Origin of the sequence: Enterococcus phoeniculicola ATCC BAA-412, from assembly GCF_000407505.1 — a bacterium.
In the GTDB taxonomy this organism is placed as follows: domain Bacteria; phylum Bacillota; class Bacilli; order Lactobacillales; family Enterococcaceae; genus Enterococcus_K; species Enterococcus_K phoeniculicola.
Window position 1 is genome coordinate 115,343 of record NZ_ASWE01000003.1, and the last position, 57,671, is coordinate 173,013.

Genomic DNA, 57,671 nt, shown 5'->3' on the forward strand with positions numbered 1-57,671 from the left:
TGGATTATTCAAGTGAATAAGATTATCAGCTGTATCTTTGAGAAAACTTTCCAATCTATCCGTAATCATATGAAACGGTTCAACCATACCTGTTATGTCGGATTTATAAATGACCTCATGAACTTCCTGCAGACGAAAATTAAGTTCTGAAAAATCATTTTGTATCTGTAATTCATTCATCATACTGGAAATAAACGTAGTATTATTTTCTGCTTCCCAGCAGCCCAAACACCACTCACGGAGTCTTTTATCAGTAATAACTTGTAGTTCATTTTGTCCCTGTGCAGTTAATATGGTTTTTCCAGTCTGTAACGCTCTGGATGTATCACTGGAAAATGCAGATGAAAATTGGACATTTTTTAGTTGCTGTCCTAATTGTGAAGCTGCTTGTATTCCTCTTTCAGTTAATGGGGAATCTGCCCACCCCTGTGCTTTATGTAAATAGTTAAGTAATGTTTCCCCATGTCGAGTAATATAGAAAGTAACTGTTGAATTCATGTTTTATCCTCCGAAATAATCCTACGTAATTGCTTCACCTTATCGGCAATAGTCGAACCAAGAAATTACTAACATTGTACCAGAACTACCTGCTCCCAACAACGCTAAAGTAAAAGCGTAACGGCGGAATGTAGATATTAGAAGGAGAATACCCACCTTTTGTTCTTCGACTTGGAGGTGTTGAAATAAAGCTATCTTCAAGTTCAACATAGAAAGAAATAGTTTGATGGTTAAAGAAGTCTTAGATAAATAGAAAAGTGAACAATTCTATTAATAAATTGAAAATATGTGTTTGTGAGGTTATCTATCTTTTTAAAAGCAGAATCACAAAAAAATTCCCTGCCAAGAAACATCTTAGCAGGGTTTTATTTTGGTAGGGAAAATGGTAGGGAACCATATCATTTTTAATGAAAATCAAGCATTTCATAAGTTGAAAAACGTTGATTTATCGGCATTCCCCATTCATATTATGTTGACTCTTTATTCCCACTCCACCGTTGCTGGTGGTTTACTCGTAATGTCGTACACGATTCTATTTACGTGTGCGACTTCGTTTACGATTCGTACGGAAATTTTTTGCAGTACATCCCATGGGATTCTTGCGAAGTCTGCGGTCATTCCATCGATGGAAGTGACTGCACGGATTCCTACAGTGTAATCATACGTACGGCCATCGCCCATTACACCAACGGAACGGATACCTGGTAAAACAGTGAAGTATTGCCAAATGTCACGGTCAAGGCCAGCAGCAGCGATTTCTTCACGTAGAATGAAATCAGAATCGCGAACGATTTCTAGCTTTTCTTCCGTAATTTCACCGAGTACGCGGATACCTAGTCCTGGTCCAGGGAATGGTTGGCGCCAAACAATTGAATCTGGCATGCCTAATTGTGTTCCTAACTCACGAACTTCATCTTTGAATAAGGTATTTAAAGGTTCAATTAATTGGAATTGCATATCTTCAGGAAGACCACCTACATTATGGTGAGACTTGATTGTTTGTGCAGTTTCTGTTCCACTTTCAATCACGTCAGTATACAACGTTCCTTGGGCAAGAAAATCGATTCCGTCTAATTTTGTTGCTTCGTCATCAAAAACATAGACAAATTCATTTCCAATAATTTTTCGTTTTTGTTCTGGATCAGAAATACCTTTAAGTTTATCTAAGAAGCGATCTTTTGCATCAACTTTAATAATATTTAGTCCAAATTTTCCACCTAGACTTTCCATTACTTGGTCAGCTTCCCCTTTACGCAATAGCCCATGATCAACAAAAATACACGTTAATTGGTCACCAATTGCTTTTTGTAGAAGGACACCAACGACACTTGAATCTACTCCACCTGAAAGACCCAGAAGGACTTTTTTGTCTCCGACTTTTTTACGAACTTTTTCAATTTCCATGTCGATGAAATTATCCATTGTCCAGTTGCCAGTACAGCCACAAACATCCATTGCAAAATGACGCAGTAAATCATTTCCATATTCAGAATGACGAACTTCCGGATGGAATTGTACGCCGTAGAATTTGCGCTCACTGTCTTGGATAGATGCAATAGGGCAATCTTTACTTGTCGCTACAACTTCAAATCCAGCAGGTGCTTCAGTGACTAAGTCTCCGTGACTCATCCAAACAGTTTGCTTGTTAGGTGTGTCTTGGAATAAAGCAGCCTGTGCGCTCAATACTTCTAATTCTGCTTTTCCATATTCACGGTTTTTTGCAGGCTCAACTTTTCCGTCTAAGCAGTAGGTAATTAGCTGCATACCATAACAGATTCCTAAAATTGGAATACCTAGTTCTAAAATCTCAGGGTCAATACGAAAAGCTTTCTCATCGTAAACGCTGTTTGGGCCACCAGATAAAATGATTCCTTTTGGCGCCATTTCTTTGACTTCAGCAGCAGTAATTCGGTGGCTTAATAATTCTGAAAAGACTCCAAATTCACGGATACGGCGTGTAATTAATTGATTGTACTGACTACCGTAATCTAAAACGATAATCTTTTCAACATTTGTCATGTCGGAAGTGTTCGTCACATTTATTACCCCTATTCATTTAAATTTATCTCAAAGCAAGGAGGTTGTCCTTGTCTCTAAAATGCAAAATTAATACTTACGTAAAAAAATCTCATCAATGATATGATGTTCAGTTTTATGAAGAATTATATCTGCTCTGCCTCGAGTCGGCAAGATATATTCTTCTAAATTCTTCAAATTCACAGAATTCCAGACATCTTTTGCCATAGCAAAAGCATCTTTACGATCGCCAATCGCATATTTATAGTAATAGTTTTCCGGATCACGAAAGGCGGTATCCAATAGTGCCCCAAATCGATCTAGATACCATTTTTCTATCAATGATGAATCGGCATCCACATAGACTGAAAAATCAAAGAAGTCACTGACATAAATTTGTTGATTTGCCGGCAGTTGTAAAGTATTTATCCCTTCAACAATCAATATATCAGGTTGTTGTATGGTTTCAAATTCTCCCTCAATAATATCATACACATTGTGTGAATAAAGAGGCGCTTTGATTTCTTCTTGGCCAGACTTGACCTGATTCAAAAATTCAATCAGCTTTTCCATGTCATAGCTCTCAGGAAATCCTTTACGGTCCATAATACCGCGTTCTTCCAATACTTTATTAGGATAAAGAAATCCATCCGTTGTAATCAGCTGAACGTTGCGGCGTTTGAAAGTTCGGGAAAGAATCATCTGCAATAAGCGGGCTGTTGTGCTTTTTCCGACAGCAACACTTCCTGCAATACCAATAATAAATGGCGGGACAGGAACATACTCATGGAGAAATAGTCCTTTACTCACAGTTAAAGATTCAAATTCTTTCATATATAGATGAATTAAATGCGTTAATGGCACATAAATATCCTGCACATCCTGCATTGAAATTTGATCGTTAAAGCTTTTTATACTATCTAATTCTTCTTGTGTCAAAGGAGCGGCACCATTTCGGTAAAATTCCTGCCATTCCTTTCGAGCAATTTGATAGTAATTCATTTTGTCGTCCATGTTATCCTCCCTTACCATCACTCTGATTATTTTACCATAAAATAAAACGATTCACCTAACTTTCCTACTGGTTTTCAATGAGAAAAAAGAGAATTTTTGAAAAGAGTCGTATGAACAATTTATTTCTGTTATAAATGTTCTTTAATCTTGAAAAATAAAGAAGAAAAGTTGCCTGTCAAACAAAATAAAGGTAGACTAGGCAAGAGAAGAAATGTGGGAGTGAAGACGATGTCAAATCATTATTATACAGAGCAGCCCGATGTGGCACACGATTTAGAAAAATGGTCATTTGAATTGAAAGGAAAAAGCTTTCAGTTTGTAACAGATAGTGGTGTGTTTTCAAGAGATACAGTAGATTACGGCTCCAGAGTATTAATTGATGCCTTCACATGGGAAGAATTACCAGAAGGCACAATCTTGGATGTCGGCTGTGGGTATGGTCCAATCGGCTTGTCCTTAGGCTATGCAAGTAAGTTTCCAATTGAAATGATTGATGTCAATCAACGGGCAGTGGGACTGGCTGAAGGGAATGCGAAGCGAAACAGAATCGAGCATGCAGACATTCACCAATCAAACATTTACGAAACGTTGAATCAAAAAGAGTATGCGGCAGTAGTTAGCAATCCACCTATTCGTGCAGGGAAGAAAGTTGTTCACGAAATTTTAACGGGTGCGTATCCACTGTTGAAAGTTGGCGGAACGCTGACTATTGTTATTCAAAAGAAACAAGGCGCACCTAGTGCAGAGAAAAAAATGCTTGAAACCTTTGGCAATGTTGAAATTGTTACAAAAGACAAAGGATACTATATTTTGAAAAGCACGAAAGAAGCATAGTTTGTTCTTTTCGCTAGGTAAATCAAGTAGATTTGTCAGGTAAAGTAACTGAGGTCGTGATAGAAGTGTTCAACTCCGAGAAATAAGAAGGAATTCGCGAAGATTGCTCCTCAAATCTTTGGAAATTTCAGCTTATTTTCGAAGAGCTACTTCTGTTCTCGCCGTTTATCAAGATTTTACAAAGGTGGGGGGTAACTTAATTAGTTATTTCCCACCTTTTTTGTATTAAAGGATATAAGGAAGTACTTAGGCAATCCAATAGGGGATTTTTACCTAGGTAATTGATGGGGAATGCTCTTTTTTTGTTGAATCAATTTCTGAGCGTTCTGAATTAGTGCGCTTTCCCTTTTCTTGCGACTCGTTGATAGATGAATGATGGAAAACTATTTGCGGTCAAGTGATGAGTGAATAGCTGTGAGTTAATAGAATAGGATGGATGTCTTTAGGAATGGAATCTAAAAAGTGAACAGGAATGGAAACTGTATAGTTTTTCTTTGAAAAATCATCAAAAAAAGAAAAAGGGGCTTCTTTTTATAACAAAGAAGTACACGTATAGCCATCCTCATTCTTTATACGAGAGTTAATATTTCGGATAGCTATTTTTTTCATACGAAATTTGGTACACTGAATGCGAGTTTGAAAAAGGGGTGGAAACGATGAAGTTGACAATCAAGGAGATTGCTGAATTAGCTGGGGTATCAGTAACGACTGTGTCACAGATTTTAAATAACAAAGGGAGTCGCTTTAGTGAAAGTACACGTGCACGTGTGTTGCAAGTAGTGGAAGAGTATCAGTACAAGCCAGATTATTTTGCTTCAAATTTAATTAATCGTCACTCAAAAACAATTGGAATGATTGTCCCTGATGTGACAGATTTCTTCTTTTCAAAAATTATCGAAGGAGTGGAAAATTACATAAACTCCTTAGGCTATGTCATCATTTTGTGCAATTCTCGTCATAGCCAAGAGAAGGAGAATCAATATCTAGAAGAGCTGGCACATCGTTCGGTGGATGGCATTTTACTCGCGACACCGAATATTCTATCTGAGGAGCATGCCCTAAATAGTGGGTTTTATAAACATATGCCAATCATGTTAATTGATAGGGGATTAAATCAACGTGATAATGGTCGTTTACTTGTAAAAGAATATGAAGGCGCTTATCAGGCAGTAGACATGATGATTAAAGACGGACATAAGTACATTGGTATGTTAAAAGAGACAACGGGCTATTATCAGCTGGAGGAACGTTTCAATGGTTACCGACAAGCATTAAAGGACAATCGTCTGCCATTTACCGGAAGATTTGTGTCTTCAGGAGAGCTAACCGTTTCAGGAGGCTATGAGGCAGCAAAAGAACTACTACAAAAAAATAAAGAGATTACCGCAATCTTTTGCGGGAATGACGCAATGGCTATCGGGTGTTATCAGGCGATTTATGAAACAGGCAGGAAGATTCCAGACGATATTTCAGTCATTGGGTTTGATGGCTTGAAATTATCCGAGTATATTTTCCCGCCACTGACCACTATTCGCCAGCCAAGTTTTGAGATTGGGTACTATGCCGCACAGTTTTTAATTAATGCCATTGAATATCCAAATCGAAAAATGCCGAATAAAACTTTCGAAACAAAATTAATTATTCGTGAGAGTGTGAAGGTGTTGACAAGTGAAACTGAATAAGATATAGTGCGTGTGTAAACGTTTTCTGTAACGTTTGCTATAAAAGGTAAACTGTTTTACTAAAGTGTTTTACCTAATGGTTGATTCATGTATAATGTGAAAGAAGATTTGGAGGAATTTCAAAATGAGAATGGTTGATTTGATAGAGAAAAAGCGAAATGGCCTAGCATTAACGAAAGAAGAAATTCAGTTCATCATTGAGGAATACACGAACGATGTGATTCCTGATTATCAGATGAGTGCGTTATTAATGGCTATTTTTTATGAAGATATGACCGATGAAGAAATTACCAATCTTACCTTAGCAATGGCTAATTCGGGTGAAATCATCGATTTGCGCTCGATTGAAGGGGTTAAAGTAGATAAACACTCTACTGGAGGAGTGGGAGATACCACTACCTTAATTTTAGCGCCTCTTGTAGCAAGTGTTGGTGCACCTGTTGCGAAAATGTCTGGACGTGGTCTGGGTTATACAGGTGGTACGCTGGATAAGCTTGAATCAATTCCTGGATTTAAAGTTGAAATTTCTGATGAAGAATTTATTGAAACAGTGAATAAAAGTAATGTAGCGGTAATTGGGCAATCAGGGGATTTAGCGCCTGCTGATAAAAAGCTTTATGCTTTAAGAGATGTGACTGCAACAGTTGATTCTATCCCGTTGATTGCAAGCTCAATTATGAGTAAAAAAATTGCTGCTGGCGCAAATGCAATCGTTTTGGATGTAACGACTGGAGACGGAGCATTTATGAAGAGTCTAGAGGATGCAAAACGCCTTGCCCATACGATGGTCCGAATTGGCGCACTTGCCGATCGTCAAACCATGGCAGTTATTTCAGACATGTCTCAGCCTTTGGGGGAAGCCATTGGAAACAGCTTAGAGGTTGTGGAAGCTATTGAGACACTAAAAGGAAATGGCCCAGAGGATTTAGTTGAAATGTGTTACGTTTTAGGAAGTCAAATGGTAGTCTTAGCGAAAAAAGCAAAAACGTTAGATGAAGCACGGGCTATGCTAAAAGAAGCATTGACTTCTGGGAAAGCATTGGATAAATTCCGTGAAATGATACAGAATCAAGGTGGAGACACACGGGTGATTGATCAGCCAGAGATGATTTTAACTGCACAATATTCATATGAATTGCCTGCAAAATCAGCAGGAGTTGTCACGAAGTTAGTTGCAAATGAAATTGGGATTGCTGCAATGATGTTAGGCGCTGGACGTAAGACAAAAGAAGATGCCATTGACCATGCAGTAGGGTTAAAGCTTCATAAAAAGATTGGTGAGACTATTTCTGAAGGAGAGTCTTTGTTGACAATTTATAGTAATACAAAAGAAATTGAAGCAGTGAAAGAGTTATTGTATGAAAATATTGAAATCGGTGTGTCAGCGCAAGAACCAAAGCTGATCCATGATATAATTACAGAATAAGGAGTTGGTAAAAATTGGAATTAAATCAAATGATTGACCACACAATTTTAAAAGCAGATGCAAAAGAAGCAGACGTGCTGCGTATTATCGAAGAGGCAAAGCAACATCATTTTTATTCTGTTTGTATTAACCCAACATGGGTGTCTTTAGCTAGTAAAGAACTAAAGGATGAATCTGTTGCGGTTTGTACAGTGATTGGTTTTCCATTAGGAGCAAATACATCTGCGACAAAAGCTTTTGAAACAAAAAATGCCATTGAAAACGGAGCAAATGAAGTGGATATGGTCATTAACATAGGCGCATTAAAATCAAAACAGTATGATGCTGTCCAAGCAGATATTCAAGCAGTTGTTGATGCAGCAAAAGATAAAGCGTTAGTAAAGGTAATTATCGAAATTTCTTTATTATCTGATGAAGAAATCATTAAAGCTTGTGAATTAGCGAAAGCAGCAGGCGCTGATTTTGTCAAAACTTCTACCGGATTTTCTACAGGTGGTGCGACAGTGGAAGCCGTGAAAATCATGCGTGCAACAGTGGGACCAGATATGGGCGTAAAGGCTTCTGGCGGTATTCATAATGCAGAAGAAGCATTGGCAATGGTAGAAGCAGGTGCAAGTCGTATTGGAACAAGTGCAGGCGTTTCGATTGTTTCTGGAACAACTGGAGAAGGCTACTAAATGGAGGAAAAGCGGATGGAGCAAGAATGGAAGGATATCGCAATTGCTGCCTTAGATAAAGCGTATGTTCCGTATTCTCATTTTCCAGTTGGTGCGTGCTTAGTGACCAAGGATGGAAAAACGTATCAAGGAATCAACATTGAGAATGCCTCTTTTGGTCTGTCCAATTGTGCAGAAAGAACGGCATTTTTTAAAGCGGTCTCTGAAGGAGAAAAAGAATTTATTCATTTAGTAGTAGCAGGACATACCCCAGAACCAATTTCACCATGTGGCGCCTGTCGACAAGTGATGGCAGAATTTTGTGATCCAGATATGCCAGTGACCTTGTTAGGTGATAATCAGGTTGAAACGCAGATGACGGTTCGGGAATTACTACCGTATGCATTTACGGAAAAAGATTTATAAACCTTGTTCAATTCAGTCATAGACTGTTGAAAAAAACTCATAATATAGGGGGCTTTACAGAAATGAAAAAAGCAAAATTATTTGGTCTTGGTGCGGTGGCATTAACAGCGGCACTTGTGTTAGGCGCGTGTGGAAAAGGCGGAACAGATTCTACAGATTCAACTGGTGGAAGTGCATCAGGAAAGACAGATGCCGAACATAGTGTTGTTATCGTAACAGATGTTGGCGGAGTAGACGACCGTTCATTTAACCAATCTGCTTGGGAAGGTCTTCAAGCTTGGGGAAAAGAGCACGATATTTCTAGAGGCGCAAACGGCTATGACTTTATTCAGTCAGATGATGCATCTCAGTACACAACAAATGTGGATTCAGCAGTCTCTCAAGGGTTTAAAACAGTCTTTGGTATTGGATACTTACTAAAAGATTCAATTGCAGCTGGAGCAACAGCCAATCCAGATGTAAACTTTGCTTTAATTGATGATGTCATTGAAAATCAAGACAATGTTGTTTCTGCAACATTTAAAGATAATGAAGCAGCTTACCTAGCAGGATATGCAGCAGCCTACACAACAAAAACAGATAAACTAGGCTTTATCGGCGGGGAAGAAGGCGTAGTAATCGATCGCTTCCAAGCTGGATTTGAAAAAGGCGTAGCAGATGCTGCGAAAGAATTGAAAAAAGATATTAAAGTTGATGTGAAATATGCAGCTTCATTTGGTGATTCAGCAAAAGGAAAAGCATTAGCAGCGGCAATGTATCAAGGTGGAGTAGATATTATTTATCATGCTTCAGGCGGTACAGGAGCGGGTGTCTTCCAAGAAGCGAAAGCATTGAACGAAGCAGGCGACAAAGATAAAGTTTGGGTTATCGGCGTAGATAGCGACCAACAAGATGAAGGAAAATACAAAAATAAAAAAGAAGGAAAAGATGATAATTTTACTTTGACTTCTACACTTAAAGGCGTGGGTGCTGCAGTAGAAGATATTTCTACTCGTGCACTAGAAGGAAAATTCCCTGGTGGAGAACATTTAGTTTATGGCTTGAAAGATGGCGGAGTAGATTTAACTGATGGATTCCTTTCAGATGAAGCAAAAACTGCCGTAGCCTCTGCAAAAGAAAAAGTAATTGCGGGCGACGTTGAAGTACCAGAAGCACCAGCTAAGTAATAGAAGCAATTTCATAGCCTTGTTGAACGATTTGTTTAGCAGGGCTATGCTTCAATCAAAAATGATAGTCTTTTAGGAAAGCTGCGCTTTTAAGCATTGTTTTCCTAAGAGTCTAATCACTCTCAAAAGTATTAAATATTATAGAAATAGCACTTATTTGTAGACTGTTGCAAGGGATTAAAAATCGTTAGGATGTGGAAAAACGTGGTTCAAGAAAACTTTGTCATTGAGATGCGTGACATTACAAAGCAATTTGGCACTTTTAAAGCAAATGACCAAATTAATTTGCAAGTGAAGCGTGGAGAAATTCATGCATTGTTGGGAGAAAATGGCGCTGGAAAGTCAACGTTAATGAATGTTTTGTCAGGCTTACTGCAACCAACCTCTGGAGATATCTATATGGATGGAAAAAAAGTTGCTATTTCGAGTCCGACTGTTGCCAATCGTTTAGGAATCGGAATGGTTCATCAGCATTTTATGCTAGTGGATGCCTTTACAGTAACAGAGAACATTATCTTAGGAAATGAACCGAACCGGTTGGGGATTTTAGATCGTAGAAAAGCAGTAAAAGAGATTGAAAAGCTTTCTGAGCAATATGGGCTTTCTGTAAAGTCAAATGCTTATATTCGTGATATTTCTGTAGGGATGCAACAGAGGGTGGAGATTTTAAAAACGTTGTATCGTGGAGCGGATGTTCTGATTTTTGACGAGCCGACTGCAGTGTTAACCCCTCAGGAAATTGAGGAGTTAATGGACATTATGCATGGGTTGGTAAAAGAAGGAAAGTCAATTATCTTAATTACTCATAAGCTGGATGAAATTAAAAAAGTTGCTGATCGATGTACAGTGATTCGCCGAGGAAAAAGTATTGGGACAGTTGATGTGAAAAATGTTTCTTCTCAACAATTAGCAGATATGATGGTAGGGCGTTCAGTTTCCTTTAAAACAGAGAAGAAACCAGCTGAACCTAAAGAAGTTGTTTTATCTGTTGAAAATATTGAGGTAAAAGAAAATCGTGGATTAACAGCAGTGAAAAATTTAAGTTTAGAGGTTCGTGCTGGAGAGGTGTTAGGGATTGCCGGAATTGATGGAAATGGACAAACTGAGTTGATACAGGCACTTACAGGGCTTAAAAAAGTGGAGTCTGGGAAAGTTCTGTTAAACGGTGATGACATTACGAACAAATCACCACGTAAAATTACAGAAGCAGGTGTGGGGCATGTTCCAGAAGATAGGCACAAATATGGACTTGTTTTAGATATGACACTTGCAGAAAATATCGCCTTACAAACTTATTATCAAGAGCCTATTAGTGAGCACGGCATCTTGAACTATAATGAAATGAATCAACTTGCTCGTGAACTGATTGAAGAATTTGATGTTCGAACTACCAATGAATTAGTTCCTGCGCGAGCTCTTTCTGGAGGGAATCAGCAAAAAGCAATTATCGCACGTGAAATCCATCGAGATCCTGATTTATTAATCGTTTCTCAACCGACTCGAGGTCTAGATGTAGGAGCGATTGAATATATCCATAAACGACTAATTGAACAGCGGAATAAAAATAAAGCCGTACTAGTGGTCAGCTTTGAGCTAGATGAAATTCTGAACGTCTCTGATCGCATTGCTGTTTTACATGGAGGACAAATTGTAGGGATTGTAAATCCTGCAGAAACGTCTGAAAATGAATTGGGTCTAATGATGGCAGGCTATTCATTAGAGGACGCACGTAAAGAGCTAAATAAGGTAGAGGTAGGTGGTTCCGATGAGTAGTCAATCAGAAAAACTTCGGAATATTTTAGTACCGGTTCTGTCTGTTGTGATGGGATTTGCATTAGGCGCAGTGATTATGCTGATTTTTGGCTATGAGCCGATTACGGGTTATCAAGCTATGTTTCAAACAGCATTTAGAGATCAAAAAAGTATTGGGGAAATTTTTGTTATGACTGCCCCGCTAATATTCACTGCATTAGGCTTTTCTGTTGCCAATTCAGCCGGATTCTTTAACATTGGGCTATCTGGACAAGCACTATGCGGCTGGGTAGCAAGTATTTGGGTCGCTCTTTCAATGCCAGATACATCTAAATGGATTGTTTTACCAGTTTCGGTCATCACTGGTACATTAGCAGGTGCCGTTGCCGCAGCGATTCCAGGGATTTTACGTGCATACTTTGGAACGAGTGAAGTAATTGTAACAATTATGCTAAACTATGTGTTTCTTTATGCAAGTACACATATTGCCAATAATGTTATGGATTCTGATATTATGAACAATAAAGGAGTAACCAAGATGATTGGCGCAAACGGCTCTCTTCGAGTGGATTGGCTGACACAAATGACTGGTGGCTCCCGGTTAAGTACAGGTATTTTCTTAGCACTCCTTTTCTTAGTGCTTGTCTGGGTATTAATGAAGAAAACGACTTTAGGTTATGAAATTCGTTCGGTGGGATTGAATCCTTTTGCTTCGGAGTATGCGGGAATGAGTAGTAAACGAACAATCATCACTTCCATGATTATTTCAGGTGGTTTAGCTGGAATGGGTGGGGTTGTTCAAGGATTAGGAACCTTCCAATATTTCTTTGTTCAAGGCTCTTCGTTGAGTATTGGCTTTGACGGAATGGCAGTTTCTTTACTAGGTGCTGGAAGTTCTGTGGGTATTTTCTTAGCAGCTATTCTATTCAGTATTTTAAAACTTGGTGGACAAGGAATGCAGTTTGTGGGTATTCCGCCAGAATTAGTAGATGTTGTGATTGCCTCAATTATCTTCTTTGTTGGTATCAGTTATTTAATTCGATTTATCTTAGCAAAAACTTCTGGAAGCAAAAAAGAAGTGGCAGTGGTTGAAACGATTGAAAGTAAACCAAGCGACGAAGATCAAGAAGGAGGGGTCCTCTAATGAACATTTCATTAATTGCATCAATTGTGACGCAAACATTAGTGTATGCCACACCCTTGATATTGACTGCATTGGGTGGTGTATTTTCAGAACGTAGCGGGATTGTGAACGTAGGACTTGAAGGAATCATGGTTATGGGGGCATTTAGTGCAATTACCTTTAACTTAACTTTTGCAGAAAGCTTGGGACCTTGGGCGCCATGGGTAGCAGTTATTGTCGGAGGATTAGTCGGAATGTTGTTTTCTACACTGCACGCAGTAGCTACGGTCAATCTTCGGGCAGACCATATTATCAGTGGAACAGTGATTAACTTAATGGCTCCCGCATTAGCTGTCTTTTTGGTAAAGGTGATTTATCAAAAAGGGCAAACAGATAATATTGATCAAATCTTTGGTTATTTTAGTTTCCCTGTATTGCAGGACATTCCAGTTCTTGGTCCAATTTTCTTCAAAAACACGACTTTACCAGGTTACTTTGCAATCCTCATTGCCATTTTAGCATGGTTTATTGTGTACAAAACAAGATTTGGTTTGCGGTTACGCGCAGTTGGAGAAAATCCTCAGGCAGCAGATACCTTAGGAATTAATGTCTATCTTATGCGTTATTCAGGCGTATTGTTGTCAGGTTTCTTTGGTGGAATGGGTGGTGCGATTTTTGCCCAGTCTATCTCAGGTCGTTTCTCAGTTACTACAATCGCCGGACAAGGATTTATTGCGATGGCGGCAATGATTTTTGGAAAATGGAATCCGCTTGGTGCAATGGGAGCGGCAATTTTCTTTGGATTTGCTCAAAACATCAGTATCGTAGGCGCCAATCTTCCTGTAATCTCTTCTATTCCAGAGGTGTATTTACAAGCAGCACCATATGTGTTGACTATCTTGGTTCTTGTTATTTTTTTAGGAAAAGCGTCTGGACCAAAAGCCAATGGAAAGAATTATATTAAATCTAAATAATGTTATTTTGAAAAAGGGTGGGACTAAGGGACAGCGTGTCTTTGTCGCCCCTTTTTTTAATAAAATAAGGTATGATGGAGAAAGAAACTAAATAGAAAGAAGGAATTGACATGTTTAAACGTGTACATTTGATAGTAATGGATTCAGTAGGGATTGGGGAAGCACCTGATGCAGAGAAGTTTGGTGATGTAGGCTCTGATACCCTCGGACATATTGCTGATAAAGCTGGATTGAAAATTCCTCATTTAGAAAATTTAGGTCTAGGAACTATTCGCCCGTTAAAAGGGGTAAAATCAGTCGCAGATCATAAAGGATATGCAACAAAGCTGGAAGAAGTTTCAGTAGGAAAAGATACGATGACGGGGCATTGGGAAATTATGGGCTTAAATATTAAAAAACCATTCCGCGTATTTCCTGACGGCTTCCCAGAAGAATTATTAAAACAAATTTCTGATTTTTCAGGACGTGGAATTGTCTGCAACAAGCCTTATAGTGGAACCGCTGTGATTGATGATTACGGCGAACATCAGATGAAAACAGGGGATTTAATTGTCTACACCTCTGCAGACCCTGTGCTGCAGATTGCGGCACATGAGGACATTATTCCTTTAGATGAGCTCTATCGTATTTGCCAATACGTTCGCGATATCACAAAAGATGAGCCGTATATGATTGGACGCATTATTGCCAGACCGTATGTAGGAGAGCCAGGAAACTTCACTCGTACAAGCAACCGTCATGACTATGCACTTGATCCCTTCGGGCATACCGTTTTAGATTCTTTGAAAGAAGCAGACAAAGACGTAATTGCTGTTGGGAAAATTAATGACATTTTTAATGGTCAAGGGATCACAGAATTTGTCCGCACAAAGAGTAACATGGATGGAGTGGACCAACTATTAGACGTGATGAAAAAAGAGTTTACAGGACTAAGTTTTACCAATTTAGTGGATTTTGATGCTCTCTTTGGTCACCGACGAGATGTTGTGGGCTATGGCAAAGCAATTGAAGAATTTGATGCCCGCATCCCAGAGATAATAGAAGCCATGGGTGAAGAGGATTTATTGATGATTACCGCAGATCATGGAAATGATCCGACGTTCCCGGGAACCGACCATACACGTGAATATGTGCCATTACTTGTTTATAGCAAGAAGATGAAAGGGCAAGGGGCATTAAGCCAAGGATACTATGCAGATATTTCTGCAACAATTGCTGAAAACTTTGAAGTAGCTGCCACTGAAAATGGTACAAGCTTCTTAAAATTATTAAAATAGGAGTGTGCAGATGAAAACGTTAAGTGAAAAATTACAAGAGACGACCGATTTTCTAGCTGAAAAAGGAATTAAAGAGGTATCATTTGGTTTAATTCTAGGTTCAGGCTTGGGCGAATTGGCGGAAGAAATTGAAGAAGCAATTGCGATTAGCTATGAAGAAATTCCCAATTTTCCAGTCTCAACTGTAGCAGGACATGCAGGGCAGCTTGTTTATGGTACATTGTCAGGGAAAAAGGTCTTAGCTTTACAGGGAAGATTTCATTATTATGAAGGCTATTCAATGGAAACCGTTACTTATCCGGTTCGTGTTATGGCGGCACTGAATGCACACTCTGTTGTGGTGACAAATGCAAGCGGTGGTGTAAATGAATCCTTTGAACCAGGCGATTTGATGTTGATTACAGATCATTTAAACTTTACCGGTACAAATCCATTGATTGGTGCAAATGAGGAGAATTTAGGTCCGCGTTTCCCGGATATGAGTCAAGCGTACACCATGGACTATCGTGAAAAAGCAAAAGAAGTGGCAAATGAAAAAGGCATTCATATGAAAGAAGGCGTGTATATGGGATTTTCAGGTCCAACGTATGAAACGCCCGCAGAAATTCGTATGGCTCGTACACTTGGTGCGGATGCGGTAGGTATGTCTACGGTTCCAGAAGTGATTGTCGCAGTTCATAACGGACTAAAGGTTTTAGGAATTTCTTGTATTACAAACTTAGCTGCTGGAATGCAAGCTAATCTGAATCACGAAGAAGTTGTAGAAACTACGCAGCGTGTAAAAGCAGAATTTAAATCATTAATTAAAGAGACACTAGCAGTCTTATAAGTATAATAGAAGGGAGATTTTTATGAGCGTTCATATTGAAGCCAAGCAAGGAGAAATTGCTGACAAAATTTTATTACCTGGAGACCCATTACGTGCGAAATATATTGCAGAAACATTTTTAGAAGATGCGGTCTGCTACAACAATGTTAGAGGCATGTTGGGCTATACAGGAACTTATAAAGGAGAACGTATTTCTGTTCAAGGAACGGGTATGGGGATGCCTTCTGCTACTATTTATGCCCATGAATTAATCAATGAATATGGTGTGAAAAAACTGATTCGTGTGGGCACGTGTGGTGCGCTAGCAAAAGAAATTCATGTTCGCGATTTGATTATCGCTCAAGGAGCAGCAACAAGCTCTTCGATGATTGAAAAGAATTTCCAAGCATTTCATTTTCCTCCAATCGGAGACTTTGATTTGTTATTAAAAGCGTATGAAGTAGCCAAAGAAAAAGGCTTTACGACACATGTTGGAAATGTCTTGTCGGAAGATTCTTTTTACAAAGATGATTTGACAGAAACGATGAAGCTTGCCGATTTGGGTGTTATGGGTGTCGAAATGGAAGCTGCTGCCTTGTATTATCTAGGAGCAAAATTCAACGTTCAAACGTTAGCAATCATGACAGTGAGTGATCATTTAATCACAGGGGAAGAAACAACGGCTGAAGAAAGACAGACAACGTTTGCTGATATGATTCATGTAGGCTTAGAGGCAGCGATTCGTTAGTTTTTTAGACTATAAGTTCAATGATGTGGATGAGGTTTTTAGAAAACTAAAGAGTGAGTAGAAGCTGGAGAAGAGAATTCTTTTTCCAGCTTTTTTCTTTTCCCGTGTGCTAAAATAAAAGAAAAAAGAATTTGAGAGGAGAAAGAGTATGGAAAATTTTCGATTTCACGTAACAACAGATATTCGTTTTGGGAAAAATCGTTTGGATGAACTGCCAGAAGCGCTAGGTGCTTTTGGTAAGCGAGTATTACTTGTTTATGGTGGTGGAAGTATAAAGAAAAATGGTTTATACGATGAAGTGACTTCTCGATTAAAAGAGGCATCTTTTGAGGTGTTCGACTTGTCAGGTGTGGAACCGAATCCACGAGTGGAAACCGTTCAACGAGGAATTGACAGTTGTCGAGAAAATAAAGTTGAAGTTATTTTGGCTGTTGGTGGTGGTTCAACGATTGATTGTTCAAAAGCTATCGCTGCGGGATTCTATTCAGAAAAAACACCATGGGATTTAGTGCTGGAGAGAAAAGGTTATAAGGGACCTGCTCTACCAATTATCACTATTTTAACGCTAGCGGCTACAGGAAGTGAAATGAATGCAGGTGCGGTTATTTCAAATATGCATACGAATCAAAAATTAGGAATGGGTGGTCCTTCAATGCTGCCTAAAGTCTCATTTTTAGATCCGGAAAATACATTTACGGTACCTAAGATTCAAACTGCAGCAGGTTCTGCCGATATTCTAAGTCATTTATTTGAAAATTATTTTGACTTAACTCCCGGAACAGATGTACAGGATGGTATTGCCGAGGGACTTATGAAATCAGTTATCAAAAACTGCCCAATTGCGTTACAGACACCTGATGACTATGATGCTCGTGCAAATCTTATGTGGGCGAGCAGCCTTGCGTTGAACGGCTTAACAGGCAGCGGGAAAAATGGAGCATGGTCATGCCATGCAATGGAGCATGAGTTAAGTGCATTTTATGATATTACCCATGGAATTGGCTTAGCAATCTTGACGCCACGCTGGATGCTTCATGTATTAAATGAAGAAACCGCACCGAAATTTGCACGTTTTGCGAATGAAGTTTGGGGAATTACTGAAACGGTTCCTGAGTTAGCCGCACGTATGGCTATTCAAAAAACATACGACTTTTTCCAATCCTGTGGTATTCCAATGACCTTACCGGAAGTTGGGATTACAGATGACTCAAAATTTGAAGAGATGGCAAAGCAAGCAGTTGCTCATAGTGTAATCAGCACAAAAGCATTTGTTCCGCTTCATGAAGAAGATGTGGTAGCCATTTATCAGGCAAGCATGAAGAAATCTAATTTTTTGTAAGAGGCTTACTTATTAGAGAGACAAAACTTTCTAGGTAAATAGTCTGAAATTGAGTGTGCTAAATTCGATTTTATTGTAATGGAAAGAAAAATCTGGTTTTTAAAAATAATTTAGAGTGAGTTCTGACGGATGAATCGTCAAATTCACTCTTTTTTAGTAGTGCTTTTTCAGATAGTATCGAAAATCTAAGTGTTTTCTTACATAGGTGACTGAAAAATCAAAGTGCGTAAGAACCGCGAATATACAGTATAAAATGAAAAGTATAAGGAAAGAAGGTAGGATTTGTTTCCTAAAAAGTATGCAGGAAGCAAATAAGAGGAAAAAGTGGGACAAACACCATGAGGGCTATTGCTCTCATGAGGTTTGTCCCACTCTTTTATGAGTATTTATCTTATAGATAATATTTTTTCGCAACAGTTAAATCATCGTTTAATTCATAAACAAGAGGTTGTCCTGTTGGAATTTCAAGATCCATGATGTCTTCATCAGAGATTCCTTCAATGTGTTTAGCTAGTGCACGTAATGAGTTTCCGTGAGCAGCAACTAAAACAGTTTTATTATCTAATAATGCAGGGGCAATTTCATCTTGCCAGAAAGGTAGTGCACGTTCTAGAGTAACTTTTAAATTTTCTCCTCCAGGAACGTCACGTTTGTCTAACATTGCATAACGACGGTCGCCTGCAGCAGACCCTTCATCTGTTGGATCCATTAATGGAGGAAGAGTATCATAAGAACGACGCCAGATGTGAACTTGTTCATCTCCGTATTTTTCAGCTGTTTCTTTTTTGTTTAGTCCTTGTAATTTTCCATAATGACGTTCATTTAGACGCCAAGATTTTACTTGAGGTACCCATAATTGATCAGAATATTCTAAGATGAAGTTACAAGTTTTAATTGCGCGAGTTAATACAGAAGTGTAGGCAATATCAAATTCAATTCCTGCTTCTTTAATTTTACGTCCGCCTTCTTTTGCTTCTTCAATTCCTTCTGGTGCTAAATCAACATCAGCCCAACCAGTGAATTGGTTTAATGCATTCCATTCACTAAGACCGTGACGAGAGAAAACTAATTTTGGCATGTATAGCGCTCCTTTTACAATATAGTTTCTGAAATTTTCAATTCCTTTCTTATTGTACAATGTTTTCATCAAGATTTCCATTGAAAAACTGAGAAAAGTTTCACAAGCTGATAAAAGAAGAAAAAAAGGAACAAAAATTGACGAAAAGTCAGTTTTTTGTTCCTTCTAAAAGAAAACATAGCAGCTAATACTCATTTACTTTTCCAAAAATTTCTGAACATCTGATTCAGAAAGATTAATATATTTATAGCAAGTTCCGATAGACACGCCACATTTGTTGGAGATTTGTTGGATTTTTTCTTTTTGATCGAAATACATCCGGCGAATTCTTTTTACTGTACGACCATCAATTTTTGGACGACCACCAATATTTCCTCTTTTTCGAGCCTCATTTAATCCGACGAGGGTACGTTCTTTGATGAGCGAGCACTCCATCATTGCCAGTCCATCCATTAATTGGAAATAGGCTTTTCCAGAAGCGGTTCGTGTATCAATCTCTTCTTGTAGACTGACTAAGTGAATTCCTAACTGTTTGAACTGCTGCATCAGCTCAGTCAATTGACGAGTTGATTTACCTAAACGATGAAGTTGACAAATAACCAATGTGTCCCCTTTTTCCAGCGTGCTTAAAACAGTTGGTAAGTCAGCAAGGCTTGTTTGACTAGGAGTCTCTGTGCATGATTCATGGAAAATTTCATCGCAGCGAAAATCTGTCAAACGCGCAATTTGAATGTCTAAATCATCATTGATGATCGTTGTTCGTGCATAACCAATAATTTTCATCTTTTAACCTCTCTGCGTTCATTACTACTTTATATTATAAAAAATGTAGCATAAAGCGTTTTGAAATGGTAGCTTTTTGATGAAAAAATGGTAAAAATTATCTATATATTGAATATTTTTAATGAGGTAAGCTTGGATTATGAGGAGAGTTTAGTGTTTCTGGTCCTTCTTCATGACCAACAATTACTTTATTTACCATATCTAAAAACAAGCCATGTTCCACCACACCTACCAACTGATCCAGATAAGTACCCAGTGCACGCGGGTCTTCAATAACCTCTAAATGCAAGTCGATAATGTAATGTCCACCATCGGTTGTGAGTGTATCGCCGTTTTCATTTTTTCTAAAGCTAGGTGCAAACCCTTTTTTCTCAAATAACCGATAAAGTTGTTGGCTACCATAAGGCATGACTTCGACTGGCAAAGCAAAAGCACCAAGCTTCTCCACCATTTTTGATTCATCAACAATCCAAATACATTCTTTTGAATACGTAGCTACAATTTTTTCGAATAATAGGGCAGCACCGCCACCTTTAATCCCTTGGAAATCACGACTGATTTCATCAGCCCCATCAATTGTAAGATCAACTACTTCAACTTCATCAATACTTTTTAGAGGAATTCCTAAAGCCAAGGCCTGTTTTTCTGTATTTTTTGAAGTGGTTACCCCAACGATTGATAAACCCTCTTCTTTTATACGACGACCAATCTCATCCACCATAAACTTTGCTGTGGAGCCAGTACCAAGCCCAACAACCATTCCATCCTTCACATATTTTGCTGCTTCAATACCTACCATTTGCTTTAATTCCATAATCACCCATCCTTTGCAGAATCTTCTTCTTTAATAGTTTAACTTTTCTTCTATTAAAAAGATAGAGCGAGGCAATTTTTCCAATCTATTTTTTATTTTTTGAAAATAGATGAAAAACCTCTAGAAGTCAGTTGACACGTAGGCTGAATCATGCTATTCTAACAAAGGTGCTTTATCTACAGGTCTCTGTTTAGAGACGTGCTGACTGTTTATCAAAGCATATTTGATAAAGGATGCAGAGATTGCATTATTTTTTATCGCCTAAAAAGAACCACCTGGATGTGTGGAACTAACAAAGCGAATTAAGGAAGGAGGAAAACAAGGAATGCCTACAATTAACCAATTAGTACGTAAACCTCGTAAATCTAAGGTGGATAAATCAAATTCACCAGCATTGAACAAAGGATATAACAGCTTCAAAAAATCTCAAACGAATGTGAACTCTCCACAAAAACGTGGTGTGTGTACTCGTGTGGGAACTATGACACCTAAAAAACCGAACTCAGCTTTACGTAAATATGCCCGTGTTCGTTTGTCTAACTTAATCGAAGTTACAGCTTATATTCCAGGTATTGGACATAACTTACAAGAACATAGCGTGGTACTATTACGCGGTGGACGTGTAAAAGATTTACCAGGGGTACGTTACCATATCGTACGTGGCGCGCTTGATACTGCGGGAGTTAACGACCGTAAACAAAGCCGTTCTAAATATGGAACTAAAAGACCTAAAGCTTAATTTTGAACTGAAACTACAAATGAAACTATATAATAGAAATATTTCGGAAGGAGGAGTTACGGATGCCACGTAAAGGTCCAGTTGCAAAACGTGATGTTTTACCAGATCCTATTTATAACTCAAAATTAGTAACTCGCTTAATCAACCGTGTAATGGTTGATGGAAAACGCGGGATTGCTGCTAACATTATCTATAATGCATTTGGCATTATTAAAGAATCTACAGGGAACGATCCATTGGAAGTTTTTGAACAAGCAATGAAGAACGTTATGCCTGTTCTTGAAGTTAAAGCTCGCCGTGTCGGTGGTTCTAACTATCAAGTACCCGTTGAAGTTCGTCCAGAACGTCGTACAACATTAGGTCTTCGTTGGGTGGTTAACTACGCTCGCTTGCGCGGTGAACACACAATGGAAGAACGCTTAGCTAAAGAAATTATGGATGCCGCTAACAACACTGGCGCGTCTGTTAAAAAACGCGAAGACACACACAAAATGGCAGATGCAAACCGTGCATTTGCACATTATCGTTGGTAAGATCCTCTCTGTCTGCAGCCTAAAGCTGCAGCAGACAGTTTTGCAATCGATTTGAATAAAGAGAGGAGAACAAACTGAGATGGCTAGAGAATTTTCATTAGAAAAAACTCGTAATATTGGTATCATGGCCCACGTTGATGCTGGTAAAACAACAACAACTGAGCGTATCTTATACTATACTGGTAAAATCCATAAAATTGGTGAAACGCACGAAGGTGCTTCACAAATGGACTGGATGGAACAAGAACAAGAACGTGGTATTACAATTACATCTGCAGCAACAACTGCACAATGGAAGGGTTATCGAGTAAACATCATTGACACTCCTGGACACGTGGATTTCACTATTGAAGTTCAACGTTCACTACGTGTACTTGATGGAGCTGTAACCGTTCTTGACTCACAATCAGGTGTTGAACCACAAACTGAAACAGTTTGGCGTCAAGCAACTGAATATAAAGTTCCACGTATTGTTTTCTGTAATAAAATGGATAAACTTGGTGCGGACTTCTTCTATTCAGTGAATTCATTGCATGACCGTTTACAAGCAAATGCTCATCCGATTCAAATTCCAATTGGATCAGAAGAAACGTTTACTGGAATCATTGACTTGATTAAAATGAAAGCCGAAATCTATACTAACGATTTAGGTACTGACATTCAAGAAACTGATATTCCTGAAGACTATCAAGAGCTTGCTGAAGAATGGCGTGAAAAATTAGTAGAAGCTGTAGCTGAAACTGATGAAGAATTGATGATGAAATATCTTGATGGTGAAGAAATTACTGAAGAAGAATTAGTAGCTGGAATTCGTAAAGCAACAATTGACGTTGAATTTTTCCCAGTTTTAGCTGGTTCTGCCTTCAAAAACAAAGGTGTTCAATTAATGTTAGATGCGGTATTAGCTTACCTACCATCTCCATTAGACATTGATGCGATTAAAGGGATTGACACTAAGACTGACGAAGAAACAACTCGTCCTGCTGATGATTCTGCACCATTTGCTTCATTAGCATTTAAAGTTATGACTGACCCATTCGTAGGTCGTTTAACTTTCTTCCGTGTATACTCTGGTATCCTTGAAAGTGGATCATACGTATTGAATGCTTCTAAAGGTAAAAAAGAACGTATTGGACGTATTCTTCAAATGCACGCGAATACACGTAAAGAAATTGATACAGTGTACTCAGGTGATATCGCAGCTGCGGTTGGTTTGAAAGATACAACAACAGGGGACACTCTATGTGCCTTGGATGCACCAGTTATCCTTGAGTCAATTGAATTCCCTGAACCAGTTATCCAAGTCGCTGTTGAACCTAAATCAAAAGCTGACCAAGATAAAATGGGTGTTGCTCTACAAAAACTTGCTGAAGAAGATCCATCATTCCGTGTTGAAACAAACGTTGAAACAGGCGAAACAGTTATCTCAGGTATGGGAGAACTTCACTTGGACGTTTTAGTAGACCGTATGAGACGTGAATTTAACGTTGATGCTAACGTTGGTGCACCTCAAGTATCTTATCGTGAAACATTCCGCGCGCCTGTTACCCAAGCTGAAGGTAAATTTGTACGTCAGTCTGGTGGTAAAGGACAATACGGACACGTTTGGGTTGAATTTACACCTAACGAAGAAGGTAAAGGATTCGAATTTGAAAATGCAATCGTCGGTGGTGTGGTTCCTCGTGAATACATTCCTGCTGTTGAAAAAGGATTAGCAGATTCAATGAATAATGGGGTTCTTGCTGGTTATCCATTAGTGGATATTAAAGCGAAACTTTATGATGGTTCATACCATGATGTCGATTCGAATGAAACAGCCTTCCGTGTTGCTGCGTCTATGGCTTTACGTGCCGCTGCTAAGAAAGCTAATCCAGTTATCTTAGAACCAATGATGAAAGTAACAATCACTGTACCAGAAGATTACCTAGGTGATATTATGGGACATGTTACAAGTCGTCGTGGCCGTGTTGAAGGTATGGAAGCACACGGAAATTCACAAATCGTTAATGCGGTTGTCCCACTAGCTGAAATGTTCGGTTATGCAACAACATTACGTTCTGCAACACAAGGTCGCGGTACATTTATGATGGTATTTGACCACTATGAAGACGTACCAAAATCTATCCAAGAAGAAATTATTAAGAAAAATGGTGGAGAAAGTAAATAATAAGTATTAAAAAACTTGTTTACTATTTTTAGACTATGCTTTTTTAAGGATTTCGGGTAAAATGATAAAAGATGATAATGCGATTGATTAATCGCCTATCAAATAATAAAAAATAATCTTACGATTTTTAGGAGGAACATTTAAAATGGCTAAAGAAAAATTTGACCGTTCTAAACCCCATGTTAACATTGGTACTATCGGACACGTTGACCATGGTAAAACTACATTAACTGCTGCTATCGCTACTGTATTAGCGAAACATGGTGGCGGTGAAGCACAAAACTATGCTGATATCGATAACGCACCTGAAGAAAAAGAACGCGGAATCACTATCAACACTTCTCACATTGAGTATGAAACTGACACTCGTCACTATGCTCACGTGGATTGCCCAGGACACGCGGATTACGTTAAAAACATGATCACTGGTGCTGCACAAATGGATGGAGCTATCTTAGTAGTATCTGCTGCTGATGGTCCTATGCCTCAAACTCGTGAACACATTCTATTATCTCGCCAAGTTGGTGTTCCATACATCGTTGTTTTCTTAAACAAAGTTGATATGGTTGATGATGAAGAATTATTAGAATTAGTAGAAATGGAAGTTCGTGACCTATTAAGCGAATACGATTTCCCAGGTGATGACACTCCAGTTATCGCTGGTTCTGCTCTAAAAGCATTAGAAGGCGAAGCTTCTTATGAAGAAAAAATCTTAGAATTAATGGCTTCAGTTGACGAATATATCCCAACTCCAGCTCGTGATACAGAAAAACCATTCATGATGCCAGTCGAAGACGTATTCTCAATCACTGGACGTGGTACTGTTGCTACAGGCCGTGTTGAACGTGGTGAAGTACGTGTTGGTGATGAAATTGAAATCGTTGGTATCAGCGAAGAAACTTCAAAAACAACTGTAACTGGTGTTGAAATGTTCCGTAAATTGTTAGACTACGCGCAAGCTGGGGATAACATCGGTGCATTACTACGTGGGGTTGCTCGTGAAGACATCCAACGTGGACAAGTTTTATCTAAACCAGGAACTATCACTCCACATACAAAATTCATGGCTGAAGTTTATGTTTTATCAAAAGAAGAAGGTGGACGTCATACTCCATTCTTCACTAACTACCGCCCACAATTCTACTTCCGTACAACTGACGTAACTGGTGTTGTTGAGTTACCAGAAGGTACTGAAATGGTTATGCCTGGCGATAACGTAACAATTGACGTGGAATTAATCCACCCAATCGCTATCGAAAATGGTACTAAATTCTCAATCCGTGAAGGCGGACGTACAGTTGGTGCCGGCGTTGTTTCTGAAATCAAAGCTTAATTTGATTTTCTAACAACTACTTGCAACATTATATTCGGACTTACACTAGCTCTATCACTTCGGTGGTAGAGCTAGTTTTTTTGTTTCAATTGAAAAATAACGGTTCTTTGTTAAATGGTGTTGTTTTAAAAATAAGTCGCAGAATTGAGAACATTTCGATGTTCTTTTTTTAATGAATTCGCGGAGATCATGTTAGACAAGAAGCAACAGATAGAGGTGGCAAAAGGTTCGAAACCTAACAGCAATCCGTTTGATTTAATTAGGTTATTTTCTCTTCTAGTTTCCTATTAGAATAGCTTTACATCAAAGTATTACAAATAGCTTGATATACTTTTGCAGGTAGAGAACTGCTTTCTTGAATCCCTTCTATTTTTGTGAGTTAAAACCGATAATGATTTCTAAATTCTTTCGGTGACAATCCCATATGTTTTGTAAAGCTTTTTGAAAAAAATGATAAACTGCTGAAGCCACTCATTAATGAGACAGCCTCTATAGAGTGATTTGATGACTTTAATAAAGATTGCGCATGATTCATACGTAACTCTTGGATATATTGTTTCGTTGAAATCCCATATATTTTTTTCATACAGCGAGAAATATAAGTGGGATGAAAATTAAGTTCATTAGCGATAGACTGCACGGATATAGAACTAGCAAATTTTGAATTAATCAATGCTGCTGCGTCATGTGCAATATCTGAAATACGAGAAGAAGAATCTTCAGCGACGTTTGTAACTAAAATTTTTAATAGTTGTAATAAAATAATTTCTCGTTCAATAATCTGATTATCAGTAATGATAGGCGAAAGGGAACAAAGTCGTTCAAAAAGCTGGAGAAGCATCTCTGGATGAGGAAGCTCAAAAAAATTTGGGATTATCAGTTGATTTTGTAAAGTTCTATTAGGCTGTTGATGAATAGACCAAGTACCTGTTGTTTGAAAATGAATCCAATAAAAATGGGTTTCTTCTGAAACTGGAAGATGGCTAAAATGATGTAGAAGAGGAGCTAAAATTAGCCCTTGATTAGCTGAAACAGTATAGGACTGATTTTCTTCTGTTAAAAATAAGGCACCTTTAGTGACAAAAATAAAATCAAAAAATTCAAAATTTTTTCGATCAATATGCCTCTCGCCTTTGAAAAATACATCTTGATTCGCTTCAACATAATAAGGAAACGATGGCGTAGATAAATCAAAATAATGCATAAAATAATCTCCTTGTCTTAAAAAGTACAAATCCAAGTTGTTTTCTATTATTGATATTACTATAGAACAATATAAAATAAAAGTAGAAAAGAAAGCGCATTCTTTTGTTAGGAGGATAATTTGTGAAAGAAAAAGATTTTTTTAATAAATTTGAACAATTACCGTTGGGGAGAATAAGGCCTTCTGGTTGGCTAAAAAATCAATTAATTATTCAAGCGAATGGCATGACAGGCCAACTTGAGGAACATTGGCCAGATCTTGGTCCGGATAGTGCTTGGTTAGGAGGCGAGGGTGAAGGATGGGAACGTGGGCCTTATTATTTAGATGGTTTGGTTCCGTTGGCCTATCTTTTGGAAGATGAAAAATTGGTCAGAAAATCACAAAAATGGATTGAATGGATTCTTGACAGCCAAAAAGAAGATGGCTGGTTTGGACCAGAGAACAATGATGATTGGTGGAGTCGAATGATTGTTTTTAAAGTTTTAATACAATATTTTGAAACGACTCAAGATGAAAGAGTCATTCCTTTCATGCTTCGTTATGCCAATTACCAATTAAGGCATTTAAAAAAACGACCATTGAGCGAGTGGGGAAAAGCAAGAGGTGGAGAAGAAATTTTTTCACTTATATGGCTATTTAAGAAAACTAAGAAAAAGTTTCTATTTGAATTAATAGAACTGATTAAAGAGCAATCTACAGATTGGGTGAATCTGTATGAAAATTATCCGTTTACTCGTTATGTTACTGAGTTTAATCATGAAAGTCATGTGGTCAATGTCGCTATGGCTTTAAAATATTTTGGGTTAGAGTTCCAAATGACAGGTGATGATTATCAAAGAGAAATATTGGAAAAAACGCTTTATCAATTAACTGTTTATCATGGACAAATGCATGGAATGGTCTCAGGAGATGAATGGTTAGCCGGTACTCATCCTAGTCAAGGAACCGAATTGTGTTCAATTGTTGAATATATGTTTTCGATGGAGATACTTTTAAAGATTTTTGGAGAAACCGAGTTTGGAGATCGATGGGAACGAGCAGCATTTAATGCTTTACCAGCAGCTATCAGTAGAGATTGGTTAGCGCATCAATATGATCAGCAGGTAAATCAGATTTCTTGTAATCACGCAAAAAGAAACTGGACTGAAAATAATGAAGACGCCAATATATTTGGATTAGAGCCTCATTTTGGATGTTGTACTGCTAATATGCATCAAGGGTGGCCAAAATTTGTAAGCAATCTATGGATGAGAGATGAGGTGGGACTTGTTTGTCAAAGTATTAGTCCTTGTATTGTAAACGATGGAGATGTAGAAATTAAAGTTGAGGGAAATTACCCCTTTGAACTAAGTGCTAAACTCACAGTTTCTAGTACAATCAATCAGGTACTTAAAATAAGAATACCTATATGGGTAAAAAAAATAGTTATACAAAAAAATGGAAAAGAATATCCACAGGAAATATCCGGCAGCTATCTAGTTATTAGTCATGAAAATGGAATTTGTACTTATGAAATTAGTTATGCAGCAGAAATTATAAAAGAATGGCGTGGTCAACGAGCAGTAGGAATAACTTACGGACCATTAATTTTTGCTCTACCAATTCAAGAAAACTGGCAAATTACAGCTGGCGAAGATCCTTTCTACGACTGGGAAGTATTACCAGAATCTGACTGGTGTTATGCCTTGGCAACAGATGAGGACTACAAAATAGAGAATAATCTATCATTAAAAAAGCAAGTTTTTGATAGTTTGAATTCACCAATATGGATAAAAACAATTGGTTGGAAGGTCACCAACTGGTCAATCAAAGATCATTCGGCAGATACACCACCTTACACAGTAAAAACAGACAGTCAAAAAGAACTTACTTTAGTACCGTATGGAGGTGCTAAATTAAGAATAGCTGAATTTCCCACAGTTGATCGCCGCCCTTAAATATACAGAGGAGGAGAAAAATGGAAACAATAGTAAAAAATGAAAATTATCGAATCGTGTTAAAAAGAAAGAAGAATTTTAAAGACAAGTTTGGATCATTATTGTTTGTATTACCTTTTTTAGTCGCATTCACCTTATTCTTACTTGTTCCAATTGTCTATGGAATAATCATTAGTTTTTTTCAATGGAATATTTTAGATAATTCTCCAGTATTTATTGGATTAAAAAATTACATGCAGTTATTCACAGCAGGAAGTTATGTAAATGAAGTTTTTTTTAGCACGCTTGGGAACACTTTATTTTATGCGATGATTGCTGTACCGCTATTTACGATTACTTCTTTAGGATTAGCAATACTTGTTAATTCGGTTATATCAACATTAACGGGTTTTTTTCGAACAGTGTTCTTTTTCCCATATATCCTTTCTTTATCTGTTATCGGGGCTGCGTGGGCTTTGATTTTTAATCCAGGTGCAGGTTTACTTAATGCACTTCTATCAGTAATTGGTATAAACCCAATTGCATGGAATGCGACTCCACAAGGAGCTTGGACAATGATTATCGTCACTTCCTTATGGTGGGGAATTGGCTTTAATATGCTCTTATTTATCAATGCACTAAACAATATTTCCAGTGAATTATATGAAGCAGCCGAAATTGATGGAGCAACTACAGGAAATAAATTTTTACACATCACACTCCCTGCTATTCAGCCGATTATGTTATATGTCATTCTCACATCAACGATTGCTGCATTTAACTTATATGGACAACCCGTATTACTAACAAAAGGTGGACCGGGAACTTCGACGAAAGTTACGATGATGTCTATATTAGATGAAGCATTTGTTCGTCATCAATTAGGTTCTGCTTCTGCAATGGCGGTAGTCTTAGCGATAATCATTGGAATATTTCTTTTAATTCAGTATTTTTTTACGAAAAGAAAGGGCGGATAAACAGATGACTTATTCAAAAAGAAAAGCAATTTCAGCAACAATAGTAGCTGTATTAATTTCTTTATTGTTTTTAATCCCCACAGTTTGGATTCTTTTAACAGCATTCAAAACGGATGCAGAAGCCTTAAAGGGCGGTGTGAATTTTTGGCCAGATAAATTTACACTTGAAAATTTTCGCTACCTATTTGCAGCTGAAAATTATGAAGTAGACGTAGTAGGTTGGTTAAAAAACACGTTAGTTGTTTCTATAGTTGGGACAGTATTGGTAGTCATTATTGATTCTATGGCCGCCTATGCTCTTGCACGTTTAAACGTTCCTCTCAAAAAAACTATTTTATCATTGATTGTAGCAAGTATGTTAGTACCAGGGGTGATCACGTTATTACCACAGTTTTTAAATTTTGCGAATGCTGGTTTACTTAATACATATGCAGTTATGATTCTTCCTGTAACGGCGAGTACTACGGGCGTGTTCCTGCTGTATCAATTTTTATTGAGCTTTCCACAGGCTATTGAAGAATCCGCTTATTTAGACGGTGCAACAAAATGGCAGATATTTTGGTATGTTGTTTTGCCAAATGTGAAACCAATGGTTGTTACGTTAGCAGTTACTACATTTATTGGCTTATATAACGATTTTTTATGGCCGTTAGTAACAATCAATCGGAATCAATTAAAAACTGTGACAGTCGGAGTTGCCAACATGATGTCTGGTTCTTTACAAGTTAGCTATGGTCGCTTGATGGCTCTTTCATTACTATCATCGATACCCATGGTTATAGTCTTCATTGTTGCTCAGAAACAACTGGTTAAGGCAATCACCCATACCGGGATTAAGTAGGGGAGTGAGAATAAAATGAAAAAAATAATAATAGTTCTAGTTACAACATGTCTATTATTAGGAATGAGTGCCTGTGGAAAGAAAGATGAAACGAAAAACAATGGAAAAATAAAAATTACTTATTGGGCTTCTATGGGGGGCGCAGATTCTGAGGCTATGCAAAAAATGGTATACGGATTTAATACGAGTCAAGATAAATATGTTTTAGATGCTCAGTTTATTACGAGTGATTATTATAAAAAAGTTGACTTAACTGTAGCAAATAATATGAAAGGGATGCCTGATGTTATGATTATGCATTCAGACAAACTCCCCACTTATGCAAAACGAGGTATTTTAGCTCCGCTATCAACAATTGGCAACTCTAGTTTACTTGTTGAGGATTCCTATAGCAGTACGGCTTGGGGTGCTGGTGAATTTGAGGGGGTACATTACTCGGTTCCTTTAGATATCCATGGTCCAGTCATGTATTACAATAAAACGCTTTTTAAAAAAGCAGGGCTAGATCCTAATAAACCTCCGACCAATAAAGAAGAGTTTATAGATATAGCAAAAAAAATCTCTGACGGAGAATCACATGGTTTTGTCATGTCGATAGATTTTATTAACGAGTTTCTTGTTGAAACGATGGTTGAACAAAATGGTTCTAGTTTTTTTGACAAAAAAAACTATCCTAATTTTGATACCCCAGTGATGAAGGATATTTTACAATTTGAACATGATCTGATCTATAAGGAAAATGTAACACCTAAAGATGATTTCGATACAGTAGGAAATTTTTTAAGAGGGAATGTAGGTATGATTTTTGACGGACCTTGGACAGCACCGACATTTAAAGATGTTGAATTTGAATGGGGAATGGCAGAGGTTCCTCAATTTTATAATAAGAAGGAAGCTGTTACCTGCAAGTCGCATCAATTTGCTATTCCATCTACTTTGAAAGATAACGATAAAAAAGAAGGAGTAAAGAAATTTTTAGAGTATATGAATCAAAATTCTATGGATTGGTCCAATTCAGGACAAGCTCCGGCTTCAAAAACGGTCTACCAAAGTCTAGAATTTCAAAAGAAACCACAAGTTGCGATGGCCAACGAATTTAAACGGGCAGTCTTTACACCACAAGTTGATAGTATAGGATTGTATAGTCAGATGCTGTATAGTCAGATTTCAGATATTTTATATGACCGGCAATCAATTGAAGAGGGGTTAAAGCAAGCACAAAAAGATGCTGTTGGAATGTATGAGGCAGAGCATATAACCGAATAAAGTTTTCTGCTCCAAGAAAATTCGATGAATTTAAGAAATAATGTAGTCAAAAATAGCTTCATTCCTTATTTAAAGGAGTGGGCTATTTTTTTGTAAAGCTGACGATTAAAGAGCTTCTGGAAGAGCAAGAGTTTAGATGTTCCTAGGTAGTTAGTTCACGGGGAGAATTTTTTGACTAGATGATTCAGTTAAAATAGATGATGTTGCCCCTACTTTTTTATTTATGTGTATAATAATTTTTTTCTAAAGTTGGTGGACGAATTCTATCTATCATCGTATGATAAGATTAGAAATGAGACAATCATTTTTGAAAAATGAAATTGCAATTTTGGACTTTATTAATCGCAAGTGTAATGTCAACTAGAATTAAAGACTGATAGTTTAGTAAATGACGTTATGAAAAGTGTTTATTTTTATTTAAGGAAAAGCATAGTTCTTTCATTCTATTCCTAAGTTCGCTATAATTAAGGTCAATATTAGTCAAGGGAATGAGGAAAATGAGTAATCATAATACGTCAGATTTGATTGAAGCATATATAAAGAATATTCTTGAAAATAGTGAAATGATTGAGATTCGACGTGCTGAAATGGCAGATTTATTCAACTGCGTTCCTTCACAAATTAATTATGTGATTAATACCCGTTTTACGATTCAACGTGGGTATACCGTTGAAAGTAAACGTGGCGGTGGAGGATATATCCGAATTGTTAAAGTTCAATTGTCCGACAAACGTCATTTTTTAGAAAGAATCAATCAATTATTTGATCATGAGTTAAGCGAAAAGAATGCGCTAGCAATCATCCAAAAAATGTATGAGGATGAGATAATTACTCGAAATGAGGGAAATCTTATGCTTAGTGCAATCTCAAAAAATGTTTTAGGCATATCTAGTAAAGAAGATGAGCTGCGTGCTCAAATACTTAGAGCTTTTTTAGAGCGATTAAGTTATGAAGAGAGGAAGTGAGCGCTTTGAACGAACTATTTACAGAACGTGCGAGAATGGTATTGACTATATCTCAAGAAGAAGCGAAATATTTTAAACATCAATCAGTAGGATCAGAGCACTTACTATTAGCATTGCTTTTAGAAACAGAAGGAATTGCTGGAAAAACATTACGTCAAATGGGATTAAATGAGCAGGATGTTCGTGAAGAAATTGAACATTTGATTGGATATGGAACGATCAAATCATACCCACAAGGAATCTATCTTCCTTATTCACCGAGAGCAAAACAAATTTTTGCCTATGCAGCAGATGAAGCCAAACGTTTTGGGGTTCCTGCGATTGGCACAGAGCATATTTTACTCGGTTTATTAAGAGACGAAGAAATTCTTGCTTCTCGAATTGTGATGAATTTGGGAATGGACTTATCGAAGATGCGTCAATTATTGAAACGCAAGATGGGGGTTACTGATACAAAAGGAAGCTCAGGAAGTCGTCGTAAAAATGGTCAGGCAAAGAATCAAACGGTTCAAGGAACACCAACCTTAGATTCACTAGCACGTGATTTAACCAAACTAGCACGAGATGGAAAACTTGATCCCGTTGTTGGAAGAGGTTCTGAGGTGAAACGTCTAATTCAAATACTTAGTCGTCGAACAAAAAATAATCCTGTGCTGGTTGGTGAACCAGGAGTGGGGAAAACAGCTATTGCAGAGGGACTGGCGCAACGAATTGTGAATCGTGAAGTACCAGAAGAAATGCAAAAAAAACGTTTGATGATGCTAGATATGGGTTCATTGGTTGCTGGAACGAAATATCGTGGTGAGTTTGAGGATCGCATGAAAAAAGTGATTGAAGAAATCTATCAAGATGGGGAAATCATCCTATTTATTGATGAGCTTCATACCTTGATTGGTGCCGGTGGAGCAGAAGGGGCCATTGATGCATCTAATATTCTAAAACCAGCACTTGCTAGAGGAGAGCTTCAAACAATTGGTGCTACGACTTTAGATGAGTATCAAAAGTATATTGAAAAGGATTCTGCATTAGAACGCCGATTTGCTCGCGTTCAAGTTGATGAACCAACGCCAGATGAAGCGGAAGAAATTTTAATGGGACTCAAAAGTCGATATGAGGAGCATCATCATGTAGAAATTACAGAAGATGCCCTACGTGCAGCGGTTCAATTGTCTGTTCGTTATATTAATTCGCGTCAGCTTCCGGATAAAGCCATTGATTTAATGGATGAATCAGCAGCGAAAGTCCGTTTAGATAAAGCAGATGAACCAACGGAATTAGCGAAGTTGAGAAATGATCTAGCCAAGCTCTCAGCTGAAAAAGATGCTGCCATTCGAAAACAAGACTTTGAATTAGCTGCACAAATTCGGAAAAAAGAAAAGCGTTTAGATAAAAAACTCGACGCACTTATATATGTTGAAGAAAAAAATCAAACTGGTTATGAAAATCGTGTAACAGAAGAAGATGTTGCATCTGTAGTTTCTCAGTGGACAGGTGTCCCTCTACAGCAGCTGGAGAAAAAAGAAAGTAAACGTCTGCTAGAGTTGGAAGAAACACTCCATAAACGAGTTGTTGGACAAGATGAGGCAGTAAAAGCAGTTTCTAGAGCGATTCGCCGTGCAAGAAGCGGCTTAAAAGATCCACAGCGACCAATTGGTTCCTTTATGTTTTTAGGACCAACAGGTGTGGGGAAAACAGAGCTTGCCAAAGCATTAGCAGAAGCGATGTTTGGAAGCGAAGATTCTCTGATTCGTGTTGATATGTCTGAATTTATGGAGAAATACAGTACTAGTCGTTTGATTGGTTCCCCTCCTGGATATGTAGGCTATGATGAAGGGGGTCAATTGACTGAGAAAATCCGCCAAAAACCTTATTCAGTTATTTTACTGGATGAAGTTGAAAAAGCACATCCAGATGTATTTAATATCTTGTTACAAGTATTGGACGATGGACATTTGACTGATGCGAAAGGACGAAAAGTCGATTTTAGAAATACAATTTTAATCATGACTTCAAATATTGGCGCAACAGAAATTCGCGAAGAAAAAAATGTTGGTTTTAATGTAAAAGATGTGACGAAAGACCATGGTGCAATGCAAAAACGCATTTTAGAAGAATTGAAAAAAGCATTTCGACCTGAGTTTTTGAACCGGATTGATGAAACAGTGGTCTTCCATTCATTAAATAAAGAAGAAATTCACTCTATCGTGAAAATCATGAGTCAGTCTATTGTGAAACGATTAGCTGAACAAGATATTCAAGTGAAGATTACGGGCGCTGCTATTGATGTTATCAGTAAGGTTGGCTTTGATCCTGAATATGGAGCAAGACCTATCCGTCGCGCATTGCAAAAGGAAGTAGAAGATCGATTAAGTGAAGCATTACTTTCTAGTCAAATTCATTTCGGAGATAACGTGACAATTGGTGCAACAAAGGGTAAAATTACTGTATCGGTAAAAAGTAAAAAAGAAGTAAAAGAAGAAGTACAATTCGTTTAAACAAGTAAGGGCAGCGGTGCATGGGCTGCCCCACGAGGTTCGCTGTAAGTGAGCTTTTTGGGGGACATTCCATTCATTGCTGTTTTTTTGTTGAGAAAAGCCAAGATTAGACGTGGTTCCTTTCGCCGACAGACGGAGGACTCTAAATGAATAGGCTTTTCCAGAAGAGTTGCAGCCCTTTTTTTACTACTTAAACCGATCTATGATAGGATAAGAAAGCTATAAAAGGAGGCAGTTTATGATTGAATTAGTGGTAACGGCAGAATCAGTGGCACAAGCCCACGAGGTTTTAACTGCAGGAATTGATACGTTATATATTGGTGAAGAGAAGTTTGGGTTACGGTTGCCTTACTCGTTTTCACGAGAGGAACAAAGAGCACTTGTAAACGATGCACATCAATTAGGCAAAAAAGTAAATATTGCAGTGAATGGAATTATGCATCCTGAGAAAATGAAGGAAATTCCTGAATATCTGGCATTTCTAAAAGAGATACAGGTGGATGAAATTACGGTTGGAGATCCGGGAATTATCTATACTATGATGAAGAATGAGGCTCTGCAAATCCCCTATATCTATGATGCGGAAACGATGGTCACCAGTTCTCGTCAAATTAATTTTTGGGCAAAAAAAGGGGCAATTGGTGCAGTACTTGCAAGAGAGGTTCCATTTGAAGAAATGAAGGAAATGTCTGAAAATCTTCAAGTACCAGCAGAAGTATTGGTCTATGGGGCAACTTGTATTCACCAGTCTAAACGTCCATTGCTGCAAAATTATTATAATTATACAGCGCTAGAAGAATCGACTGGAAAAGAGCGTGGTCTTTTCTTATCAGAGCCTAAAAAAGAAGAAACACATTATTCAATTTATGAAGATAGTCATGGCACACATATTTTTGCGAACAATGATGTGAATCTTATGGGGGAACTAGAGAAACTTCAAGAAGAAGGCTATACGCGCTGGAAATTAGATGGTATTTTTACGACAGGTGAAGAATTTGTAAAAATTGTTCAATTGTTTATTGAAGCGAAAAAAGTAATTGAAGAAGGAAAATGGAGCGAAGAAATTGCTGAATCCTATAATCAAAAGGTGCAAGAATCGCATCCCAAAAACCGTGGACTAGATAGTGGATTCTTCCATTTAGATCCTGATAAAATTAAATAAGGAGTACAAAAGATGACAACAACAACACGTAAATTAAAGCGTCCGGAAGTCTTGGCTCCGGCAGGTACACTAGAAAAATTAAAAACAGCCATTCATTATGGCGCAGATGCCGTTTATATTGGCGGAAATGCCTATGGACTAAGAAGTCGTGCAGGAAATTTTAGTTATGAAGAAATGGCAGAGGGCGTGGCGTTTGCAAAAGAACACGATGCAAAAGTCTATGTTGCTGCAAATATGGTGACCCATGAAGGTAATCAAGAAGGTGCAGGTGAGTTTTTCAGAGAGCTTAGAGATGTCGGCATTTCTGCGGTAATTGTTTCTGATCCAACCTTAATTGAAATTTGTGCGACAGAGGCTCCGGGGTTACCTATCCACTTATCCACACAAGCGTCTGCTACGAACTTTGAAACCTTGGAGTTTTGGAAGGAAGAAGGGCTAGAGCGAGTTGTGTTAGCCAGAGAAGTATCAATGGAAGAAGTTGCAGAGATTCGCAAACATACGGATGTTGAGATTGAAGCTTTTATTCATGGCGCGATGTGTATCTCTTATTCAGGACGTTGTACGTTGTCCAATCATATGTCAATGCGAGATGCTAATCGTGGCGGCTGTTCACAATCTTGTCGCTGGAAATATGATTTGTTTGATATGCCATTTGCAGGGGAACGTGATAGTTTAGTTGCGAAAGGGAAAGTTCCTGAGGAGTTCTCAATGAGTGCTGTGGATATGTCCATGATTGAACATATTCCAGAGTTGATTGAAAACGGTGTGGATAGTTTTAAAATAGAAGGACGTATGAAGTCGATTCATTATGTTTCTACAGTTTCAAATGTGTACAAAGCGGCTGTGGATAGTTATATGGAAGATCCTGAAAACTATGTTTGCAAACAAGAATGGATTGATGAACTGTGGAAAGTAGCACAACGTGAGCTGGCTACTGGATTTTACTATAAAACGCCAACAGAAGAGGAACAGTTATTTGGTCCTCGCCGTAAAATTCCTGTGTATAAGTTTGTCGGAGAAGTATTGGCTTATGATGAAGAGACAGGTGTCGCGACGATTCGTCAAAGAAATCATTTTTCTGTAGGAGACGAAATTGAATTTTATGGACCTGGGTTCAATCACTTCTCTCAATCAGTGAAAGTTATGTATAATGAAGAAGGTGAGTCAATTGATCGGGCTCCAAACCCAATGATGATTTTGACCATGCCAGTAGAACAACCAGTTAAGCCAGGGGATATGATTCGTAAGAAAAAAGAGGAATAAAGAGTTGAAAAACTTTTAAACGAATGATTCCGGCTTGAAGGACAAAAACAACCCAGAAAAGGATGCTTGTTTCACTGTCTGACTTAAAGGAGGAACATGAATGAAGGAATATGATTACCTAGTTATTGGTGGCGGCAGCGGAGGGATTGCTTCTGCAAATCGTGCGGGTATGCATGGCGCGAAGGTTTTATTAATTGAAGGAAATGAATTAGGTGGAACCTGTGTAAATGTAGGCTGTGTACCTAAAAAAGTGATGTGGCAAGCAAGCAGCATGCTGGAAATGATTCATAGAGATGCGGCGAGCTATGGTATTCAGTCATCTGTGGAAAACTTTAACTTTACAGAGCTTGTGGAAAAACGTGAAGCGTATATTGCATTTTTACATGGTGCGTATCAACGTGGTTTAGATAGTAACAACGTAGAAGTGGTCAAAGGCTACGCAGCATTCAAGGATACACACACGGTTGAAGTGAATGGTGAGTTATACACAGCACCGAAAATATTGCTTGCGACAGGTGGAAAACCGTCTAAAATGAGTATTCCTGGTGGAGAGCTTGCTTTAGATTCCAATGGATTTTTCCAACTAAAAGAACAACCTAAAAAAGTAGTAATGCTAGGTGCAGGCTATATTGCTGCTGAACTAAGCGGCGTGATGCACGGCATGGGGACAGAAGTTCATTGGGCTTATCGAAAAGAGCGTCCGTTAAGAACCTTTGATAAGATGTTAACCGACAACCTTGTGGAAATGTATCAAGAATCAGGGATGCACTTATATGCTAATTCTGTGGCGAAAGAACTGGTAAAAGAAGAAGATGGGCAGACAACTGTCTATTTTGAAACAGGTGAAAAGATTACTGCAGATTATGTCTTTTTTGCGGGCGGACGTATTCCGAATACAAGTAAACTTGGTTTGGAAAATACAGAGGTAAAAGTAGATGAAAAAGGCTTCATCCAAGTAGATAAGTTCCAAAATACAAGTGCTGAAGGAATCTATGCCATCGGTGATGTAATTGGAAAAATCGATTTAACACCTGTCGCAATTGCAGCAGGACGTCGCTTGTCTGAACGTCTCTTTAATGGGAAAACAGAAGAACACTTAGATTACAACCTCATTCCAACGGTAGTCTTTACTCACCCGCCAATTGCAACGATTGGTCTTACGGAAGAAGAAGCCATTAACGAACATGGACAAGAGAAAATTAAAGTGTATCGCTCACGATTCACACCAATGTATTTTGCGTTAAATGATTATCGTCAAAAATGTGAAATGAAATTGATCTGTTTAGGAGAAGAAGAAAAAATTATTGGCTTACATGGTATTGGAATTGGTGTGGATGAAATGCTCCAAGGATTTGCTGTAGCCATTAAGATGGGCGCAACAAAACAGGATTTTGATAATACGGTAGCGATTCATCCAACCGGTGCCGAAGAATTTGTCACGATGCGCTAGAATAAACGCTCCAAAAGGTAGAAAATAAACCTTTTGGGGTGTTTTTTTGATTCTCTTTTTGACGGTGAGAGGCAGACCATCTTTCATTTGACAAAGATAAGCCTCAAGCTGCTTACAGTCTACCAGTTATTAAGATTTCACGAGGCTGGGTATAACTTAGATAGTTCTATCTTTTCCACGTTTTTCTAAACGAACATATTCTTTTTCCGCACTCACGCTTTCATAAGCAGGACGAATAATTTTGTTGCCATTAATTAGTTCTTCCATGCGGTGAGCGCTCCACCCAACAATTCTGGCTATAGCAAACATCGGCGTATAGAGCTCTTCTGGTAAATCAAGCATGCTGTAAACAAATCCACTGTAAAAGTCGACATTTGCACTCACGCCTTTATAGATTTTTCTTTCCTCTGCGATGACCTCAGGTGCAATTTTTTCAACAAGTGAGTAAAGCTGAAATTCTTGTTCCCGTCCTTTGTCTTTTGCTAAGTCCTCAACAAATGCTTTGAAAATATCAGCTCGTGGATCGGAAATGGAGTAAACGGCATGGCCCATTCCATAAATCAGCCCTTTTTTATCAAATGTTTCTTTTCTTAATAGCTTGATGAGATATTCTCTGATTTGCCTTTCATCAGTTAAATCTGTAATTGATTCTTTTAAATGCTTTATCATCTCGGTAACTTTTCCATTCGCACCACCGTGTTTTGGTCCTTTAAGAGAGCCCAAAGCCGCAGCAATGGCAGAATAGGTGTCTGTTCCTGAAGAAGTAACGACATGTGTTGTGAAGGTAGAGTTATTTCCACCTCCATGCTCCATGTGTAAAACAAGAGCCATATCTAATACCTTTGCTTCCATTTCACTATAGGTTTTAGTAGAACGAAGCATGTGTAAAATATTTTCAGCCGTAGAAAGATTTGGTTGCGGGTGATGAATATACAGACTGTCATCATTTCCATAATGATTATAAGCATGATACGCATAAACAGCTAACATCGGAAATACGCTAATTAGCATTAAGGATTGATTCAAAACGTTTGGTAAAGAAATATCATCTGCATGTGTATCATAAGAAGCAAGGGTTAACACACATCGGGCAAGGGTGTTCATAATATCTTTTGAGGGAGCCTTCATGATGATGTCTCGAACAAAGTTTGTTGGCAAGGTTTGTTTTTCAGCGAGAATTTTTTTAAATGCAGATAATTCAGAAGAAGAGGGCAGCTCACCGAAAAGGAGTAAATAGCTGACTTCTTCATAGCCCAGACGATGATCCTGCAGAAAACCTTGAACCAGCTGCTTGATATTAATTCCTCGATAATGTAAGACACCTTCGCATGGAACAAGTACACCATTTTCGTAGTGTTGGGATTGAATCATTGAAATGGTTGTTAAACCGGCCATGACACCTGTCCCACTTACATCACGCAGTCCTTGTTTGACTTCATACTGTGTATAAAATTGAGCATCTATCTTGTCTTCTTTTGCGCATTGTTCTGCTAAATGAATAATTTCAGGTGTTGTATGGAAAATATCAGTCATATTAAAATTCCTCCATTAAATTTTAATGTAAAACACATAATAATCTCATTTTATAGATTGAGTCTCCTTTTGTCTAGTCGTTTTGTTCTGTTTTGAATAAAAACATAGAGTCTGTTGAACTTTATAAGAAAGAGAGCGCAAAATGGGTAGGAATTAAAGGGGTGGATGAATGGAGAAAGAACTTATTGAAGATAAAGGCGTAAATTCTTATTTTTATCTGATGAAAAAAGCAACGGAGCCTCTTTCTGTTTGTCGCGACATTCACAAGTTAGAGGATATTCCAACCGGTGAAAATCGCTAAAGAAGGCTCAGTTGCTCGATGAGTATTTAAATCGACGGTTAATTTGTACGATTCAGGATTTTTTTTGTGATTGTGGATAAGATGTTCTTTGTTTGCTGCTCATTTTCTGGAAGCTTGTCAATCGCAGTTAGTGCCTTAGATGTATAGTCTGAAGCCAAAGCCTGCGCTTTTTCTACGCCATGTAGTTCATGAACCAAGGTGAAGACTTTTTGCGTGTCCTCGTCGGTCATGTTCTCTCTTTTTTCAAGATAGGGTAAAAGAGCGGCTGTATTTTCCTGTAGTGCATACAATAACGGAAGGGAATAGATTCCTTGACGAACATCCTCTAATACAGGCTTACCAATTTCCTGACTATCTTGTGTATAATCAAGAATGTCATCAATAATTTGGAATGCAATACCTATATTTAGACCGATGTCGCCACATTTTTTTGCGAATCGCTGATTCATCCCACTTTCATACGCTCCGATGAAACAGCTTAATCCAAATAGTTCAGCAGTTTTACCTGAAATGTTTTCAAGATATTGCTCAACTGTGCCATCCAATTTATAGCGGCTATCCATTTGCCCAAGCTCACCGCTTAGAATTTTCTCCATGCTTCGAGAATTGAGCTGAAGGCTTTTTAGTGAGCCGGAGTAGTCAGCTAATAGTTTGAAACAGCAAACCAGTAAATAATCACCAGCATAAACAGCTACGTCATTGCCAAATGAAGAGCGAACAGTAGGAAGACCTCGGCGTAAATCTGCATCATCAACAATATCGTCGTGAATTAGAGTTGCAGTGTGTAACATCTCAATAGAAGCAGCCAAAGCCATTGCTTTTTTTCTGTCTTGTTCTGGCCCAAACTGGGAGAAAAGCAGTTGGTAGGCAGGACGCAACAGCTTTCCACCTGAATGAATCATTTCGAGGACCGCTTGTTCAACAGATTTATTTTTTAAGTTAATTGATTTTTCCATCAAATTTAATGTGTTGGTTAATTCTTTTGAAATTGATGGATAGGGTTTCCATATAGGATGAAGTTTCATAGTGGACTCCTTGTTTACAACAATTATTTTTTCGAATAGAGTATACTCCATTTATGTCGACTGTTTTTTTCATAATCTAATTGGAATCGGCGGAGTGTTTGAACATGAATTAGCAAGTAATTTGCCGCAATCCCTATGGCAATCCCTGATAATAAACCAATGACGGATAAGATTGGCAGGTAAAGCATCACGGCCCAGGATTGTGCAATCCAAGAAGCGGTGACTAATTGTCCAACATTATGCATAAACCCTCCAGTGGCACTGATTCCAATGATGCTCACACGCTTTGGTCCAAGCTGTTTTACGAGCAACATGCCAAAATAACTTAAAAGTGCGCCACTCATACTATATAAGAACGTCGAGATGGTTCCACCTAAAAGGGTGGTCAAAATTAATCTCATCCAAACAAGCAGGAAACTATCTCTTTTTGGCATAGTGAAAATAGCAATAATTGTAATCAAATTCGCTAGTCCAAGCTTTGCACCTGGAGCAAAGGCGAATGGATAGGGAATCATATTTTCAACTAAGCCGATAACGACACCTTGTGCAACGAGTAATGAAATATAAATATTTTTCTGTAATCGGCTCATAGGTTACGACAACACTAATAAATTAGGCTGCCATCATCACTCCCATCTGAAGTCTGGATTTCAATGACTAATTTATGTGGGAGACAGACTCGTGTGTCACCATTCCTTGATGCCCATCCCTGACGGACACAAATTTGATCGCCGCAATCAGCTTCTTTAATCCGAATTTTTCCATCACTTACTTCGATAACATTATAATCACCATGTTCATCTTCATAAGTATACGTATAGGTTTCTTGTCCTTCAGATAATTCAAATGTTTTGATTTCTTTTCCATCCACTCGAAGAATCGCTTCTTTGGTAACAGTCGCTTCGGCAGTTCGCTGCAGTCCAAAAATAACTAAGGGGGCAAATGAAACGAGAATGAGTCCAGTAATAATTGCCACATCCCAAGGTTTTAGGAGGCTTTTTTTGATAAATTCTTGCCACTTCATTCGCGTCACTCCTTCCTTATGAAAGATTTTTTTGAAAGACTGTCCTAATTTTATCACAAGAAGAAAAGAAAGTCCTAGGGTTCACCTAGAACTTTCTTTGATTGAAAGGTTATTTTTGTCCGTAAAGGGATTTGGCTGTTCCGTACCACCATTTACCAAGTGTACGTTGTAACCATGGGATTACCCAACGGTCTAAACCAACCGCGCGTCCAGAACCGTTCATTAGAGCAAATGCTGCAAAGATAAACCAAATATTTACCCAATAGAACATACCAGACATACAGAAAGTGATTACCAAGACAATTGTTGTTGCACTAGATAACCAAGTGAACAAGCCCGCAATTAATGCTAAAGCTAGAGCAATTTCAAAGAATACCATGAATTTTTGGAAGAACATTGCAACATCATTATTTGGCATAATGAATTGCATTACTTTTGTAAACCAGTTTGGTGATTTTTCAATCACGACCATTGGCTCTTCACCGTATGCATAGCTTAAACCAAAGTGTGCTGTTTGAGCAACTGCATCACCTGCACCAGAGGCAGCAGCATCCGCAGCGCCAGAAGCAGCCGTAGCAGCGTCAGCAGCACCTGCTGCTTCAGATGCACCAGAGGCAGCATCTGTTACATTGTATTCCCAAGTCCAAGGGAATACGCTGTCGCCTTTAAACCATGAACCATCGCCAAACCAAGTACTTGGTTTGAATACTTCACCGTCTCCGATAATCTTTTTACCGGATTCAACTAACCATACTAGACCATAGAATACACGTAATGGAACACTCCACAATACGTTTCCGTAACGAGAAGAATGACCACGTGCTACGTTACGATCATCTTTAATATGGAAGAACTCATGCATTAGATATTGGAACATATAGTAACCAGAACGAATATCAAAGAAATATTTTAAGTTAACGATATGTTTCATAATGATTGCTAGGAAGCCACTTAAATGAATCTTATCAAATAAGCTTGCAACACCCCATTTAGAACCGATAGAAACCATGAAGCCTTGGTAGTTTCCTTTAAATTTGTGTTTTTCTCCGCCTTTAATAGAAGAAACGATGTTCGCTGCTGCTGTGTGACCTGTTTGCTCAGCTGCTTGAACGATTTGTGGTGTTGGTGTGTTAGGGAATTCTTCGTAATAAACTAAGTCTCCGATAACATAAATATTTTTATCTTCATAGCCTTTTGCCTGCATATATTCGTTTGCAACTAAGCGTTGGCCACGTGCTGATTCTAATCCGAAGTCAGCAGCATCTGAAGTTGCTTTTACACCAGCAGTCCAAATAAGTGTATGTGTTGGAACATCTGAACCATCTTTTAGTTTGATATGATCAGGTGCGACTTCAACGATAGGAGAATTTACTAATAAAGTAACGTTCTTTTGTGCCAAGTAACGTTCAGCTTTTGCCGCATCGTTACGAGTCAACATATTTAGAATAGTAGGAACTGCTTCAACTACCATTAGAGTGAATTCGCTAGGGTCTAACTTATTGTCTTTTGCTAAACGATCTTTCCAATCAATTAGTTCACCAATCATTTCAATCCCTGTAAATCCAGAACCACAAACAACGAATGTTAACATTGCTTTACGAACTTCAGGATCTGGTTCAATTGCAGCTTTTGCCACAGTTGCTTCAATATGCTCGCGAATTTTCAACGCATCTTCAAATGACCAAAGAGTGAAGCCATTTTCTTTTACGCCAGGTGTACCAAAGTCGTTAGGTTCGCCACCCATACCTAAGATGACATGATCGAATGGATACTGACCATTTTTTGTGTTAACCACTTTGTTTTCTTTGTCGATACCAATCACAGTGTCCGTAACAAGGTTCACGTTTTTTTGACGTGAGAATAAGTGCTGTAAATCATACTGAACTGCATGTGGTTCAACACGTCCACCTGCAATTTCGTGTAATTCAGTCATCATAGTGTGATAAGAGTGACGATCAATTAAGGTAATTTGAACATCACTATTTTTTTTCAGTTTTTTTGCCAAGAATTTCGTTGCTGAAACTCCGGCATACCCTGCACCTACAACGACAATATTTTGCTTTGCCATTGATAATCCGCTCCTTAATATAAAAAATAGATAATTACTACACAATCTATTATATTATATAGAGATATGAAGGATTTGTCTAATGCTTATCGGTATTTTTTCAAAAAAAGGGACAATTATTAGTGATTACTTAGAAAACGATTGAATTTGTGAAATTTTTTTCAGAAATGATTGACATCTTGTTTGAAATCATTAAAATGTATATTGTATCACAAACGATTTTTGTGAAAACAAAAGGAAAAGGTGGAAGAAAAAAATGAAATCAAGAAAATTTGTGACAGGCTTCGCTATGTTAGCGTTATCTGTATTAGTTTTGGGTGCATGTAGTGCAGATGACAAAGGAAAAGACTCTTCAAGTGAATCAACTGCGGCTTCATCAGCAGTAAGTTCAGACAGCTCTTCAACAGAAGCCTCTTCAGAAGCAAAAGTTGTCGCAGGCGGCGAATTAAAAGATGGCACGTATACATTAGAAGAAAAGAACTATTCAAATGACTACCGCACAAAATTCAGCATCACAGTGAAAGATGGTAAGATTACAAAATCTGAATACGATGCTGTAAACAAAGATGGCAAGTCAAAAACAGAAGATACTGATTACAATGACATGATGAAATCAAAAGCAGGAACTAGCCCAGAAGAATTTATTCCTAAATTCAACGAAGAGTTAGAAAAAGCACAAAGCCCACAAAACATTGAAGTAGTTACTGGTGCAACTCATTCATTTGAATCATTCCAAAACTACGCACAACAATTAATTCAAGCAGCACAAGCTGGAAATACTGAAACAATTGAAATTGACAATGGTGCTAAATTGAAAGATGGTACGTACACATTAGAAGAAAAGAACTACTCAAATGACTACCGTACAAAATTCGTGATGACTGTTGAAGGCGGAAAAGTAACAAAATCTGAATACGACAACATCAACAAAGATGGCGAATCAAAAACAAAAGATGCAGATTATAACAAAATGATGCAAGATAAAGCTGGAAGCAGCCCAGAAAAATTCATTCCTGAATTAAACGAAAGCTTTGTTAAAGCAATGGACGGAGAAGATGCTTCTCCTGCGAACATTGAAGTTGTAACTGGTGCAACTCATAGCTCACATTCATTCATCATCTATGCTTCACAATTAATCAATGCTGCTGAAAAAGGCGACACTGCTACAATTGAAGTAGATAACATTGTAACTGAATAATTGTTCAACTATTGAGCATATAAACTGTGGCAGGACTTTCTAAGTTTTGTCACAGTTTTTTTGAGAAAAAAAGTGTTCGTTTAAGAAAAATTCTCTTTAGCCAGAAGTGAAACTTTGTGAAGCTATTTTAAAATGAATATATGGTTAAAGAAAAATAAACTGCTGATAAAAAGTTTAGTTTGTGAAAATATGAGCTTTTAAGTAAGAAGTAATGAGACTTTTCAAGCCGATAAAAACACGCTATTATATAGAAGTTGTAGAGAGACACTTTTTTGAAAAGAGGGAATATATGAAGAAAAAAAAGACGTTATCCATGTTGTTTGCTGTAGTAGCTATGTTCTTACTCGCTGCATGTGGTCAAGATAAAAAAGAAGAAGTGGCGAAAATTAATAGTGAGCCTTATGCAGAGGAACAATTCTTGCTAGGAACCTATGTCCGTATTCGTGTGTACGATGACGGGAAAAAAGAAGCACTGGCACCGGCATTTAAGCGGGTTAAAGAGTTGGGAGATAAAATTACTATCAACCAGAAAGGTTCAGAAATTGATGAGATTAATGCACAAGCTGGAATCAAACCAGTAAAGGTCTCAAAAGATATCTATGATTTGCTGAAACAAGCCTATACGTATAGTGAGGAATCGAATGCAGGATTTAATATGACCATCGGCGCAATCACACAGCTATGGCGTATCGGATTTGATGATGCAAGAAAACCTGAGCAGTCAGAGATTGACGAAGGACTGAAGCATATCGATTATCATAAAGTAAAATTTGATGATAAAAATCAAACCGTTTTTCTTGAAGAAAAAGGAATGATTATTGATTTAGGAGCAATTGCAAAGGGCTATATCACGGATGAAGTAGTGAAGGTGCTGAAAGAACAAGGTGTAACAACAGCGATTATTGACTTAGGGGGAAATGTTTATGTTTTAGGACATAGCCCACGTGGTAAAGAGGAACCTTGGACAGTAGGAATTCAAGATCCGAATTCTCCAAGAGGGTCAGTGTTGGGAAGTATCAAAGAAACGAATAAGACATTAGTTACCTCAGGGATTTATGAACGTTATTTAGAGGTTGATGGAAAGAAATACCATCATATTTTTGATTCAAAAACAGGCTATCCTTATGATAACGACGTTGCCAGTGTCACAGTCATTACAGATAAATCAATTGATGGCGATGGACTAACGACAGTGATCTTTGATAAAGGAGTGAAAGCTGGGTTGGACTATATCGAAAAACACACAGATAAAGGAACGAATGCTATCTTTGTAACTAAGGAAGATAAAGTCTATGTTACAGATGGAATTAAAGGGGAATTCAAATTAGATGATGACTCAGATTATACTATGGGAGACCGTAGCGAGCTGAAATAAAGGAGAGAGAGAATGTCATTCAAGGTGTTTTTGGAAGTGGTTGAGATTCGAACAAAAGTAGCGAGTGTCTTTCCCTTTGTTATCGGATTGTTGTTTTCGCTGACTTACTTCAAGCAGGTTCACTGGAGCTACACAGCATTATTTTTTGTTGGAATGGTTATCTTCGATTTAGCTACAACTGCCATTAATAACTACATGGATTATCAAAAAGCTCATTCTGATGTATACAAATATGAAGAAAATGTCATTGGTCGTGAACAACTTTCTCCGACTTTAGTCAGAAATATGATTTTTGCAATGATCTTTTTCGTTCTATGTGTCGGACTAGTGTTGACCTATTTTACTGGCTGGTTACTATTAATTATGGGTGGCGTTTGTTGCTTTATTGGTATATTTTATACGTTTGGCCCCGTTCCGTTATCTAGAATGCCATTGGGAGAGATTTTTAGTGGTGTGACAATGGGGTTGGGAATATTTGCAATGACGGTCTACTTAAATACATTTAGTAAACATGTCTTTTATTTGGATGTTGACTTTCGTACGGGAGCATTTTCATTAGACGGAAGTTTGTGGGCTGTGTTAGCAGTAGTTGCTGCTTCACTACCATTAATTTTTACGATTGCGAATATTATGCTTGCAAATAATTTACGAGATTTGGATAGAGATATTGAAAATCGTCGGTATACATTAGTCTATTATATTGGACGTCCACAAGGAATTCTATTGTTTCAAGGGTTGATGTACGGTTGTTATCTAATTATAGGTTTGGGTCTGTTGTTTGGACTTTATGAATGGCCAATTTTAGTTACGTTTCTAAGCTTACCGAAAATTTACAGTAATTTGAAAGAATACAAAGACGTTTTGCCTCAGCCTAAAAGCTTTGGCTATGCGATTAAAAACATGATTTTGTTCAATGGCAGTTATGTGCTTGGATTGGTATTGACCTTTATTTGGCAAAAAATTTAAGGATTTGATTTTAGATACAGAGAATAATAAAAATGAGGAAGCAAACAATCTGTTTGCTTCCTCATTTTTATTGAATTGATTTTAAACTGATTTCTCCAGATGAAAGGATAAAAGATTCCTTTCCTACTTGAACAACTAGCTCACCAAGCTCAGTAATTGATTGAGCAATACCGGTATATTCTTGATTTTTTTGAACAAAAGTGACGGTTTTGCCTAAAACAAAGGATTTCTTTCGATAAATTTCTAAATAATTATCTGTTGGTAAATGATCCATGTGATAGAAGAATCGCTGCCAAATTTTCGCAATCAATTCATTTCTTGTGATGCTGGCATTTCCGTCAGCGAATATAGAGGAGGCTTTTTCTTGTAATTCAGAAGGAAAATGTTCTTGAGGAAGTGAAAAGTTTAGCCCCATGCCAACAATGATGTGAGCGATATGCCCACTTTCCATGTCGCTGATTGCTTCTGACAGGATACCACAGATTTTTTTTCCGTTTAAATAGATATCATTGACCCACTTGATTTCTGTAGAGACACCTACCAGAGAGTCAATGGCTTCGGCAACTGCGACTGCTGCAAGAACGGTATATTGAGGAAGCTCTTCAAACGAACGATCTGGACTCAACAGTAAGCTCATATAGATGCCTCTTCCTTTTTCAGAGTAGAAAGGGCGACCGAAGCGTCCTTTTGGCTGTTCCTGCATATCTGCAACAAACAATGCAGGACCTTGTTGCCCTTCAATCGCAGCATATTTTGCGACTTTCATGGTAGAGTCAGAGGTTTGTGCCACATCAATAGTAAGTGAAGGCAACTGATGAGCAAGTTCTTCTTTTGAAAGAACATCAGAGGGAAGATAACGATAGCCGACTGCTTGATGTTCAAATTGATAGCCTGCTTTTTCTAATTCCTTGATGGCTTTCCATATAGCTGTTCTTGAAACACCCAGTTCTTGGGCGATTTTCTCCCCAGATAAAGCTTCTGATGTGTTTTTTAACAAGGTTAAGACACGCATTTTAGTGGACATTTATTTTCCTCATTTCATTTATTATCCATAGTTTAGCAAAAATGGAAGAATTTATCAGCAAAGAATACATCTTTGGACGGATTTTTTTTTCAGAAAAAAAGCTATAATAAATTCATAGGAAAGGGGCGATAAAAATGGAGAAGAAGCAATATGTTTGTGTAAAGTGTGGGAATCAACACTATGTATCCGATCAATTTCAGGCAACAGGTGGCAACTTTGCGAAAATCTTTGACGTCCAAAACAAGAAATTTATCACTGTAAGTTGCACACAATGTGGGTTTACTGAGTTGTATCAAAATCAAACAAGCGCAGGTTGGAATGTCCTAGACTTTTTAATGGGCGGATAATCATTGTTTATAGAATGAGAAAAAGTAAGAGGGTGGGAGATAACTATTTAAGTTATCTCTCACTCTCTTAAAATCTTAATAAACGGCGGGAACAGAAGTAACTCATCTCCACTGCGTTTCGCTCTCAACAACTTCTACGCATGAGACATGCTAGAGTTGAAGGCTTCGAAAATAAGCTGAAATTCCCAAAGATTTGAGGAGCAATCTTCGTGAATTCCTTCTTATTTCTTGGAGCTGAACACTTCTGTCCTACTCTTACACTAATAAGAGTTGATCGTCTTTTAATTCTGTGCCGCTGTTTTTATGGAAAAGATCCATTAGTTGCGGTACTGTAAGTGTTTCTTTTTCTGTGCCTGAGACATCGACCACGATGTTTCCTTGATGAAGCATGATTAATCGATTGCCGTAGCGGATGGCGTCCTCCATATCGTGAGTAACCATAAATGCTGTTAGCTTTTGCTGAGTAATCAACTTTTCCGTTAATTCCATCACTGTCAGTGAGGTTTTTGGATCTAAAGCTGCGGTGTGTTCATCTAAAAGAATCAGCTCTGGACGTTGGAGGGTTGCCATTAATAAAGTGATTGCCTGCCGTTGTCCGCCAGAAAGTAAACCGATTTCTGTTTGCAGCCTGTTTTCTAGACCTAAACCAAGACTTGCCAATTGTTCTTTAAAAAAGGCGCGGTCTTTTTTTTGTACCCCACTACGAAAGCCTCTTTTTTGTCCACGTAACATAGCAAGCGCTAGATTTTCTTCTACAGTTAAGCGAACTGCCGTCCCCATTCGAGGATCTTGAAAGACACGGCTGATGTCTTTTGAACGTTTTGTGACGGATTTTTTTGTAATATCTGTCCCATGTAAGCAAATTTTTCCAGTTGTTGTAGGTAAGGTACCAGCAATGCTGTTTAACAAAGTTGATTTACCAGCTCCGTTTCCACCAATAATGGTGACGAATTCTCCTGACTCAATCGTTAAATTAATTCCTTTTAAGACATGATTTTCATTGACTGTATTTTGCTCAAAAATTTGGTGTAAATTCTCAATGGTTAGTACTGCGGTCATTTGCCAGCACCTCCTTTTATCGTTGGTTGTTTAAGAGAAAGTTTTTTTCGAAGCTGTGGTAGTGATAGGCACACCACTAAGACTAGAGCCGAAGCAAGCTTCGAGTAATCTGATGGAATATTCAATTCAAAAACAAGTGCCAAAATGAATCGGTAGATAATAGCACCTAAAACGATGGTTGCCAAACGGATAGGTAATGGCTTATTTCGGAATAAAACCTCGGCAATAATGATAGAAGCAAGACCGATAACAATTGTCCCGATACCGGAATTGACATCTGCAAACCCATTGTTTTGAGCAAGCAGAGCTCCCGCTAAAGAAATGCAGCCGTTTGAAATCATGTAGCCAATCATCTTCATGTTATCTGTGTTAATACCGTTTGCTTCGCTCATTTCTAAGTTATCGCCGGTTGAACGAATGGCGAGACCCACTTCTGTTCTGAAAAAGAGGACTAATGCAAGGATGACAATCAAGACGATAAGTAAACCAGCTAAGATAATTGTATTTGTCTTAGTCAAACCAAGAGGCTGTAGCCATGAGAAAAATGTTTTTTGTCCGATTAAGGTAATATTTGGTGCATTCATAATTCGACTGGTTATAGAATATAATCCAGTCATTGTAATGATTCCTGCAAGCAGTGCAGGGATTTTAAGCTTTGTATGCAGAATACCTGAAATAAAGCCAGCAACCACTCCGCCTAAAAAACCTAAAAGACTAGCTAATATTGGAGAAATTCCTTGTGTAATACTAACAGCTGCAATACCAGCGCCTAGTGGGAAACTTCCCTCGGTCGTTAAATCTGCAATGTCAAGAATACGGTAAGTCAAAAATACACCAATGGCCAGTAAGGACCAAAGGAGTCCTTGAGAGACGGATGAAATAAATATCGTTAATAAATTACTCATAAAATCATAACTTCCTTTCAAATAGAAAACTAGTGGTGTTCAACGAAGGAAGGACGATGAACGCCACTTCGTTTTTTACGAGGATGGACTATAACTTAGATAGTTATGTCTCATTCTAAGACTCGGTTTTGATACTGCTCAGTAATAATAAATTTTTCAACTTTTATTAAAGTTTTACTAGAGAGGAAAGAACGAAGAAAAGCTCCTTCATCTCTCGATTGCTCAAATTATTGATATGAATCTATTTAGGTTCTTTGATGCTGTTTGGATCGATGCCTAAAGCTTTTGCCATCTCTTCATTGACGATGAGCTTGAATTCGTTTGCTGATTCTACTGGGTAAGTGGCAGGTTCGGCTTTTCCATCTAAAATTTTTGCAGCTATTTCACCCGTTTGCTTTCCTAATGCGTGATAATCAATTCCGAAGGTTGCTAAACCACCATCTTCTACTTGTTCTACGGATCCAGCAACTACAGGGGTCTTCGTTTCTTTTGCTACTTCGCCTACGACAGGTGCTGCGCTAGCAAAAGTATTGTCAGTTGGAATGTAGATGCCATCTACATCTTTTGCTAAACTAGTCGTTACTTGTTGGACATCATTTGTTGAATTCGCTGTGAGTACTTTTACTTTTACCCCTGCTTTTTTTAGTGCTTTTTCTGCAAGCTCCGCTTGGATTTTTGAATTTGTTTCTCCGTTGTTGTACATAATTCCGATGGTTTTTGCATCAGGAACAATGCTTAATAGTAATTGAATTTGTTTGTCGATAGGAACCATATCCGTTGTGCCAGTTACGTTTCCGCCAGGTGCTTCATCTGAGCTGACTAGCTTGGCTTCTGTTAAATCAGTGACGGCGGTAACAGTAATGGGAATATCGGTTGTTTCATTTAGTAACGATTGAGCTGCAGGCGTTGCGATTGCTAACAGAAGATTTGGTTTTTCTTTGACTAGTTTTTCGCTCATACTTTTCAAATTGTCTTGATTATTTTGTGCATTTTGATACGTAATAGTTAGATTTTCGCCCTCTTTATAGCCATTTTCTGCTAAGCCTTCTTTAAATCCTTCATAAGATGCATCTAAGGAACCATGTTTGACTAATTGTAGAACCCCAACAGTTTTTCCATCTGTGTTTCCTGATGACTGGGTATCTGAGTTGCCACATGCTCCTAATGCTAAAAGTGAAATCATTCCTAATCCTACTAATATGTTCTTCTTCATCCTTCATTCCTCCATTTTTTCTGAAAATAAAAAATCCATTCAGACAATACGTCTAAATGGATTGAAAAAGTCGATAAAAATCGGTTTCTGCTAGCCACTTAGCGATTGTCTACGCGGCTTTTTTGCAGATGCAAAACTCTCTAGCCATCATAGATACAAACTTACGTTGTATGTTTGTATCCATAATGATGAATACAAACTTATCTAAAATAGCTAAAGTAAAAATTATTCAGTTGTGTACTGTTTAAATGAGTCATAAGAAACCCCTCCACAAATTGAATTGTTCTCAGTATAAAGGAAAACCAAATGAGCTGTCAATGAAAAGTTTTTAAATTTTCAGAATATTTTTGTAAAGGAGGGAGAATAAATTTTAATCATCACCTATTCCTACTATGAAATAGACCCTTGACTTTGTCATGAAAAGAGTGTAATATATGAAGTTGCAAAAACTATCTGACACAGAATGAAAGCAGGAACGAAATATTGTCCGTTCCGGTTTAAATAGGGAAACAAAAGTAGAAGCTCAGGAAATATTTTTCAAGAGAACGTTCTATTTTTGGTTTTTTTTTGCCTAAAAGCCGCAAAAAATGCTTATTGTTACGTATTTTTAATATTTGTAAACAAATTGTAACAAAAAAGATCGGGTAGCATTTTGAAGACTTATTAGAGGAGTGAAGAACTTGGCTGGACACGTAGTAAAATACGGGAAACACCGTGAGCGCAGAAGCTTCGCGAGAATCAGTGAAGTGTTGGAATTACCAAATCTGATTGAAATTCAAACAGACTCTTATCAATGGTTCCTTGATGAAGGGCTAAGAGAAATGTTTGAAGACATTTTACCAATTGATGACTTTAACGGAAACCTATCATTAGAATTTGTTGACTATGAACTAAAAGAACCTAAGTATACAGTAGAAGAAGCACGTGCGCATGATGCAAATTACTCTGCACCGTTGCATGTAACACTACGCTTAACAAACCGTGAAACAGGTGAAATTAAGTCTCAAGAAGTATTCTTTGGTGATTTCCCACTGATGACAGAAATGGGTACATTTATTATCAACGGAGCAGAACGAGTAATCGTTTCTCAGTTGGTTCGTTCGCCAGGTGTATACTTCCACGGAAAAGTGGATAAAAATGGAAAAGAAGGATTTGGTTCGACTGTCATTCCTAACCGTGGTGCTTGGCTGGAAATGGAAACAGATGCAAAAGACATCTCTTACGTGCGTATTGACCGTACACGTAAAATTCCATTGACTGTATTAGTCAGAGCGCTAGGATTTGGTTCAGATGACACAATCTTTGAAATCTTTGGGGACAGCGAAAGCTTACGCAATACAATCGAAAAAGACTTGCATAAAAATGCCAGTGATTCACGTACTGAAGAAGGGCTAAAAGACGTTTATGAACGTTTACGTCCAGGAGAACCAAAAACAGCAGACAGTTCACGTAACTTGTTAAATGCTCGTTTCTTTGATCCAAAACGTTATGATCTTGCAAATGTAGGTCGTTATAAAGTAAATAAAAAGTTAGACTTAAAAACACGTCTATTAAACTTAACATTAGCTGAAACTCTAGTTGATCCTGAAACAGGAGAAATCCTTGTTGAAAAAGGAACGGTTCTAACGCATCAAGTAATGGAAACATTAGGACAACATATTGATAATGGATTAAATTCAGTAACTTACTATCCTTCAGAAGATGGTGTAGTGACGGAACCCATGACCGTTCAAGTAATCAAAGTCTTTTCACCAAAAGATCCTGAACGCGAAGTGAACGTGATTGGTAATGGCTATCCTGAATCAGCAATTAGAACGGTACGTCCAGCAGATATCGTTGCTTCTATGAGTTATTTCCTTAACTTAATGGAAGGCATTGGACAAGTAGATGATATCGATCACTTAGGAAACCGTCGTATTCGTTCTGTTGGAGAATTATTACAAAATCAATTCCGTATCGGATTAGCTCGTATGGAACGTGTAGTACGTGAAAGAATGTCTATCCAAGATACAGAAACTCTTACGCCGCAACAATTGATTAATATTCGTCCAGTAGTAGCAAGTATCAAAGAATTCTTTGGTTCTTCTCAGTTATCACAGTTCATGGACCAAACAAATCCTCTAGGCGAGTTGACACACAAACGTCGTTTATCAGCCTTAGGACCTGGTGGTTTGACACGTGACCGTGCCGGATATGAAGTGCGAGATGTTCACTATTCTCACTATGGTCGTATGTGTCCAATTGAAACGCCTGAAGGCCCGAATATTGGATTGATTAACAGCTTGTCTAGTTATGCGAAAGTAAACAAATTTGGGTTTATCGAAACCCCTTATCGTCGTGTTGACCGTGAAACAGGTCGAGTGACAGATAAGATTGATTACTTAACAGCAGACACAGAAGACCATTATATCGTAGCGCAAGCGAACTCATTGTTAAATGAAGATGGCAGCTTTGCAGAAGAGCTTGTTATGGCTCGTTCTCAAAGTGAAAACTTAGAAATTTCAATTGATAAAGTTGATTACATGGACGTATCACCTAAACAAGTAGTTGCAGTCGCTACAGCTTGTATCCCGTTCTTGGAAAACGATGACTCAAACCGTGCCTTGATGGGTGCCAACATGCAGCGTCAAGCAGTACCGTTGATTCAACCTCGTTCTCCATGGGTAGGTACTGGTATGGAATATAAATCAGCGCATGACTCAGGTGCAGCTTTATTATGTAAACATGATGGTGTTGTAGAATTTGTTGATGCTTCTGAAGTTCGTGTTCGTCGCGACAACGGGGCATTGGACAAATATTCTGTAACAAAATTCCGTCGTTCAAACTCAGGAACAAGTTATAACCAACGTCCAATCGTTCACCTTGGTGAAAAAGTGGAAAAAGGAGATACTCTAGCTGATGGACCTTCTATGGAAGAAGGGGAAATGGCTTTAGGTCAAAACGTCTTAGTTGGGTTCATGACTTGGGAAGGGTATAACTATGAAGATGCGATTATCATGAGTCGTCGTCTAGTAAAAGATGACGTGTATACATCTATTCATATTGAAGAATATGAATCAGAAGCTCGTGATACAAAATTAGGCCCTGAAGAAATTACTCGTGAAATTCCAAACGTCGGTGAAGATGCACTGAAAGATTTAGATGAAATGGGTATTATCCGTATTGGTGCAGAAGTAAAAGATGGTGATTTGTTAGTAGGAAAAGTCACTCCTAAAGGGGTAACTGAACTATCTGCTGAAGAACGTCTTTTACATGCTATCTTTGGGGAAAAAGCTCGTGAAGTACGCGATACCTCTCTACGTGTTCCACATGGTGGCGGAGGAATCGTTCATGATGTGAAAATATTTACTCGTGAAGCTGGCGATGAATTATCACCAGGAGTAAACATGTTAGTTCGTGTATATATCGTTCAAAAACGTAAAATCCACGAAGGCGATAAGATGGCGGGACGTCACGGAAATAAAGGGGTTGTCTCTCGTATTATGCCAGAAGAAGACATGCCTTACTTACCAGACGGCACGCCAATCGATATCATGTTGAATCCATTAGGGGTTCCTTCACGTATGAACATTGGGCAAGTATTAGAATTGCACTTAGGTATGGCTGCTCGCCAACTAGGAATTCACGTTGCAACGCCAGTATTTGATGGAGCAACAGATGACGATGTATGGGAAACAGTTCGTGAAGCTGGTATGGCAAAAGATGCGAAAACAATTCTTTACGATGGACGAACAGGGGAACCATTTGATGGCCGAATCTCTGTTGGTGTGATGTACATGATTAAATTAGCCCACATGGTTGATGATAAATTACATGCACGTTCTATTGGACCATACTCACTTGTTACACAACAACCATTGGGTGGTAAAGCACAATTTGGTGGACAACGTTTCGGTGAAATGGAAGTGTGGGCACTGGAAGCATACGGTGCAGCTTATACATTACAAGAAATCTTGACCTATAAATCAGATGATGTTGTGGGACGTGTGAAAACATACGAAGCAATCGTTAAAGGCGAACCAATTCCAAAACCGGGTGTACCAGAATCATTCCGCGTATTAGTAAAAGAATTGCAGTCACTAGGTTTAGACATGCGTGTGTTAGACATTGAAGAAAAAGAAATTGAACTTCGTGATATGGATGACGACGATGATGATTTAATCACAGTAGATGCATTGACAAAATTTGCTGAACAACAAAATGCAAAAGAATTAGAGAAACAAGCGGCTGCAAAAATTCAAGAAGAACAAGAAACAGCTGTTCAAAAGTTTGAAACGGCAGAAGACACATTAGACTAACCAGTCTTAGAATATCTTGCAGGGCGGAAAAATCCGTCTTGTAAGATTGCCATGAAATTGAAATGGAGGGAACCCCGTTTGATCGATGTAAATAAATTCGAGAGTATGCAAATAGGTTTGGCTTCTCCCGAAAAAATCAGAAGCTGGTCTTATGGTGAAGTAAAAAAACCTGAGACGATTAATTATCGTACCTTAAAACCTGAACGCGAAGGGTTGTTCTGTGAACGTATTTTTGGTCCTACAAAAGACTGGGAATGTGCCTGCGGAAAATATAAACGAATCCGTTATAAAGGAATTGTTTGTGACCGTTGTGGTGTCGAAGTGACTCGTTCAAAAGTTCGTCGTGAACGTATGGGACATATTGAATTAGCAGCACCAGTTTCTCATATCTGGTACTTTAAAGGAATTCCTTCTCGTATGGGACTTGTTTTAGACATGAGTCCTCGTGCGTTAGAAGAAATTATCTACTTTGCTTCATACGTAGTTATCGAAGCTGGAGATACTAGTTTAGAGAAAAAACAATTATTGACTGAACGTGAATATCGTGAAAAACGTGATCAGTATGGTCAAGAATTCCATGCCGCTATGGGTGCCGAAGCAATCAAACAAT

At 38.1% G+C, this 57,671-nt stretch carries 49 protein-coding genes (2 of these 49 running past the window's edge); 33 read left to right on the top strand and 16 right to left on the bottom strand.

Going from position 1 to position 57,671, the window contains the following annotated elements; genetic code table 11:
- From I589_RS11280 to coaA, 3 genes are all read right to left on the bottom strand, one after another.
- On the bottom strand, positions 1-498 hold the 5' portion of the coding sequence (locus I589_RS11280) for a histidine phosphatase family protein (protein WP_010767891.1). Its footprint begins 147 nt before the window's first position; only the first 498 of its 645 coding nucleotides appear in the window; the start codon lies at positions 496-498; the stop codon falls past the left edge of the window.
- 480 nt (positions 499-978) lie between these two features.
- A complete protein-coding gene (gene guaA, locus I589_RS11285; RefSeq protein ID WP_010767892.1) occupies positions 979-2,535 on the bottom strand; it encodes a glutamine-hydrolyzing GMP synthase in 1,557 nt (518 codons plus the stop codon).
- A gap of 69 nt (positions 2,536-2,604) precedes the next feature.
- Complete coding sequence (coaA, locus tag I589_RS11290) at positions 2,605-3,528, bottom strand: type I pantothenate kinase (protein WP_010767893.1); 924 nt, start codon at positions 3,526-3,528, stop codon at positions 2,605-2,607.
- A gap of 228 nt (positions 3,529-3,756) precedes the next feature.
- On the opposite strand from coaA, the gene I589_RS11295 reads away from it, so the two are divergent.
- From I589_RS11295 to I589_RS11355, 13 genes are all read left to right on the top strand, one after another.
- A complete protein-coding gene (locus I589_RS11295; protein ID WP_010767894.1) occupies positions 3,757-4,362 on the top strand; it encodes a class I SAM-dependent methyltransferase in 606 nt (201 codons plus the stop codon).
- 656 nt (positions 4,363-5,018) lie between these two features.
- Complete coding sequence (locus I589_RS11300; RefSeq protein WP_010767895.1) at positions 5,019-6,044, top strand: LacI family DNA-binding transcriptional regulator; 1,026 nt, start codon at positions 5,019-5,021, stop codon at positions 6,042-6,044.
- 124 nt (positions 6,045-6,168) lie between these two features.
- Entirely contained in the window at positions 6,169-7,470 is a 1,302-nt protein-coding gene (locus tag I589_RS11305; RefSeq protein ID WP_010767896.1) for a pyrimidine-nucleoside phosphorylase, read from the top strand.
- Between the two features lie 14 nt (positions 7,471-7,484).
- A complete protein-coding gene (deoC, locus tag I589_RS11310; RefSeq protein WP_010767897.1) occupies positions 7,485-8,147 on the top strand; it encodes a deoxyribose-phosphate aldolase in 663 nt (220 codons plus the stop codon).
- A gap of 15 nt (positions 8,148-8,162) precedes the next feature.
- Positions 8,163-8,552, top strand: a complete 390-nt coding sequence (locus I589_RS11315; protein ID WP_010767898.1) for a cytidine deaminase — start codon at positions 8,163-8,165, stop codon at positions 8,550-8,552.
- A gap of 62 nt (positions 8,553-8,614) precedes the next feature.
- Positions 8,615-9,718, top strand: coding sequence for a BMP family lipoprotein (locus I589_RS11320; protein ID WP_010767899.1), 1,104 nt, complete (start codon positions 8,615-8,617; stop codon positions 9,716-9,718).
- 204 nt (positions 9,719-9,922) lie between these two features.
- The gene (locus I589_RS11325) at positions 9,923-11,491 is read left to right on the top strand and encodes an ABC transporter ATP-binding protein (protein WP_010767900.1); all 1,569 of its coding nucleotides are present in this window, start codon (positions 9,923-9,925) and stop codon (positions 11,489-11,491) included.
- Entirely contained in the window at positions 11,484-12,614 is a 1,131-nt protein-coding gene (locus I589_RS11330) for an ABC transporter permease (RefSeq protein WP_010767901.1), read from the top strand. The genes I589_RS11325 and I589_RS11330 overlap by 8 nt, the downstream gene beginning before the upstream one ends.
- Complete coding sequence (locus I589_RS11335) at positions 12,614-13,567, top strand: ABC transporter permease (RefSeq protein ID WP_010767902.1); 954 nt, start codon at positions 12,614-12,616, stop codon at positions 13,565-13,567. Before I589_RS11330 ends, I589_RS11335 begins: the two co-directional genes overlap by 1 nt.
- 110 nt (positions 13,568-13,677) lie before the next feature.
- Positions 13,678-14,844 (top strand): phosphopentomutase, encoded by a 1,167-nt coding sequence (gene deoB / locus I589_RS11340; protein WP_010767903.1) that lies wholly within the window; start codon positions 13,678-13,680, stop codon positions 14,842-14,844.
- Between the two features lie 10 nt (positions 14,845-14,854).
- Positions 14,855-15,673 carry a purine-nucleoside phosphorylase gene (locus I589_RS11345; protein ID WP_010767904.1) on the top strand — a complete coding sequence of 273 codons (819 nt, stop codon included), beginning with the start codon at positions 14,855-14,857 and terminating at the stop codon, positions 15,671-15,673.
- 22 nt (positions 15,674-15,695) lie between these two features.
- Positions 15,696-16,400, top strand: a complete 705-nt coding sequence (deoD, locus tag I589_RS11350; protein WP_010767905.1) for a purine-nucleoside phosphorylase — start codon at positions 15,696-15,698, stop codon at positions 16,398-16,400.
- Positions 16,401-16,548: 148 nt separating this feature from the next.
- On the top strand, positions 16,549-17,739 hold the full coding sequence (locus tag I589_RS11355; protein ID WP_010767906.1) for an iron-containing alcohol dehydrogenase: 1,191 nt from the start codon (positions 16,549-16,551) through the stop codon (positions 17,737-17,739).
- Positions 17,740-18,130: 391 nt separating this feature from the next.
- Here I589_RS11355 and gpmA read toward each other — a convergent pair whose 3' ends face one another.
- The 3 genes from gpmA to rpiA form a co-directional block, all read right to left on the bottom strand.
- A complete protein-coding gene (gene gpmA / locus I589_RS11360) occupies positions 18,131-18,817 on the bottom strand; it encodes a 2,3-diphosphoglycerate-dependent phosphoglycerate mutase (RefSeq protein ID WP_010767907.1) in 687 nt (228 codons plus the stop codon).
- A gap of 195 nt (positions 18,818-19,012) precedes the next feature.
- Entirely contained in the window at positions 19,013-19,600 is a 588-nt protein-coding gene (locus tag I589_RS11365; RefSeq protein ID WP_010767908.1) for a recombinase family protein, read from the bottom strand.
- A 118-nt stretch (positions 19,601-19,718) separates the two neighbouring features.
- Positions 19,719-20,414: a ribose-5-phosphate isomerase RpiA gene (gene rpiA, locus I589_RS11370; RefSeq protein WP_010767909.1), complete on the bottom strand. Its 696-nt coding sequence runs from the start codon at positions 20,412-20,414 to the stop codon at positions 19,719-19,721.
- A gap of 325 nt (positions 20,415-20,739) precedes the next feature.
- Here rpiA and rpsL point away from each other — a divergent pair, with 325 nt between their 5' ends.
- The 4 genes from rpsL to tuf all read left to right on the top strand — a co-directional run bounded on the left by rpsL (position 20,740) and on the right by tuf (position 25,186).
- Positions 20,740-21,153 (top strand): 30S ribosomal protein S12, encoded by a 414-nt coding sequence (gene rpsL, locus I589_RS11375; RefSeq protein ID WP_010767910.1) that lies wholly within the window; start codon positions 20,740-20,742, stop codon positions 21,151-21,153.
- 62 nt (positions 21,154-21,215) lie between these two features.
- Positions 21,216-21,686: a 30S ribosomal protein S7 gene (gene rpsG, locus I589_RS11380; protein WP_010767911.1), complete on the top strand. Its 471-nt coding sequence runs from the start codon at positions 21,216-21,218 to the stop codon at positions 21,684-21,686.
- Positions 21,687-21,765: 79 nt separating this feature from the next.
- On the top strand, positions 21,766-23,853 hold the full coding sequence (gene fusA, locus I589_RS11385; protein WP_010767912.1) for an elongation factor G: 2,088 nt from the start codon (positions 21,766-21,768) through the stop codon (positions 23,851-23,853).
- Between the two features lie 145 nt (positions 23,854-23,998).
- The gene (gene tuf, locus I589_RS11390) at positions 23,999-25,186 is read left to right on the top strand and encodes an elongation factor Tu (RefSeq protein WP_010767913.1); all 1,188 of its coding nucleotides are present in this window, start codon (positions 23,999-24,001) and stop codon (positions 25,184-25,186) included.
- 379 nt (positions 25,187-25,565) lie between these two features.
- On the opposite strand, the gene I589_RS17900 is transcribed toward tuf, so the two are convergent.
- Positions 25,566-26,390, bottom strand: a complete 825-nt coding sequence (locus I589_RS17900) for a helix-turn-helix domain-containing protein (RefSeq protein ID WP_010767914.1) — start codon at positions 26,388-26,390, stop codon at positions 25,566-25,568.
- Positions 26,391-26,512: 122 nt separating this feature from the next.
- On the opposite strand from I589_RS17900, the gene I589_RS11400 reads away from it, so the two are divergent.
- The 9 genes from I589_RS11400 to gor all read left to right on the top strand — a co-directional run bounded on the left by I589_RS11400 (position 26,513) and on the right by gor (position 38,725).
- Positions 26,513-28,327 (top strand): beta-L-arabinofuranosidase domain-containing protein, encoded by a 1,815-nt coding sequence (locus I589_RS11400; RefSeq protein WP_010767915.1) that lies wholly within the window; start codon positions 26,513-26,515, stop codon positions 28,325-28,327.
- A 20-nt stretch (positions 28,328-28,347) separates the two neighbouring features.
- On the top strand, positions 28,348-29,283 hold the full coding sequence (locus I589_RS11405) for a carbohydrate ABC transporter permease (protein ID WP_010767916.1): 936 nt from the start codon (positions 28,348-28,350) through the stop codon (positions 29,281-29,283).
- A 4-nt stretch (positions 29,284-29,287) separates the two neighbouring features.
- Positions 29,288-30,124 (top strand): carbohydrate ABC transporter permease, encoded by an 837-nt coding sequence (locus I589_RS11410; RefSeq protein WP_010767917.1) that lies wholly within the window; start codon positions 29,288-29,290, stop codon positions 30,122-30,124.
- Between the two features lie 15 nt (positions 30,125-30,139).
- On the top strand, positions 30,140-31,390 hold the full coding sequence (locus I589_RS11415) for an ABC transporter substrate-binding protein (RefSeq protein ID WP_010767918.1): 1,251 nt from the start codon (positions 30,140-30,142) through the stop codon (positions 31,388-31,390).
- Positions 31,391-31,887: 497 nt separating this feature from the next.
- Positions 31,888-32,355, top strand: coding sequence for a CtsR family transcriptional regulator (locus tag I589_RS11420; RefSeq protein WP_010767919.1), 468 nt, complete (start codon positions 31,888-31,890; stop codon positions 32,353-32,355).
- A gap of 5 nt (positions 32,356-32,360) precedes the next feature.
- Positions 32,361-34,850, top strand: a complete 2,490-nt coding sequence (locus I589_RS11425; protein ID WP_010767920.1) for an ATP-dependent Clp protease ATP-binding subunit — start codon at positions 32,361-32,363, stop codon at positions 34,848-34,850.
- 238 nt (positions 34,851-35,088) lie between these two features.
- Positions 35,089-36,012: a peptidase U32 family protein gene (locus tag I589_RS11430; protein WP_010767921.1), complete on the top strand. Its 924-nt coding sequence runs from the start codon at positions 35,089-35,091 to the stop codon at positions 36,010-36,012.
- Positions 36,013-36,024: 12 nt separating this feature from the next.
- Positions 36,025-37,275, top strand: coding sequence for a peptidase U32 family protein (locus I589_RS11435; RefSeq protein WP_010767922.1), 1,251 nt, complete (start codon positions 36,025-36,027; stop codon positions 37,273-37,275).
- A gap of 100 nt (positions 37,276-37,375) precedes the next feature.
- The gene (gene gor, locus I589_RS11440; protein ID WP_010767923.1) at positions 37,376-38,725 is read left to right on the top strand and encodes a glutathione-disulfide reductase; all 1,350 of its coding nucleotides are present in this window, start codon (positions 37,376-37,378) and stop codon (positions 38,723-38,725) included.
- A gap of 156 nt (positions 38,726-38,881) precedes the next feature.
- Here the strand turns inward: gor and I589_RS11445 are convergent, their stop codons facing one another.
- The gene (locus I589_RS11445; protein ID WP_010767924.1) at positions 38,882-40,258 is read right to left on the bottom strand and encodes a citrate/2-methylcitrate synthase; all 1,377 of its coding nucleotides are present in this window, start codon (positions 40,256-40,258) and stop codon (positions 38,882-38,884) included.
- Between the two features lie 169 nt (positions 40,259-40,427).
- Between I589_RS11445 and I589_RS18715 the strand changes: the two genes are divergently transcribed.
- On the top strand, positions 40,428-40,559 hold the full coding sequence (locus I589_RS18715; protein ID WP_010767925.1) for a hypothetical protein: 132 nt from the start codon (positions 40,428-40,430) through the stop codon (positions 40,557-40,559).
- A gap of 38 nt (positions 40,560-40,597) precedes the next feature.
- On the opposite strand, the gene I589_RS11450 is transcribed toward I589_RS18715, so the two are convergent.
- The 4 genes from I589_RS11450 to I589_RS11465 form a co-directional block, all read right to left on the bottom strand.
- Entirely contained in the window at positions 40,598-41,584 is a 987-nt protein-coding gene (locus I589_RS11450) for a polyprenyl synthetase family protein (RefSeq protein ID WP_010767926.1), read from the bottom strand.
- Between the two features lie 23 nt (positions 41,585-41,607).
- Positions 41,608-42,174 (bottom strand): Gx transporter family protein, encoded by a 567-nt coding sequence (locus I589_RS11455; RefSeq protein ID WP_010767927.1) that lies wholly within the window; start codon positions 42,172-42,174, stop codon positions 41,608-41,610.
- A 14-nt stretch (positions 42,175-42,188) separates the two neighbouring features.
- Positions 42,189-42,608 carry a NusG domain II-containing protein gene (locus I589_RS11460; RefSeq protein ID WP_010767928.1) on the bottom strand — a complete coding sequence of 140 codons (420 nt, stop codon included), beginning with the start codon at positions 42,606-42,608 and terminating at the stop codon, positions 42,189-42,191.
- A 109-nt stretch (positions 42,609-42,717) separates the two neighbouring features.
- Positions 42,718-44,676 carry an NAD(P)/FAD-dependent oxidoreductase gene (locus I589_RS11465; RefSeq protein ID WP_010767929.1) on the bottom strand — a complete coding sequence of 653 codons (1,959 nt, stop codon included), beginning with the start codon at positions 44,674-44,676 and terminating at the stop codon, positions 42,718-42,720.
- 256 nt (positions 44,677-44,932) lie between these two features.
- Here I589_RS11465 and pplA point away from each other — a divergent pair, with 256 nt between their 5' ends.
- The 3 genes from pplA to menA all read left to right on the top strand — a co-directional run bounded on the left by pplA (position 44,933) and on the right by menA (position 48,215).
- A complete protein-coding gene (gene pplA / locus I589_RS11470) occupies positions 44,933-45,874 on the top strand; it encodes an extracellular electron transfer flavoprotein PplA (RefSeq protein ID WP_010767930.1) in 942 nt (313 codons plus the stop codon).
- Positions 45,875-46,163: 289 nt separating this feature from the next.
- Positions 46,164-47,249: an FAD:protein FMN transferase gene (locus tag I589_RS11475; protein ID WP_010767931.1), complete on the top strand. Its 1,086-nt coding sequence runs from the start codon at positions 46,164-46,166 to the stop codon at positions 47,247-47,249.
- A gap of 12 nt (positions 47,250-47,261) precedes the next feature.
- Positions 47,262-48,215 (top strand): 1,4-dihydroxy-2-naphthoate polyprenyltransferase, encoded by a 954-nt coding sequence (gene menA, locus I589_RS11480; protein WP_010767932.1) that lies wholly within the window; start codon positions 47,262-47,264, stop codon positions 48,213-48,215.
- Between the two features lie 67 nt (positions 48,216-48,282).
- Here menA and I589_RS11485 read toward each other — a convergent pair whose 3' ends face one another.
- Positions 48,283-49,239, bottom strand: a complete 957-nt coding sequence (locus I589_RS11485) for a biotin--[acetyl-CoA-carboxylase] ligase (protein ID WP_010767933.1) — start codon at positions 49,237-49,239, stop codon at positions 48,283-48,285.
- A 134-nt stretch (positions 49,240-49,373) separates the two neighbouring features.
- On the opposite strand from I589_RS11485, the gene I589_RS11490 reads away from it, so the two are divergent.
- Positions 49,374-49,586, top strand: a complete 213-nt coding sequence (locus I589_RS11490; RefSeq protein ID WP_010767934.1) for a zinc ribbon domain-containing protein — start codon at positions 49,374-49,376, stop codon at positions 49,584-49,586.
- Between the two features lie 255 nt (positions 49,587-49,841).
- Here the strand turns inward: I589_RS11490 and I589_RS11495 are convergent, their stop codons facing one another.
- The 3 genes from I589_RS11495 to I589_RS11505 all read right to left on the bottom strand — a co-directional run bounded on the left by I589_RS11495 (position 49,842) and on the right by I589_RS11505 (position 52,763).
- On the bottom strand, positions 49,842-50,645 hold the full coding sequence (locus tag I589_RS11495) for an ABC transporter ATP-binding protein (protein WP_010767935.1): 804 nt from the start codon (positions 50,643-50,645) through the stop codon (positions 49,842-49,844).
- Positions 50,642-51,550: an ABC transporter permease gene (locus I589_RS11500; protein WP_010767936.1), complete on the bottom strand. Its 909-nt coding sequence runs from the start codon at positions 51,548-51,550 to the stop codon at positions 50,642-50,644. The genes I589_RS11495 and I589_RS11500 overlap by 4 nt, the downstream gene beginning before the upstream one ends.
- 241 nt (positions 51,551-51,791) lie before the next feature.
- Positions 51,792-52,763, bottom strand: a complete 972-nt coding sequence (locus I589_RS11505; protein ID WP_010767937.1) for an ABC transporter substrate-binding protein — start codon at positions 52,761-52,763, stop codon at positions 51,792-51,794.
- A 680-nt stretch (positions 52,764-53,443) separates the two neighbouring features.
- On the opposite strand from I589_RS11505, the gene rpoB reads away from it, so the two are divergent.
- Positions 53,444-57,061, top strand: coding sequence for a DNA-directed RNA polymerase subunit beta (rpoB, locus tag I589_RS11510; RefSeq protein ID WP_010767938.1), 3,618 nt, complete (start codon positions 53,444-53,446; stop codon positions 57,059-57,061).
- Between the two features lie 78 nt (positions 57,062-57,139).
- Positions 57,140-57,671, top strand: the beginning of a protein-coding gene (gene rpoC, locus I589_RS11515) for a DNA-directed RNA polymerase subunit beta' (protein WP_010767939.1). The gene runs 3,116 nt beyond the window's last position; 532 of the gene's 3,648 nt are visible here — the first part of the coding sequence; the start codon lies at positions 57,140-57,142; its stop codon lies beyond the right edge, outside the window.

Coding starts and splice junctions, on each gene's coding strand:
- coaA (WP_010767893.1), bottom strand. CDS start 3,528: ATGGACGACAAAATGAATTACTATCAAATTGCTCGAAAGGAATGGCAG.
- I589_RS11295 (WP_010767894.1), top strand. CDS start 3,757: ATGTCAAATCATTATTATACAGAGCAGCCCGATGTGGCACACGATTTA.
- I589_RS11300 (WP_010767895.1), top strand. CDS start 5,019: ATGAAGTTGACAATCAAGGAGATTGCTGAATTAGCTGGGGTATCAGTA.
- I589_RS11305 (WP_010767896.1), top strand. CDS start 6,169: ATGAGAATGGTTGATTTGATAGAGAAAAAGCGAAATGGCCTAGCATTA.
- I589_RS11315 (WP_010767898.1), top strand. CDS start 8,163: ATGGAGCAAGAATGGAAGGATATCGCAATTGCTGCCTTAGATAAAGCG.
- I589_RS11320 (WP_010767899.1), top strand. CDS start 8,615: ATGAAAAAAGCAAAATTATTTGGTCTTGGTGCGGTGGCATTAACAGCG.
- I589_RS11330 (WP_010767901.1), top strand. CDS start 11,484: ATGAGTAGTCAATCAGAAAAACTTCGGAATATTTTAGTACCGGTTCTG.
- I589_RS11335 (WP_010767902.1), top strand. CDS start 12,614: ATGAACATTTCATTAATTGCATCAATTGTGACGCAAACATTAGTGTAT.
- deoB (WP_010767903.1), top strand. CDS start 13,678: ATGTTTAAACGTGTACATTTGATAGTAATGGATTCAGTAGGGATTGGG.
- I589_RS11345 (WP_010767904.1), top strand. CDS start 14,855: ATGAAAACGTTAAGTGAAAAATTACAAGAGACGACCGATTTTCTAGCT.
- deoD (WP_010767905.1), top strand. CDS start 15,696: ATGAGCGTTCATATTGAAGCCAAGCAAGGAGAAATTGCTGACAAAATT.
- I589_RS11355 (WP_010767906.1), top strand. CDS start 16,549: ATGGAAAATTTTCGATTTCACGTAACAACAGATATTCGTTTTGGGAAA.
- gpmA (WP_010767907.1), bottom strand. CDS start 18,817: ATGCCAAAATTAGTTTTCTCTCGTCACGGTCTTAGTGAATGGAATGCA.
- I589_RS11365 (WP_010767908.1), bottom strand. CDS start 19,600: ATGAAAATTATTGGTTATGCACGAACAACGATCATCAATGATGATTTA.
- rpiA (WP_010767909.1), bottom strand. CDS start 20,414: ATGGAATTAAAGCAAATGGTAGGTATTGAAGCAGCAAAATATGTGAAG.
- rpsL (WP_010767910.1), top strand. CDS start 20,740: ATGCCTACAATTAACCAATTAGTACGTAAACCTCGTAAATCTAAGGTG.
- rpsG (WP_010767911.1), top strand. CDS start 21,216: ATGCCACGTAAAGGTCCAGTTGCAAAACGTGATGTTTTACCAGATCCT.
- fusA (WP_010767912.1), top strand. CDS start 21,766: ATGGCTAGAGAATTTTCATTAGAAAAAACTCGTAATATTGGTATCATG.
- tuf (WP_010767913.1), top strand. CDS start 23,999: ATGGCTAAAGAAAAATTTGACCGTTCTAAACCCCATGTTAACATTGGT.
- I589_RS17900 (WP_010767914.1), bottom strand. CDS start 26,390: ATGCATTATTTTGATTTATCTACGCCATCGTTTCCTTATTATGTTGAA.
- I589_RS11405 (WP_010767916.1), top strand. CDS start 28,348: ATGGAAACAATAGTAAAAAATGAAAATTATCGAATCGTGTTAAAAAGA.
- I589_RS11410 (WP_010767917.1), top strand. CDS start 29,288: ATGACTTATTCAAAAAGAAAAGCAATTTCAGCAACAATAGTAGCTGTA.
- I589_RS11415 (WP_010767918.1), top strand. CDS start 30,140: ATGAAAAAAATAATAATAGTTCTAGTTACAACATGTCTATTATTAGGA.
- I589_RS11420 (WP_010767919.1), top strand. CDS start 31,888: ATGAGTAATCATAATACGTCAGATTTGATTGAAGCATATATAAAGAAT.
- I589_RS11430 (WP_010767921.1), top strand. CDS start 35,089: ATGATTGAATTAGTGGTAACGGCAGAATCAGTGGCACAAGCCCACGAG.
- I589_RS11435 (WP_010767922.1), top strand. CDS start 36,025: ATGACAACAACAACACGTAAATTAAAGCGTCCGGAAGTCTTGGCTCCG.
- gor (WP_010767923.1), top strand. CDS start 37,376: ATGAAGGAATATGATTACCTAGTTATTGGTGGCGGCAGCGGAGGGATT.
- I589_RS11445 (WP_010767924.1), bottom strand. CDS start 40,258: ATGACTGATATTTTCCATACAACACCTGAAATTATTCATTTAGCAGAA.
- I589_RS18715 (WP_010767925.1), top strand. CDS start 40,428: ATGGAGAAAGAACTTATTGAAGATAAAGGCGTAAATTCTTATTTTTAT.
- I589_RS11450 (WP_010767926.1), bottom strand. CDS start 41,584: ATGAAACTTCATCCTATATGGAAACCCTATCCATCAATTTCAAAAGAA.
- I589_RS11455 (WP_010767927.1), bottom strand. CDS start 42,174: ATGAGCCGATTACAGAAAAATATTTATATTTCATTACTCGTTGCACAA.
- I589_RS11460 (WP_010767928.1), bottom strand. CDS start 42,608: ATGAAGTGGCAAGAATTTATCAAAAAAAGCCTCCTAAAACCTTGGGAT.
- I589_RS11465 (WP_010767929.1), bottom strand. CDS start 44,676: ATGGCAAAGCAAAATATTGTCGTTGTAGGTGCAGGGTATGCCGGAGTT.
- pplA (WP_010767930.1), top strand. CDS start 44,933: ATGAAATCAAGAAAATTTGTGACAGGCTTCGCTATGTTAGCGTTATCT.
- I589_RS11475 (WP_010767931.1), top strand. CDS start 46,164: ATGAAGAAAAAAAAGACGTTATCCATGTTGTTTGCTGTAGTAGCTATG.
- menA (WP_010767932.1), top strand. CDS start 47,262: ATGTCATTCAAGGTGTTTTTGGAAGTGGTTGAGATTCGAACAAAAGTA.
- I589_RS11485 (WP_010767933.1), bottom strand. CDS start 49,239: ATGTCCACTAAAATGCGTGTCTTAACCTTGTTAAAAAACACATCAGAA.
- I589_RS11490 (WP_010767934.1), top strand. CDS start 49,374: ATGGAGAAGAAGCAATATGTTTGTGTAAAGTGTGGGAATCAACACTAT.
- I589_RS11495 (WP_010767935.1), bottom strand. CDS start 50,645: ATGACCGCAGTACTAACCATTGAGAATTTACACCAAATTTTTGAGCAA.
- I589_RS11500 (WP_010767936.1), bottom strand. CDS start 51,550: ATGAGTAATTTATTAACGATATTTATTTCATCCGTCTCTCAAGGACTC.
- I589_RS11505 (WP_010767937.1), bottom strand. CDS start 52,763: ATGAAGAAGAACATATTAGTAGGATTAGGAATGATTTCACTTTTAGCA.